Source organism: Ancylobacter sp. G4_0304 (genome assembly GCF_047501495.1).
GTDB lineage: Bacteria > Pseudomonadota > Alphaproteobacteria > Rhizobiales > Xanthobacteraceae > Ancylobacter.
Genome location: NZ_JAZDRM010000016.1, coordinates 55,927 through 98,996, shown reverse-complemented (window position 1 = coordinate 98,996; position 43,070 = coordinate 55,927). Strand labels below are relative to the sequence as shown.

42 protein-coding genes and 1 tRNA gene (1 of these 43 running past the window's edge) are annotated in these 43,070 nt (G+C 66.7%); 22 read left to right on the top strand and 21 right to left on the bottom strand.

Annotated elements, in window-relative coordinates; genetic code table 11:
- Window positions 1-161: 161 nt before the first annotated feature.
- The 7 genes from VRZ77_RS11305 to VRZ77_RS11275 all read left to right on the top strand — a co-directional run bounded on the left by VRZ77_RS11305 (window position 162) and on the right by VRZ77_RS11275 (window position 10,461).
- The gene (locus tag VRZ77_RS11305) at window positions 162-1,340 is read left to right on the top strand and encodes an ABC transporter substrate-binding protein (RefSeq protein ID WP_414592755.1); all 1,179 of its coding nucleotides are present in this window, start codon (window positions 162-164) and stop codon (window positions 1,338-1,340) included.
- 218 nt (window positions 1,341-1,558) lie between these two features.
- A complete protein-coding gene (locus tag VRZ77_RS11300; protein WP_414592759.1) occupies window positions 1,559-2,578 on the top strand; it encodes an ABC transporter ATP-binding protein in 1,020 nt (339 codons plus the stop codon).
- The gene (locus VRZ77_RS11295; protein WP_414592754.1) at window positions 2,575-3,522 is read left to right on the top strand and encodes an ABC transporter permease; all 948 of its coding nucleotides are present in this window, start codon (window positions 2,575-2,577) and stop codon (window positions 3,520-3,522) included. Before VRZ77_RS11300 ends, VRZ77_RS11295 begins: the two co-directional genes overlap by 4 nt.
- A gap of 93 nt (window positions 3,523-3,615) precedes the next feature.
- Window positions 3,616-4,416 carry an ABC transporter permease gene (locus VRZ77_RS11290; protein WP_414592753.1) on the top strand — a complete coding sequence of 267 codons (801 nt, stop codon included), beginning with the start codon at window positions 3,616-3,618 and terminating at the stop codon, window positions 4,414-4,416.
- A gap of 12 nt (window positions 4,417-4,428) precedes the next feature.
- Window positions 4,429-5,868, top strand: a complete 1,440-nt coding sequence (locus VRZ77_RS11285) for a gamma-aminobutyraldehyde dehydrogenase (protein WP_414592752.1) — start codon at window positions 4,429-4,431, stop codon at window positions 5,866-5,868.
- A 375-nt stretch (window positions 5,869-6,243) separates the two neighbouring features.
- Window positions 6,244-7,350, top strand: coding sequence for an efflux RND transporter periplasmic adaptor subunit (locus tag VRZ77_RS11280; protein ID WP_414592751.1), 1,107 nt, complete (start codon window positions 6,244-6,246; stop codon window positions 7,348-7,350).
- A gap of 9 nt (window positions 7,351-7,359) precedes the next feature.
- Complete coding sequence (locus VRZ77_RS11275) at window positions 7,360-10,461, top strand: efflux RND transporter permease subunit (RefSeq protein ID WP_414592750.1); 3,102 nt, start codon at window positions 7,360-7,362, stop codon at window positions 10,459-10,461.
- A 105-nt stretch (window positions 10,462-10,566) separates the two neighbouring features.
- Here the strand turns inward: VRZ77_RS11275 and VRZ77_RS11270 are convergent, their stop codons facing one another.
- The 8 genes from VRZ77_RS11270 to katG form a co-directional block, all read right to left on the bottom strand.
- The gene (locus tag VRZ77_RS11270; RefSeq protein WP_414592749.1) at window positions 10,567-11,067 is read right to left on the bottom strand and encodes a hypothetical protein; all 501 of its coding nucleotides are present in this window, start codon (window positions 11,065-11,067) and stop codon (window positions 10,567-10,569) included.
- Window positions 11,068-11,205: 138 nt separating this feature from the next.
- Window positions 11,206-11,841, bottom strand: coding sequence for a MarC family protein (locus tag VRZ77_RS11265; RefSeq protein WP_414592748.1), 636 nt, complete (start codon window positions 11,839-11,841; stop codon window positions 11,206-11,208).
- A 121-nt stretch (window positions 11,842-11,962) separates the two neighbouring features.
- The gene (locus tag VRZ77_RS11260) at window positions 11,963-12,634 is read right to left on the bottom strand and encodes a GntR family transcriptional regulator (RefSeq protein WP_414592747.1); all 672 of its coding nucleotides are present in this window, start codon (window positions 12,632-12,634) and stop codon (window positions 11,963-11,965) included.
- Between the two features lie 72 nt (window positions 12,635-12,706).
- Window positions 12,707-13,132, bottom strand: coding sequence for a hypothetical protein (locus VRZ77_RS11255; protein ID WP_414592746.1), 426 nt, complete (start codon window positions 13,130-13,132; stop codon window positions 12,707-12,709).
- Between the two features lie 99 nt (window positions 13,133-13,231).
- A complete protein-coding gene (locus tag VRZ77_RS11250) occupies window positions 13,232-14,290 on the bottom strand; it encodes an ABC transporter substrate-binding protein (RefSeq protein ID WP_414592745.1) in 1,059 nt (352 codons plus the stop codon).
- Window positions 14,291-14,359: 69 nt separating this feature from the next.
- Window positions 14,360-15,214, bottom strand: coding sequence for an ABC transporter permease (locus tag VRZ77_RS11245; protein WP_414592744.1), 855 nt, complete (start codon window positions 15,212-15,214; stop codon window positions 14,360-14,362).
- 17 nt (window positions 15,215-15,231) lie between these two features.
- Window positions 15,232-15,996, bottom strand: a complete 765-nt coding sequence (locus VRZ77_RS11240; RefSeq protein WP_414592743.1) for an ABC transporter ATP-binding protein — start codon at window positions 15,994-15,996, stop codon at window positions 15,232-15,234.
- 275 nt (window positions 15,997-16,271) lie between these two features.
- The gene (gene katG, locus VRZ77_RS11235) at window positions 16,272-18,446 is read right to left on the bottom strand and encodes a catalase/peroxidase HPI (RefSeq protein WP_414592742.1); all 2,175 of its coding nucleotides are present in this window, start codon (window positions 18,444-18,446) and stop codon (window positions 16,272-16,274) included.
- Window positions 18,447-18,630: 184 nt separating this feature from the next.
- Between katG and VRZ77_RS11230 the strand changes: the two genes are divergently transcribed.
- Window positions 18,631-19,551, top strand: a complete 921-nt coding sequence (locus VRZ77_RS11230) for a hydrogen peroxide-inducible genes activator (RefSeq protein ID WP_414592741.1) — start codon at window positions 18,631-18,633, stop codon at window positions 19,549-19,551.
- 4 nt (window positions 19,552-19,555) lie between these two features.
- Here VRZ77_RS11230 and VRZ77_RS11225 read toward each other — a convergent pair whose 3' ends face one another.
- The 5 genes from VRZ77_RS11225 to VRZ77_RS11205 form a co-directional block, all read right to left on the bottom strand.
- Window positions 19,556-21,616: an acyltransferase family protein gene (locus VRZ77_RS11225; protein ID WP_414592740.1), complete on the bottom strand. Its 2,061-nt coding sequence runs from the start codon at window positions 21,614-21,616 to the stop codon at window positions 19,556-19,558.
- A gap of 96 nt (window positions 21,617-21,712) precedes the next feature.
- Window positions 21,713-22,615, bottom strand: a complete 903-nt coding sequence (prpB, locus tag VRZ77_RS11220) for a methylisocitrate lyase (RefSeq protein ID WP_414592739.1) — start codon at window positions 22,613-22,615, stop codon at window positions 21,713-21,715.
- 42 nt (window positions 22,616-22,657) lie between these two features.
- A complete protein-coding gene (locus tag VRZ77_RS11215; RefSeq protein WP_414592738.1) occupies window positions 22,658-24,172 on the bottom strand; it encodes a tripartite tricarboxylate transporter permease in 1,515 nt (504 codons plus the stop codon).
- A gap of 1 nt (window position 24,173) precedes the next feature.
- Window positions 24,174-24,617 (bottom strand): tripartite tricarboxylate transporter TctB family protein, encoded by a 444-nt coding sequence (locus VRZ77_RS11210; RefSeq protein ID WP_414592737.1) that lies wholly within the window; start codon window positions 24,615-24,617, stop codon window positions 24,174-24,176.
- 9 nt (window positions 24,618-24,626) lie between these two features.
- Window positions 24,627-25,610, bottom strand: a complete 984-nt coding sequence (locus tag VRZ77_RS11205; protein WP_414592736.1) for a Bug family tripartite tricarboxylate transporter substrate binding protein — start codon at window positions 25,608-25,610, stop codon at window positions 24,627-24,629.
- Between the two features lie 88 nt (window positions 25,611-25,698).
- Between VRZ77_RS11205 and VRZ77_RS11200 the strand changes: the two genes are divergently transcribed.
- Window positions 25,699-26,430, top strand: coding sequence for a GntR family transcriptional regulator (locus tag VRZ77_RS11200; protein ID WP_414592735.1), 732 nt, complete (start codon window positions 25,699-25,701; stop codon window positions 26,428-26,430).
- A gap of 36 nt (window positions 26,431-26,466) precedes the next feature.
- Here the strand turns inward: VRZ77_RS11200 and otnK are convergent, their stop codons facing one another.
- Entirely contained in the window at window positions 26,467-27,756 is a 1,290-nt protein-coding gene (otnK, locus tag VRZ77_RS11195; RefSeq protein ID WP_414592734.1) for a 3-oxo-tetronate kinase, read from the bottom strand.
- Between the two features lie 45 nt (window positions 27,757-27,801).
- Window positions 27,802-27,984: a hypothetical protein gene (locus VRZ77_RS11190; protein ID WP_414592733.1), complete on the bottom strand. Its 183-nt coding sequence runs from the start codon at window positions 27,982-27,984 to the stop codon at window positions 27,802-27,804.
- A gap of 247 nt (window positions 27,985-28,231) precedes the next feature.
- Between VRZ77_RS11190 and VRZ77_RS11185 the strand changes: the two genes are divergently transcribed.
- The 3 genes from VRZ77_RS11185 (at window position 28,232) to VRZ77_RS11175 (ending at window position 30,176) form a co-directional block, all read left to right on the top strand.
- On the top strand, window positions 28,232-29,260 hold the full coding sequence (locus VRZ77_RS11185; protein ID WP_414592732.1) for a LacI family DNA-binding transcriptional regulator: 1,029 nt from the start codon (window positions 28,232-28,234) through the stop codon (window positions 29,258-29,260).
- Window positions 29,261-29,291: 31 nt separating this feature from the next.
- Window positions 29,292-30,014: an aldolase gene (locus VRZ77_RS11180; RefSeq protein ID WP_414592731.1), complete on the top strand. Its 723-nt coding sequence runs from the start codon at window positions 29,292-29,294 to the stop codon at window positions 30,012-30,014.
- An 88-nt stretch (window positions 30,015-30,102) separates the two neighbouring features.
- Window positions 30,103-30,176 (top strand) — tRNA-Gly (locus VRZ77_RS11175).
- Between the two features lie 288 nt (window positions 30,177-30,464).
- Here the strand turns inward: VRZ77_RS11175 and VRZ77_RS11170 are convergent.
- The 3 genes from VRZ77_RS11170 to VRZ77_RS11160 form a co-directional block, all read right to left on the bottom strand.
- The gene (locus tag VRZ77_RS11170; protein ID WP_414592730.1) at window positions 30,465-31,454 is read right to left on the bottom strand and encodes an acetamidase/formamidase family protein; all 990 of its coding nucleotides are present in this window, start codon (window positions 31,452-31,454) and stop codon (window positions 30,465-30,467) included.
- 124 nt (window positions 31,455-31,578) lie between these two features.
- A complete protein-coding gene (locus VRZ77_RS11165) occupies window positions 31,579-32,229 on the bottom strand; it encodes an ANTAR domain-containing response regulator (RefSeq protein ID WP_414592729.1) in 651 nt (216 codons plus the stop codon).
- Window positions 32,229-33,383, bottom strand: a complete 1,155-nt coding sequence (locus tag VRZ77_RS11160) for a transporter substrate-binding domain-containing protein (RefSeq protein ID WP_414592758.1) — start codon at window positions 33,381-33,383, stop codon at window positions 32,229-32,231. Before VRZ77_RS11160 ends, VRZ77_RS11165 begins: the two co-directional genes overlap by 1 nt.
- A gap of 516 nt (window positions 33,384-33,899) precedes the next feature.
- On the opposite strand from VRZ77_RS11160, the gene nthB reads away from it, so the two are divergent.
- The 8 genes from nthB to VRZ77_RS11120 all read left to right on the top strand — a co-directional run bounded on the left by nthB (window position 33,900) and on the right by VRZ77_RS11120 (window position 38,556).
- Window positions 33,900-34,574, top strand: coding sequence for a nitrile hydratase subunit beta (gene nthB, locus VRZ77_RS11155; protein ID WP_414592728.1), 675 nt, complete (start codon window positions 33,900-33,902; stop codon window positions 34,572-34,574).
- Window positions 34,575-34,640: 66 nt separating this feature from the next.
- Window positions 34,641-35,270, top strand: coding sequence for a nitrile hydratase subunit alpha (nthA, locus tag VRZ77_RS11150; protein ID WP_414592727.1), 630 nt, complete (start codon window positions 34,641-34,643; stop codon window positions 35,268-35,270).
- A 10-nt stretch (window positions 35,271-35,280) separates the two neighbouring features.
- Complete coding sequence (locus tag VRZ77_RS11145) at window positions 35,281-35,619, top strand: nitrile hydratase accessory protein (RefSeq protein WP_414592726.1); 339 nt, start codon at window positions 35,281-35,283, stop codon at window positions 35,617-35,619.
- Between the two features lie 17 nt (window positions 35,620-35,636).
- Window positions 35,637-36,245: a DUF1097 domain-containing protein gene (locus VRZ77_RS11140; protein WP_414592725.1), complete on the top strand. Its 609-nt coding sequence runs from the start codon at window positions 35,637-35,639 to the stop codon at window positions 36,243-36,245.
- 77 nt (window positions 36,246-36,322) lie between these two features.
- The gene (locus VRZ77_RS11135; protein WP_414592724.1) at window positions 36,323-36,544 is read left to right on the top strand and encodes a CbtB domain-containing protein; all 222 of its coding nucleotides are present in this window, start codon (window positions 36,323-36,325) and stop codon (window positions 36,542-36,544) included.
- A gap of 11 nt (window positions 36,545-36,555) precedes the next feature.
- Window positions 36,556-37,314: a CbtA family protein gene (locus VRZ77_RS11130; protein WP_414592723.1), complete on the top strand. Its 759-nt coding sequence runs from the start codon at window positions 36,556-36,558 to the stop codon at window positions 37,312-37,314.
- Window positions 37,311-37,964 carry a hypothetical protein gene (locus tag VRZ77_RS11125; RefSeq protein WP_414592722.1) on the top strand — a complete coding sequence of 218 codons (654 nt, stop codon included), beginning with the start codon at window positions 37,311-37,313 and terminating at the stop codon, window positions 37,962-37,964. Before VRZ77_RS11130 ends, VRZ77_RS11125 begins: the two co-directional genes overlap by 4 nt.
- Window positions 37,965-37,986: 22 nt before the next feature.
- Window positions 37,987-38,556, top strand: a complete 570-nt coding sequence (locus VRZ77_RS11120) for a histidine phosphatase family protein (protein WP_414592721.1) — start codon at window positions 37,987-37,989, stop codon at window positions 38,554-38,556.
- Here the strand turns inward: VRZ77_RS11120 and VRZ77_RS11115 are convergent.
- Both VRZ77_RS11115 and VRZ77_RS11110 read right to left on the bottom strand, forming a co-directional pair.
- Entirely contained in the window at window positions 38,553-40,067 is a 1,515-nt protein-coding gene (locus VRZ77_RS11115) for an acetyl-CoA hydrolase/transferase family protein (RefSeq protein WP_414592720.1), read from the bottom strand. The two genes, VRZ77_RS11120 and VRZ77_RS11115, sit on opposite strands and share 4 nt — an antisense overlap.
- Before the next feature lie 110 nt (window positions 40,068-40,177).
- Entirely contained in the window at window positions 40,178-40,528 is a 351-nt protein-coding gene (locus tag VRZ77_RS11110; protein ID WP_414592719.1) for a winged helix-turn-helix transcriptional regulator, read from the bottom strand.
- A gap of 187 nt (window positions 40,529-40,715) precedes the next feature.
- Between VRZ77_RS11110 and VRZ77_RS11105 the strand changes: the two genes are divergently transcribed.
- Together VRZ77_RS11105 and VRZ77_RS11100 are read left to right on the top strand one after the other, a co-directional pair.
- A complete protein-coding gene (locus VRZ77_RS11105) occupies window positions 40,716-41,726 on the top strand; it encodes a zinc-binding alcohol dehydrogenase family protein (RefSeq protein ID WP_414592718.1) in 1,011 nt (336 codons plus the stop codon).
- A 142-nt stretch (window positions 41,727-41,868) separates the two neighbouring features.
- Complete coding sequence (locus VRZ77_RS11100) at window positions 41,869-42,816, top strand: 2-hydroxyacid dehydrogenase (protein ID WP_414592717.1); 948 nt, start codon at window positions 41,869-41,871, stop codon at window positions 42,814-42,816.
- A 10-nt stretch (window positions 42,817-42,826) separates the two neighbouring features.
- Here VRZ77_RS11100 and VRZ77_RS11095 read toward each other — a convergent pair whose 3' ends face one another.
- Window positions 42,827-43,070: the 3' end of a putative bifunctional diguanylate cyclase/phosphodiesterase gene (locus VRZ77_RS11095; protein ID WP_414592716.1), read on the bottom strand. 1,253 nt of this gene lie beyond the right edge of the window; the window shows 244 of its 1,497 coding nt (coding positions 1,254-1,497); its start codon lies beyond the right edge, outside the window; its stop codon occupies window positions 42,827-42,829.

Below are 43,070 nucleotides of genomic sequence, written 5' to 3'. Positions count from 1 at the left end.
GGGCGTAGGGGCGGCGCCTGTCTGCCCGGCTTTTACTCATCGATTTTTCCGATAGCTGCCGCCTTATCTTTGGTGTGGCGGAGCAGGAGGCGCGGCGGCACACTCTTTCCCAAAGGGCGCGCGGCGCCCGCAGAACAGAGGGAACCGACATGCTCACATTGATGACGTCTGCCCGGAAGTCCGCCCGTTATCTGCAAGTGCCGGCGCTGGTCGCCTGCCTGTCGCTCAGCGTCCAGCCCGTATTCGCCGCCGAGCTTACCGCCATCGGCCCCGGCGAGGGCCAGGTCGATATCGTCGCGTGGCCCGGCTATATCGAGCGCGGCGAGACCGACAAGGCCTATGACTGGGTGACCGCCTTCGAGACCAAGACCGGCTGCAAGGTCAATGTGAAGACCGCAGGCACCTCGGACGAGATGGTCGCGCTGATGAACGAGGGCGGCTTCGACCTCGTGACCGCCTCCGGCGACGCCTCGCTGCGCCTGATCGCCGGCAAGAAGGTCGCCCCCATCAACACCAAGCTGATTCCGGCCTGGGACAGCGTCGACAAGCGGCTGCAGGATTCCCCCTGGCACACGGTGAACGGCGTGCATTACGGCACGCCCTATCAGTGGGGCTCCAACGTGCTGATGTACAACACCGAGGCTTTCAAGGGCGCCGCGCCCAAGAGCTGGAACGTGGTGTTCGAGGAGCAGACCCTCCCGGACGGCAAGTCCAACAAGGGCCGCATCCAGGCCTTCGACGGGCCGATCTACATCGCCGACGCCGCGCTCTACCTGATGGCGACCAAGCCCGAGCTGGGCATCAAGGACCCCTATGAACTGACCGAGGCGCAATACAAGGCCGCGCTCGACCTGCTGCGCGGCCAGCGCAAGATCGTGCAGCGCTATTGGCACGACGCCATGATCCAGATCGACGACTTCACCAATGAGGGCGTCGTCGCTTCCTCGTCCTGGCCGTTCCAGGTCAATCTGCTGGTCGGCGAGAAGAAGCCGATCGCCTCCACCATTCCCCAGGAGGGCGCCACCGGCTGGGCCGACACCACCATGATGCATGTCGACGCCGCCCATCCCAATTGCGCCTATATGTGGATGGAGCACTCGCTCAGCCCGAAGGTGCAGGGCGACCTTGCCGCATGGTTCGGCTCGGTGCCGGCCGTTCCGGCCGCCTGCAAGGGCAATGAGCTTCTCGGCGACGAGGGCTGCAAGACCAATGGCATGGAAGACTTCGAGAAGATCCATTTCTGGCGCACCCCGGTCGCCAAGTGCGCGACCCAGGCGGAAGGCTGCGTGCCTTATTACCGCTGGGTGTCGGACTACATCGCGGTGCTGGGCGGGCGCTGATCGTCCTTCGTCGGCACGAGGCAGACCCTCGGCCCGCTGCTCCTCTCCCCATCGGGAGAGGAGGCTTGCGCGGCGGGTTGGTAAGGGCTCTGCGACTGCGGAGCCGTTGAAGACCTCACCCCCCACCCCTCTCCCTGCTGGGGAGAGGGGGGCGTCTCGCTCTTTTGCCACCCTATTTTGGATCACAGATCGCGATGCGCGTTCCCCCCGTCGTCACCATCACCCCAGCCGTCCGCTTTGCCGGGGTCGCGCGCCATTTCGGGCGGGTGAAGGCGGTGGACGGCGTGGACCTCGCCATCGCGCCGGGCGAGTTTTTCGCCATGCTCGGCCCCTCCGGCTCGGGCAAGACCACCTGCCTGCGGCTGATCGCCGGCTTCGAGCAGCCCGATGCCGGGCATATCGAGATTTTCGGCGAGACCGTGGAGGGTCTGCCGCCCTATCGCCGCGCGGTGAACACCGTGTTCCAGGACTATGCGCTGTTTCCGCACCTCTCGGTCGGCGACAACGTGGCCTATGGGCTTAAAGTGCGCGGCGTCGGGCGGGCGGAGCGCGAAAAGCTGGCGCGCGAGGCGCTGGCAATGGTCAAGCTCTCCGGCATGGAGACGCGCCGTCCCGCGCAGCTTTCCGGCGGCCAGCGCCAGCGCGTGGCGCTCGCCCGCGCTCTGGTGGTGCGGCCCAAGGTGCTGCTGCTCGACGAGCCGCTGGGCGCACTTGACCTCAAGCTGCGCGAGGAGATGCAGGCGGAGCTCAAAAGCCTGCAACGCGCGCTCGGCCTGACCTTCGTCTTCGTCACCCACGACCAGAGCGAGGCGCTGTCCATGGCCGACCGGGTGGCGGTGTTTAATGAGGGGCGCATCGCGCAGGTCGGGCCGCCCGAAGAGGTTTATGAGGCCCCGGCGACGGCGTTTGTCGCGCATTTCGTCGGCTCGGCCAATGTGCTCAGCCGCGAGCAGGCGGCCGCGCTTGGCGGGAGTGCCGTGCCGTCGAGCCTGCGGCCGGAGAAGGTCGCCATCGGCCATTTCGGCGCGCCGATCGGCGATGGCATCGCCGCGGTCGAGGCCACGGTGGTCGATGTTTCCTATCAGGGCGCGGTGCGCCGGGTGTCGGCGATGACCGGCTTCGGCCTGTCGCTCACCGCCAGCGTGCCGGCCGGCGGGGCCGACAGGCTCGCGATCGGCGACGCAGTGCAACTGCTGATTCCGCGAGCGGCGCTCCGGCCGATGGAGGGCGAGGGATGAGCCTCGCCGCGCTCGATCTGCCCGCACGACCCGTCGGCCTGCGCGGCAGGCTCTCCGACCTTGTGGTGCGGCGCGGGGGCCTGCTGACGCTGCTCCTGCTGCTGCCGCCGCTGCTGTGGCTCGGTCTGGTCTATCTCGGCAGCCTGTTCATCTTCCTCGGGCAGTCGATTTTCTCGATCGACGAGTTCTCCGGCACCATCGTGCGCGAGCCGACCTTCGCGACGCTGATCGAGCTGTTCCGCCCGGCCAATTACGACATCGTGCTGCGCACTGTCGCCATTGCCGCGGCGGTCACGGTGCTGTGCGCGATCATCGCCTTTCCCATCGCCTATTACGCCGCCCGCTTCGCCGGCCCGCGCGCCAAGGCGGCGTTCTACCTCGCGGTGATGATGCCGCTGTGGTCCAGCTATCTGGTCAAGGTCTATGGCTGGAAGCTGCTGCTGGCCAAGGAGGGCGCCATCGGCTGGTTCGCGGGCCGGCTCGGCCTCTCCGGCGCGCTGGAGGCGTGGCTCGCCTTGCCGGTGGTGGGCGGGCCTTCGCTCTCGGTCAGCTATACCGGCATGGTGCTGACCTTCACCTATCTCTGGCTGCCCTTCATGATCCTGCCGGTTCAGGCGGCGCTGGAGCGGGTGCCGGGTAGTCTTATCGAGGCGGCGGGCGATCTTGGCGCCTCGCCGGCCAAGGTGTTCCGCACGGTGATCCTTCCGCTCGCCATGCCCGGCGTGGTGGCGGGCGCGATCTTCACCTTCTCGCTCACGCTGGGCGACTACATCGTGCCGCAGATCATCGGTACCTCGGCGCTGGTGCTGGGGCAGGCGGTCTACACGCTGCAGGGCACGGCGGGGAATATCCCGCTGGCGGCGGCGTTCTCGCTGGTGCCGATCCTGGTCATGGCGGCGTTCCTGACGCTAGCCCGGCGGACGGGGGCGTTCGATGCGATGTGAGGCACGCTTTGGCGGGAACGCCGCCGCTCTCTCTCCCGGACGCTGCGCGTCCGACGTCTCCCCCACGGGGAGAGGTGAAGACGGAGGCGCGTCATGACCCGCGCCTCGCTTCCCTTGAAGATCGCGGCGCTGGGCGGGCTGGCGTTCCTGCACATCCCGCTGCTGTTCATCCTGCTTTACTGCTTCACCACGGAGGAGCGCAGCTATGCCTTTCCCCCGCCCGGCTTCACGCTGAAATGGTTCGCGGTGGTGTGGAGCCGCGCCGATATCTGGGCGGCGGTCGGGCTGTCGCTCAAGGTGGCGCTGGTGGCGACGTTGCTGGCGCTGGTGTTCGGCACGCTGGCGGCCGGCGCGCTGGCGCGGGCACGGTTCTTCGGGCGCGAGCCCATTTCACTGCTGTTCGTGCTGCCGATCGCGCTGCCCGGCATCGTCACCGGCATCGCGCTGCGCCAGGCCTTCGGGCTGATGGAGATTCCCTTCTCGTTCTGGACCATCGTGATCGGCCACGCCACCTTCTGCATCGTGGTGGTCTACAACAATGCGGTGGCCCGGCTGCGCCGGCTCTCGCCCTCGCTGATCGAGGCCTCGATGGACCTTGGGGCGGACGCGTTCACCACCTTCCGCCTCGTGGTGCTGCCTAATGTCGGCACGGCGCTGCTGGCAGGCGGCATGCTCGCCTTCGCCCTGTCCTTCGACGAGGTGATCGTCACCACCTTCACTGCCGGCCAGCAATCCACGCTCCCGATCTGGATGCTGTCCGAACTCATCCGCCCGCGCCAGCGGCCCGTCACCAATGTGGTCGCCGTGCTCGTCATCATCGTCACCTTCCTGCCGATCCTCGCCGCCTATTACCTGACGCGCGAGGGCGAGGCGGTGGCCGGCTCAGGCAAATAGGAGAAGCCCTAAATGACCACGCTGTCCGACACGCAGATGCTGATCGGTTCGCAGTTCGTCTCCGGCACCGAGGCGGCCGAGACCGTGCTGAACCCGAAGACCGAGGAAACGCTGATCGAGCTGCCCGAGGCCTCCGCCGACCAGATCGACGCGGCGGTGAACGCGGCCGAGGCGGCCTTCGCCCACTGGTCGCGCACCACCCCGGCCGAGCGCTCCTCCCTCCTGCTCAAGCTCGCCGACGCCATCGAGAAGGAAGCGGAAGGCTTCGCCACGCTGGAGGCGCTGAATTGCGGGAAACCCCGCCATGCCGTGCTGAACGACGAGATGCCGGCGGTCGTGGACTGCTTCCGGTTCTTCGCCGGCGCGGTGCGCACCCAGCACGGCATGGTGGCGGGCGAGTACCTGGCCGGCCACACCTCGATGATCCGCCGCGACCCGGTGGGCGTGGTGGCGTCGATCGCGCCGTGGAACTACCCGCTGATGATGGCGGCGTGGAAGCTCGCCCCTGCGCTGGCGGGCGGCAATACGGTGATCATCAAGCCTTCCGAGCAGACGCCGCTGACCATGCTCAAGCTGGCCAAGCTGATCGCGGACATCTTCCCCGAAGGCGTGGTGAACGTGGTGGTCGGGCGCGGCGAGAGCGTCGGCTCGACGCTCATCAACCACCCCAAGGTGTCGATGATCTCGCTGACCGGCGACATCGCCACCGGCAAGAAGGTGCTGGCGGCGGCGACCAAGACGGTGAAGCGCACCCATCTGGAACTCGGCGGCAAGGCGCCGGTGGTGGTGTTCGACGATGCCGACATCGACGCGGTGGTCGAGGGGGTGAAGATCTTCGGCTATTACAATGCCGGGCAGGACTGCACTGCCGCCTGCCGCATCTACGCGCAGGACAAGGTGTATGAGAAGCTGGTGGCGGACCTCGCCTCGGCGGCCTCCAGCCTGCGCTTCAATCAGGCCGACGACGGCGACAACGATATCGGCCCGCTGATCTCGGCGCGGCAGAGGGCGCGCGTGGCCTCCTTCGTCGAGCGGGCGAGCGAGATCAACCACATCGAGATCGCCACCGGCGGCAAGGTCTCGGGCGGCAAGGGCTTCTTCTACGAGCCGACCGTGGTCGCCGGCGCGCTGCAATCCGACGAGATCGTGCGGCGCGAGGTGTTCGGCCCGGTGGTCTCGGTCACGCGGTTCTCCGATGTCGACGAGGCGGTGAGCTGGGCCAATGACAGCGATTACGGCCTCGCCTCCTCGGTGTGGACCAAGGATGTCGGGCGCGGCATGGCGACCGCCGCCCGCCTGCAATATGGCTGCACCTGGGTGAACTGCCACTTCATGCTGGTGAGCGAGATGCCCCATGGCGGGCTCAAGCAGTCCGGCTACGGCAAGGACCTCTCGGCCTATGCGCTGGAAGACTACACCGTGGTGCGTCATGTGATGGTCAAGAACGGCTGAGAACGCCCCGCCGGCGCTGGCCTTGCTGCGCCGGCAAAAGCTAGGATGGCGCGCCGCGGCGAGGTCGTGGCGCGCCATTTTTCTTCCCGAGGGATGATGCCGATGCTGTCCGTCCTGTCGAAGCTGCGGCTGTGCTGCGCCGGCCTGTTGCTGCTGGTCGGGCTGCCGGCCGTCGCCGCGCCGATCGATCCGACGCCCCGCACAAACGCGCTGCCGGAATGAGCCGCCGCTGTGCCATAATGGCCGGACCCGCGCGGTTGTGATGGCCGAAACGCCTGTATGACAAAGTTTTAAGTTGGAACTGGCCGCCGCATCTGCTGACTCACAGGCTAGCCATGCCATGTTTGCAGCGCAGCATTTAGGCGAGGGAGTTGCATGCGACGTTTGACGGGCCTGCTTCTGTGTGCGGCCGTTCTGGGGGGCGCCGGTTTTGTCGCGCACCGCGAAGGGTGGATCGCGGACATTCGGGCCAGCGTCAGGGGTGAGGCCAGCGCCGCGCCCGAACCCCGTGCCGCCGGCCCCCGCAGCGTTCCGGTCGAGGTCGCGCCGGCCCGCAAGGTCGAGGTCACCAGCGACATCCGCTCGATCGGCAGCCTGCAATCCGACGAATCGGTCCAGGTCGCCTCCGAAGTCGCCGGCCGCATCCATGAAATCCGCTTCCAGGAAGGCGAGAGCGTCAAGGCCGGCGACGTGCTGGTCCAGCTCGACGAGGCGCTGGTGAAGGCCTCCGAGGCGGAGATGCGCGCGCGGCTCGACCTCGCCAAGGCCAATTACGAGCGCGCCCAGCAGCTGCAGAAGACCGGCTCGGGCACCGCTCGTTCGCTCGACGAGGCGCTGGCGGAGCTGAACACCTCGACCGCGCTGCTCAATCTCCAGCAGGTCCAGCTCGCCAAGCATTCGATCCGTGCCCCGTTCGACGGGGTGGTCGGCCTGCGCGCGGTCTCGGTCGGCGCCTATATCGACACCGGCACCAAGCTGGTGAACCTCGAAAAAATCGACGCGCTGAAGGTCGACTTCAAGGTGCCGGAAACCCATTTGCGCAACATCGCGCAGGGGCAGGAGGTCAGCATCTCCGTCGACGCGTTTCCCGGCCGCACCTTCACCGGCACCATCTACGCCATTGATCCGATGGTCGACGTGAATGGCCGCTCGCTGAGCGTGCGCGCCCGGCTGCCGAACCAGGAGATGCTGCTGCGCCCCGGCCTGTTCTTGCGCGTGGTGGTGAAGGGCAAGGACGAGCGCACCGCCGTCTTCGTGCCGGAAGCCGCCATCGTTCCGCGCGGGCAGGACCGCACGCTCTGGGTCGTGGCCGACGGCAAGGCGGAGGAGCGCAAGGTCGTGCTCGGCCAGCGCCTCGCCGGCGAGGTCGAGATCGTGAGCGGCATCGAGGCCGGGGCCCAGGTGGTCACGGCCGGGCAGGGCCGGCTGCGCGCGGGCGCGGCGGTCGAGATTGTGAGCACGCCGCCGGCACCGCAGAGCTGAGGGCCGCGCATGGGTATCTCCGAACTCTGCATCCGCCGCCCGGTCTTCGCGACCGTGGTCAGCCTGCTGATGGTGCTGGTCGGCATCGTCTCCTATTCGCGCCTGACCGTGCGCGAATATCCCAATATCGACGAGCCGGTGGTCTCGGTGGTCACCCGCTATCCCGGCGCCTCGGCGAGCATCGTCGAGAGCCAGGTCACCCAGGTGCTGGAAGGCTCGATCGCCGGCATCGAAGGCATCGACGTGCTGGAATCCACCAGCCGCTCGGAATCCAGCCGCATCACCGTGCGCTTCCGCCTGGAGATCAACCCGGACGTGGCGGCCAGCGATGTGCGCGACAGGGTGAGCCGCGTGCGCCAGCGCCTGCCGGACGAGATCGACGAGCCGGTGATTTCCAAGGTCGAGGCCGACGCCCAGCCGGTCGTGTTCATCGTGTTCCGTTCCGACAGGATGAACGGGCTGGAGCTGACCGATTATATCGACCGCTATGTCGTCGACCGTTTCAAGAATCTGACCGGCGTCGCCGACGTGCAGATCTATGGCGAGCGGCGCTACGCGATGCGGATCTGGATCGATCGCGAGCGCCTCGCCGCCTATAACCTCGTGATCCAGGACATCGAGGACGCGCTTCGGGCGCAGAATGTCGAAATCCCCTCGGGCCGCATCGAGAGCGCGGACCGCGAATTCACCGTGCTGTCGCGGACCGCTCTGTCCACGGTCGGGCAGTTCGACGACATCGTGGTGAAGCGCGCCGACGGGGCGCAGGTGAAGCTCAGCGATGTCGCGCGGGTGGAACTGGGGGCGGCCGACGAGCGGCGCTCCAGCTCCTTCAATGGCGGGCAATCGGTCATTCTCGGCATCATCAAGCAGGCGGTCGCCAATCCGCTCGACGTCTCTACCGGCGTGCGCGACGTGCTGCCTGCCGTGAACGAGACCCTGCCCGAGGGCATGACCGCGGCCGTCGGCCAGGACAATGCGGTGTTCATCGACCGCTCCATCCGCGCGGTGTTCCACACCATCATGGAGGCGGTGATCCTGGTGGTGCTGGTGATCGTGGTGTTCCTGCGCTCGCTCCGCGCTTCGATCATCCCGATCGTCACCATCCCGATCTCGCTCATCACCACCTTCGCGATCATGTATGCGCTCGGCTTCAGCGTGAACACGCTGACCCTGCTCGCCATCGTGCTGGCGATCGGCCTGGTGGTGGACGACGCGATCGTGGTGCTGGAGAACATTTTCCGCCACATCGAGCACGGCATGAAACCGATCCCCGCCGCCATCAAGGGCGCGCGGGAAATCGGCTTCGCGGTAATCGCGATGACGCTGACGCTGGCGGCCGTCTATGCCCCGGTGGCGTTCTCCGCCGGGCGGACCGGGCGATTATTCACCGAATTCGCGCTGACGCTGGCCGGCGCGGTGCTGATCTCCGGCTTCGTCGCGCTGACGCTGACGCCGATGATGTGCTCGCGCCTGCTCAAGCACGAGGCCAATCCCGGCCGGATCTCCTCCTTCATCGAGGGCCTGCTGAGCGGGCTGGAATCGGGCTATCGCCGCCTGTTGCAGGCCACGCTGCGGGTGCGCCCGCTGATCCTGCTGATCGCGCTCGGCGTGGCGGCGGCCAGCGGCTGGTTCCTGGTCAACCTGCCGTCCGAACTGTCGCCGGTCGAGGATCGCGGCATCATCCGCGTCTCGGGCTCCGGCCCGGAAGGCGCCACGCTTGGCTACACCACGCGCTATTCCAACCAGGTGCAGGCCGAACTCGGCAAGGTGCCGGAGGTCGATTCCGTCCTCATCATCAACGGCCTGCCGGAAGTGCACCGCTTCCTGGTCATCGGCCGGCTGAAGGACTGGGACGACCGCGAGCGCCGCCAGCAGGAGATCGTTTCCGACGTGGCGCCCAAGCTGCGCCGCATCGCCGGCGTCAACGCCTATGCCAACAACCCGGCCTCGCTCGGCGCTTCCAACAATTCACGTCCGATCGAATATGTGCTCCAGACCTCGGGCACCTATGAGGACCTGAACGAGTACACCGACCGTTTCCTCGAACGGGTGCAGGACTATCCGGGCCTCACCAGCATCGAGAGCGACCTCAAGCTCAACAAGCCGGAGATTTCGATCACCATCGACCGCTCCAAGGCGGCTGATCTGGGCATCGACGTCTCGGTGCTCGGGCGCACGCTGGAAAGCCTGCTCGGCGGGCGGCAGGTGACGCGCTTCGAGGTCGCCGGCGAGCAGTACGATGTGTATGTCCAGCTCGACGCGCAGGACCGAGCGTCCCCGGCGACGCTCGACACCATCTATCTGCGCTCCGCCGGTGGCGAGATGGTGCAGCTCTCCAATCTGGTGAGCGTGCGCGAGACGGTGGCTCCCCAGGAGCTCAAGCGCTTCAACCAGCTGCGCTCCGCCACCATCACCGCCAATCTGGCGCCGGGCTATGCGCAGGGCGAGGCGCTGGCCTTCCTCGACCAGACCGCGCGCGAGGTGCTGCCCGACACCGTGCAGACCGACGTCGCCGGGCAGAGTCGCGAGTTCCGCGCCGCCGGCCAGAGCCTCGTCATGGTGTTCGTGCTGGCGCTCGGCTTCATCTATCTGGTGCTGGCCGCGCAGTTCGAGAGCTTCCGCGATCCGGTGATCATCATGCTCACCGTGCCGCTCTCCATGACCGGCGCGCTCGCTGCGCTGTATTTCACCGGTGGCTCGCTGAACGTCTATTCGCAGATCGGCCTCGTCACGCTGGTGGGGCTCATCACCAAGCACGGCATTCTGATCGTCGAATTCGCCAACCAGCAGCAGGAGGCCGGGATCGACCGGCGCCCGGCCGTGATCGAGGCGGCGGTGCTGCGCCTGCGCCCGATCCTGATGACCACCGGCGCCATGGTGTTCGGTGCCGTGCCGCTGGCGCTGGCGACTGGTGCGGGCGCGGAAAGCCGCTCGCAGATCGGCTGGGTCATCGTCGGCGGCATGACGCTGGGCACGCTGCTGACGCTGTTCGTGGTGCCGACGGTCTATTCCTTCATGGGCCGCATCCACGTTCACCCGCAGGATCACCACGCGCAGGACCACGTACATGGCCATCCCGCACCGGGCGGTGCCCACGCCCCGGCGGAATAGGCGCTTCCAAGAGCCCTGAAACGGCAACGCCTCCGCCCGGTATCCGGTGCGGAGGCGTTGTGTTTTCAGATAGGAGGCGGGGGGACCCGCCCGCGGCGCGAAGGCTCAGGGGGCCAAGGCCTTCTCGACCGTCTCGGCGATCCAGGTGTCGATCGGCTGCTTGGCGGCCTTGGCCTTGGCCTCGGCCGCTTCCAGCACCTGCGGCTTCAGCGGCACGTTGATGATGATCGCCGACGCGGAATCGAGCGAATAGACCACATCCACCACCCGGGCGGCGAAGCGGCGCAGGCGCGCGGTCTTGGCGGCATCGCTCCAGCTCTTGTTGGCCGCGACCTCGGGGCAATAGGCCGCCACCAGCCGGTCGATGACCAGCGAGGAGGGAATGTTCTGCGCCTTCAGCGCGATGACCGCGGAATTGAGCGCGGACACGTGATCGAGCGGATCGGTATCGGACGGCAGCAGCTTCTTGATGTCCGCCACTGACGGGCCGGCGTCCGACGGAAGCGGCGCCGGGCAGGTGAAGGCAGCATGCGCGGCCTGCGGCAGGCCCATCAGGCCGGCGCAGCCGAGGGCGGCGAGAACGAGCATTCTGGTAGAGACGGCCATCGATGATCCTCGAATGGTAGGGAAGTGAGCTGTAGCAGTCGCCCGCCAAGGCGGACAGGATGCGGATGCCGACCGCGATTTGCAACCGCCCTGCGGCGGATATGCGGCCGCGGTCGGCCTCGTTCGCCCCGCGCCGGCTCAGCCGAGCCAGGCGGGAAACAGCTTGCCGAGCGCGCCGGCGATCATCTCCGCAGCAATAGCGGCGAGGATGATGCCCATCAGGCGCTTGGAAATGGACAGCGCGGTCGGCAACAGCCAGGCCGCCAGCAGCGGCGCCGCCGCCAGCAGGATGCCGAAGAACACCAGATAACCGATCAGCCCGGCATAATAGGGGATCAACCCGCCCGCGCCGTGCGCGTCCTGCGCGAACACGATGATGGTGGCCATGGTGCCGGGGCCGAAGGCGATGGGAATGCCGAGCGGATAGATGCCGACATTGGTGGCGCTCTTGAAGGTCGCCTGCTCCTTGTCGGTGCCGTGATGGGCGGTGCTCTCGTCACCGTTCAGCATGTTCAGCGCGATCAGCAGCACGATCAGCCCGCCGGCGAGGCGGAAATGGTTCACGTCGATGCCGAACATGGACAGCAGCGACTGCCCGGCGACGGCGCAGATCAGCGATCCGATGGTGATGGTCGCGATCATGCCCAGCATGGCGGAGCGCCGCTCGGGCGGGGTGGCGTCCGCCGTCAGCGCCAGGAACACCGGAATGGTGCTGAGCGGGTTCATGATCGCGAACAGGGCGGCGAACAGCTTCGCGGTAAGGACCCAATCCAATGCCGTCTCTCCTGCTTTTGCCGATGGCTTGTCCGGATTTCCGCGCCCCCGGCACGGGTCTCCGGTAGGGTTCTGCGGGATCGGGATGGATTTGCCTATATCCAATTTGGGATAGGCGCGCTTATGCCTCGCCCGGCTGGCGCAGCGTGGGGGCCACGTCGCCCACCGTGTTGCGCACCTTCATCATGTGCTCGCGCATGGTCTGCGAGGCGGTATGGGCGTCGCCGGCCAGGATCGATTCCACCACCCGCCCATGCTCGCGCAGCGAGAGGCTGAGCCGGCCGGTGGAGCGGAACTGCGCCTTGCGGAACGGCATCAGCCGGTTGCGCACGCTGATGGTCATCTCCGCGAGGAAGGCGTTGCGGCCGATGTCGTAGATCACCTCGTGGAAGCGGACATTGGCGGCGTAGTAGACGTCGATGTCGCCTTCCAGCGACGCGAGGCGGCAGGCTTCGTGGGCGGCCTGCAGCCGGGCCTTGCCCTCGGGCAGGGCGTGGAGCGCGGCATAGTGCGCGCACAGCGCTTCCATCTCCGCCATCACCGCGAACATCTCGGTCAGCTTCTCGGGCGTGAACAGCGGCACCACCGCGCCACGGTGCGGGCGGGCGGTGGCGAAGCCGATGGCCTCCAACTGGCGGATCGCCTCACGGATCGGGGTGCGCGAGACCTCGAAGCGCTCGGCGAGGGAGGTTTCGTCGAGCACGACGCCCGGCCCGATGACGCCGCGGGCGATCTCGTCGGCGAGGGTGGTACGGACACGATCCGTCGCGGTCTGCTTCTTCGGGGAGGACATCGCGGGACCCACGGCGTTGACGATGGCCCGGCGCCAGAATCAGCGCCGGAACACGGTCATTCTTGCCGAGTTTCAGGCGATTTGCAGCGTCCGGCGGAATTCGCGCCAGCCGCCGAAGGAGGTGATGTCGCGTGCGCCGGCGATGGCGGCGTGCTCGACGAGGAAACCCGATTCCGAACTGCCGTCCGACAACTGCACCTTGCCGATGGAGAGCGGGGCGGGGATGGCGTTGACGAAACGGCCGAACGCGGCCGCGTCGAGCGTCCAGAGTTCCACCGCGATGGCCGCGCCGCCGGCGGCGACGCGCAGCAGGCCGGGCTTGCCTTCCGCCAGCGCGAACAGGCGATAGACCGGCGCGGTGGTGTCCGCGCGCAGCAGGACAGCGCCGAGGCCGGCCAGCTCATGGTTGAGCGGCATGCCGGAAAGATGGGCGCCGACCACGACGAGACGGATCCGGCCGTCGGTCGCGGGAGCGGTTTCTGACATATCTTTCTGCACGCGGGCTCCTAAATCTGCGGTTCGATGCCTTGGAGGGTCGGCGGGGCCGGAGGGGTCCCGCCGCCGTTCTCGGGAGGGCGCGCCTGCCGGGCGCGCGCCTCAGGGGGTCTTCTTGACCGCCTCGATGTCGAGCCCGTCCCACGCCTTGAGCACGACCTCGTCGGTCAGCAGGGTGGACAGGTCGACCGGGCCGGCGAGCGCCTTCTGCTCGCCCGAGCCGAGCTGGAGATACTCCATGTAGATCTTCCAGTTGGCGGGCAGCAGGGTGCCGTGCTTGGTCACGCTGGCCGGGGCGGTGTAGTAGGTCTTGACCAGCTCCCAGAACGGCGCGGCGACCGGGTTGTCACCCAGCGAGGCGGCGGCGTATTTGGTCTTCAGCAGGGCGAAGGTGGCGTCCGAATTGGCCATGCCCCAGGCCCAGCCCTTCAACGTCGCGCGCACGAACTTGGTGAGCAGCTCCGGGTCTTTCTCATAGGTCTCCTTGCGCACCAGCAGCGCGTCGCCGGGGAACTGCGCGATCGCGGCCGGGGTGATGGAGCGGGTGGGAATCCCCTGGGCGGGCAGCAGCAGCAGGTCGCGCTTGGCGCCGGCATAGGCCTGCACGCGGCCTTCATTGAGCGAGCGCACCGTGGTGGGGTCGCCCTCGCCCGCGATCACGAGGCGGACATCCGGCCCTTCCTTCAGCCCGGCCTCGATGATCGAGGCCCGCACCATCGGCACCTCGCCGCCGGCGAGATCGGAGACGCCGACGATCTTGCCCTTCATGTCGGCCATGGTCTTCACCGGGCTGCTCTCGGGCACCACGATGTCGAACGTGTCGGGGTAGTAGATCTGCATGATCGCCTTGAGCGGGAAGCCGCGCTGGACGGTCTGCATGGTGGCGGCGGAGGAGAAGATGCCCCAGTCGGCATTGCCGGCCGCGAGCTGGCGCGCCGCATCCGACGAGCCCTTGGAATAGTTGAGGGTCACGTCGAGACCCTCTTCCTTGTAGAAGCCCTTCTCCATGGCGATGAAGACCGGGAACATCTGCGCGGTCGGTCCGCCCTGGGCGGTGACGCCGTTGAACTTGACCAACTCCGCCGCCTGCGCGCCGAGCGCCATGGCGAGGGAGAATGCGAGCGCCGTCGCGCCCGTTCTGAAAAGGCTCTGTGAAGTCATCTGAATACCTCTGGTTGAAGAAACGGTACGCCCGGCAGGAAGCCCGCCTGCACGTGGCAGGCGGAAAAATCAGAGTTGCTTCCAGAAGATGATCCGGCTCTCCAGCGCTTCGATCAGCTGGTAGACCACCAGCGTGAACAGCGAGAGCAGGATGATGAGCGAGAACACCCCGGCGATATCGAGCTGGAAGTTCATCGCGTAGATCAGGTAGCCGATACCGGCCGAGGCGCCGACGAACTCGCCGACGATCACGCCGAGCACGGCCAGCGTCCAGCACAGCTTCACGCCCGCCATCATGATCGGCAGCGCGTTGGGCAGCAGCAGATAGCGGAAGGTCTTCCACCGGCCGGCGGTGAGCGAGCGCATCAGCTTGATGGCATTCGGATCGACCGAGGACAGGCCGGTCAGCGTGTTCAGGAACATCGGGAAGAAGCACATCACCACGGCGATGGCGATCTTCGAGGCCTGGTCGAAGCCGAACCAGGTGATGAAGATCGGCGCCAGCACGATCTTGGGCGGCGCCTGCAGCGCGACCAGATAGGGGTAGATGGTGGCGCGCACCGTGTCGAACATCGCCACGCCCACGCCGAGGATCACCCCGCTGGCGAGTCCGATGGCGAAGCCCCACAGGATTTCCTGCAAGGTCACCCAGACGTTGGGCCAGAAATATTCCGCGCTCATCACCCGCGCCGTCGCCTCGAAGGTGGCGAGCGGGGTGGGTATGATCAGCGCGTGGACGAAGCCATAGGTGGTGGCGACGTGCCACACCAGCAGCACGAACAGGCCGAAGCCGGTGGCGAGCAGCCGGTGCAGGATCTGCTTGCGGCGCTGCTTGCGCCGTTCGCTGGCGATGAAGCGGTCGATCAGGCTCTCATGGCCGGTGGCGGTGGGCATGTCGTCGGCGTTCGCGTGAACGAGGCTCATGGTTCTCTCTCCCTCGTTCAGTGGTCGACGCCGAGCATGCGGCGGATGGTGAAGACGTGTTCGCCGAAGCGCGGGTCGCGCATCGCTTCCGTGGTGCGCGGGCGCGGCAGGTCGACCTCGACGATGCCTTCCAGCCGGCCGGGGCGCGGGGTCATCACGAAGATGCGGTCGGAGAGGAACACCGCCTCGCCAATATTGTGGGTGACGAAGACCACGGTCTTGCCAGTCTTCTCCCAGATGCGCAGCAACTCGACATTCATGGTCTCGCGCGTGAATTCGTCCAGCGCGCCGAACGGCTCGTCCATCAGCAGCACGCGCGGGTCGTGGGCGAGCAGGCGGGCGAGCGCCACGCGCTGGCGCATGCCGCCGGAGAGTTCGCCCGGGTAGCGGTCGCCGAAGCCTTTGAGGCCGACCATATCGATCAGTTCCTCGCAGCGCTCGGCCTGCTGCTTTTTGTCGAGGCCGAGAATGATGCCGGGCAGGCGGACATTTTCGCGGATGGTGCGCCAGGGAAACAGCACCGAGGTCTGGAACATCATGCCGAGATCGGGACGCGGCGCGTCATGGTGCTTGCCGGCGAGAACCAGCGTGCCGTCGGATTTCTCCTCCAGCCCGCCGAGAATGGAGAGCAGGGTGGATTTCCCGCAGCCGGACGGGCCGACCAGAGAGATGAATTCACCTTCACGGATCGTGAAGGACACATCGTCCAGCGCCACCAGCGGCCCGGTCGCGGTGGCATAGACCTTGGTGATGTGGCGGCCGTCGATCAAACCCGTGCTCATGCAGGCTCCTCGTATTGCATGCAATTTTGAATGCAATGCATGTGCCAATACGGAAGATGCGTTCATCGTGTATGCATCAGGGGATTTATTGCGACGAAATGAACAAAATTTATGCGATATGACCTAAGGTGAGTGCGGTTTGATCACTTTTCTTCCGCAACGGCACATCGCGCCGGTCATGGCCGAAAACGAAAGGCCCCGCGCTCCCAAAGCGGGAGGCGGGGCCAATCTTGCGGCGCTGGAGCGAGAGCCGGGCGGACCCGGCACTCAGAACCTCACGCGATGTCGAAGCGGTCGGCGTTCATGACCTTGGTCCACGCGGCCACGAAGTCCTTCACGAACTTCTCGCCGGCGTCGTCCTGGGCGTAGAGCTCGGCATAGGCGCGCAGGATCGAGTTCGAGCCGAACACCAGGTCGACGCGGCTCGCGGTCCACTTCAGCGCGCCGGTCTTGCGGTCGCGGATCTCGTAGAAGCCGTCGGCGCCCTTCTTCCACGTATAGGCCATGTCGGTCAGGTTCACGAAGAAGTCGTTGGTGAGCGCGCCTTCGCGGTGCGTGAACACGCCATGCTTCAGGCCGCCGTAATTGGCGCCGATGACGCGAAGGCCGCCGAGCAGCACGGTCATCTCCGGGGCGGTGAGGCCCATGAGCTGGGTGCGGTCCAGCAGCAGCTCCTCGGGGCTGACCACGTAGTCCTTCTTCAGCCAGTTGCGGAAGCCGTCATGGATCGGCTCCAGCACGTGGAACGACTCGGCGTCGGTCTGGGCCTCGGTGGCATCGCCGCGGCCCGGCGCGAACGGCACGCTGACGTCGACGCCCGCCGCCTTGGCCGCCAGCTCCACGCCGACATTGCCGGCCAGCACGATGACGTCGGCGACGCTGGCCCCGGTCTCGGCCGCGATCGGCTCCAGCACGGCGAGCACCTTGGCGAGACGCGCCGGCTCATTGCCTTCCCAGTCCTTCTGCGGGCTGAGGCGGATGCGCGCGCCATTGGCGCCGCCGCGCATGTCGGAGCCGCGATAGGTGCGGGCACTGTCCCAGGCGGTCGCGACCAGCTCGGGGATCGACAGGCCGGCATTAATGATCTTCGCCTTGACGGCGGCGACATCATAGGAGGTGGAGCCGGCGGGCACGGGGTCCTGCCAGATCAGGTCCTCGGCGGGCACGTCCGGGCCGACATAGCGCACCTTCGGGCCCATGTCGCGATGGGTCAGCTTGAACCAGGCGCGGGCGAAGGTGTCCTTGAAATATTCCGGATCGGCCATGAACTTCTGGCAGATCGCGTTGTAGATCGGATCGACCTTCATCGCCATGTCGGCGTCGGTCATCATCGGGTTGTGGCGGATGGAAGGATCGCTGGCGTCGACCGGCTTGTCCTCTTCGGCAATCGTGATCGGCACCCACTGCGACGCACCGGCCGGGCTGTGCGAGAGCGTCCACTCATGCTTGAACAGCATGTCGAAGAAGCCCATGTCGAACACGGTCGGGTGCGTGGTCCAGGCGCCTTCGAGGCCCGAGGTCACGGCGCGGCTGGCGAGGCCGTTCTGGTTGGGATTGGCCCAGCCCATGCCCTGGTCGGTGACGTCGGCGGCTTCCGGGTTCGGGCCGAGCGCCTTGGCGTCGCCATTGCCGTGGGTCTTGCCGACGGTGTGGCCGCCCGCGGTGAGCGCGACGGTTTCCTCGTCGTTCATCGCCATGCGCTTGAAGGTCTCGCGGACCTGCGCGGCGGTCTTCATCGGGTCCGGCTTGCCGTTCACGCCTTCCGGATTGACGTAGATCAGGCCCATCTGCACCGCGGCGAGCGGGTTCTCCATGGTGGAGGGCTCGTCGACATTGCCGTAGCGCGCGTCGCTCGGGGCGAGCCATTCCTTCTCGGCGCCCCAGTAGGTGTCCTTCTCGGGGTGCCAGATGTCCTCGCGGCCGAAGCCGAAGCCGAAGGTCTTCAGGCCCATCGACTCATAGGCGATGGTGCCGGCATAGGCGATGAGGTCGGCCCAGCTCACCTTGTTGCCGTACTTTTTCTTGATCGGCCACAGCAGGCGGCGGGCCTTGTCGAGGCTCACATTATCCGGCCAGGAGTTCAGCGGGGCGAAACGCTGGTTGCCGGTGCCGGCGCCGCCGCGCCCGTCCGCCAGACGGTAGGAGCCGGCCGCGTGCCACGACATGCGGATCATCAGGCCGCCATAATGGCCCCAGTCCGCCGGCCACCATTCCTGGCTGTCGGTCATCAGCGCCAGCAGGTCCGCCTTCAGCGCGGCGAAGTCGAGCGACTTCAGCTCCTCGCGATAGTCGAACCCCTTGCCGAGCGGATCGGTCTTGGTGTCGTGCTGGGAAAGGATGTCGAGGTTCAGCGTATTGGGCCACCAGTCCGTGTTGGACTTGCCGGCCTCGGTGATCGCCCCGTGCATCACCGGGCATTTGCCAGCCGGCTTCTTCGTGATGTCGTCCATATTCGTCTCCACCCGTGACGTGAGGGCCCGCCCGGCGCGTGCCCTGTCGAAGACCGATGCCAACCCGTGTCGCGTCGTACGCGATTGCTCGGCCGGCCCGGCCCTAAACTTACCGCCGAAGCTGTACTTCAGAACCGTCATAATGAAAATTTGCATTTTCTAATGACAGCGATATGTAGGGCTTATGGCTGACATCTCGATGAGGCATCTGCGCTATTTCGAGGCGCTCGCCCGACACCGCCATTTCGGGCGGGCGGCCGAGGCCTGCGCCATTTCCCAGCCCGCACTCTCGCTCCAGATAAAGGAGCTGGAGGAAATCCTCGGCGCGCCTCTGGTGGAGCGCGGATCGCGGCAGATAAGGCTGACCGGCCTCGGTGAGAACGTCGATCTTCGCGTGCGCTACATATTGCGCGCCGTGGACGAGCTGGAAGACCTCGCCCGCGCCTCGCACGGCCCCCTGGCCGGCCGGCTGCGGATCGGGGTGATCCCCACGGTCGCGCCCTATCTGCTGCCGAGCGTGCTCCAGCGCCTCACCGCGCGCTTTCCCGGCCTCGACCTGCGCCCGCGCGAGGCGGTGACGCAGAAGCTGGTCGAGGATCTGATGGACGGCCGGCTCGACACCGCCATCGTGGCGCTGCCGGTGTCCGAGCCCTCGCTGGCAGAGATTGCGCTGTTCGAGGAGGAGTTCGTGCTGGTCCGCCCGCGCGAGGATGCCGACAAACCGGTGCCCAATTCCGAGATGCTGCGCGAGATGCGCCTGCTGCTGCTGGAGGAGGGGCACTGCTTCCGCGAACAGGCGCTGTCCTTCTGCAACCTGTCGACCAGCCTTCCGCGCGACCTGATGGAGGGCTCGTCGCTGACTACTCTGGTGCAGATGGTGGGGGCTGGGATCGGGGTGACGTTGATCCCGCAGATGGCGGTGGCGATCGAGACCGGCTCGGCGCAGGTTTCGGTGGCGCGCCTCGGCCCGCCGCGCCCGGCGCGCACCATCGGCATGGTCTGGCGCCGCTCCAACCCGCTCTCCGAGCAGTTTGGGCAGATCGCGCGGATCGTCCAGGAGGTCGGCGGGGCGGGTATGGGCCGGACGGTTCCGGCGGAGGCGTGAGCGCTCAACCGCCGGTCGCGTCGCCGTCCAGCCGGCGGATCGCCTCGGCCATCTCCGCCTCGATCATGCGGTTGCCGTGCGGCGAGATGTGATTGAAGTCGACATAGAAGCTGCCGTCCTTGTCGCCCCAGAGCAGGCGGTCGCCGTCGCGGAACGTTTCAGTGAAGGAGAAGACCCCCACCTTGTCGCCGGCGAGCGCGTTCAGCACCGGCCCGAAGGTCGCGCGCTGCGCGTCGTCCGCGTCGATCGTGGCCGAGGTGTCGCGGATGATGTCGGCGAGATGCCCGCCGGAAATGTCGCCGCCGAAGCCGAGCAGGATGGCCTGCTGCAGCACCTTGTCGGGATGGGCCGGCTGCTCGGGTATCTGGTCGACGAGCAGCACCTTGATGCCCTTGGCGACATAGGCCTCCACCGTGCGCGCCAGCGAGCGCGCGAACACGGCGGGCGAGGCCGCCGGATCGGGCCCCGCGCTGCCGGCCGGATACAGCACCACGCGGCTCGGCGGCGGCTTGGCATAGATTGACCAGCGCGCGGCCATGACCACGATGTCGAACCTGTCCTTGACCGCGGTGTCGAATTCGCGCTGCGCCACCTGCTCGCAGATGCCGATCGGGAAGGCGCTGCCCTTCACCGAGACGCCCAGCAGCGGCGGGCAGCTTCCCGCGCCCATCCAGTACACCGCATCGCGTTCGCCCACGGCGCGGAAGGCGTGCAGCAGCGCGATGGAATGGCTGTCGCCGATGACAAGGATGCGTCGCTTCGGCTCCGGCGGGGTGAAGATCGGGCAAAGGAGATTGCGGTTCGAGATGTCGGCGGTGCGCCCCTCGATCCAGCAGTCGAGCCCGAGCGTGTGGTGCTCCAGCGAGGCCAGCAGCGCGGCGTCGCGCGTGCCGGGGGCGGGCTGCGGCAGGCGCCACGGCGCGCCATGGCTCATGCTGGCATAAAGGCCGAGCGCGGCGAACACGCAGCCGGCGAGCCCGCTCGCCGCGAAGACCTGCCGGCGGGTGAGCGCAAGCGCCGATGTGCCGTGGCGGAACGGCTGCTCGACGAAGCGCCAGGTGAGATAGGCCAGCACCAGCGAGGCGCCCGCGAGCGCCAGCATCAGCCCATCCGCCGGCGCCGCCATGCTGCGCAGCCGCGCGAAGGCGAACAGCGGCTGGTGCCAGAGATAGGCGCTGTAGCTGATGAGCCCGATGCCGACCAGCGGCGGCAGCGACAGCAGCCGCGCGACATAGGTTCCCCGATGGGCAAAGGCGATGATCAACGCTGCCCCGGCCACCGGCACCAGCGTGTAGAGGCTCGGGAACGGGGTCGAGGCGTTGAAGGTCGCGATGGCGAAGACGATCAGCGCGAGGCCCAGCGCGCTCAGGATATTGTTCGGCGTCGCGGGGCGGCCGAACATCAGGAAGGCGCAGATCGAGCCAGCGAGCAGTTCCCAGATGCGGAACGGCGTCAGGTAGAAATTCGCGCTCGGGTCGTGGCGCCAGCCCCATTCGGTGAGGCCGAGGCTGACCAGCGCGGTGACGAGCGTGGTGACCAGCAGGAAGCGGCGGCCGAAGCGCCACAGCGCCATCAAAGTGAGCGGTGCGAACAGGTAGTACTGCTCTTCCACCGCCAGGCTCCAGGTGTGGAGCAGGGGTTTCAGCTCGGAGGCGGCGGCGAAATAGCTGCCTTCCTCGCGCCAGAACAGGAAGTTCGAGACGAAGAACACCACCGAGACCACGCTGCGGCCGAAGTCGCGCAACTGGTCGGGGATCATCCACATCCACGCGAAGGGAATGCAGCACGCCATAACGACGAACAGCGCCGGCAGGATGCGCCGGGCGCGCCGCTCGTAGAAGCGGGCGATGGAGAACGTGCCGCGCTCCATCTCGCCGAGCATGATCGAGGTGATCAGGAATCCGGAGATGACAAAGAAGATGTCGACGCCGACAAAGCCGCCGCCGAAGCTCCCGAAGCCGGCATGGAACAGGATGACGGGGGTGACCGCGATCGCCCGAAGGCCGTCGATCTCGCTTCTGTACTTGATCGCCGCGAGAGAGTCGGGAGGGGGGCTTGAGGACATTATCGCCGCTGCGCCGGGCGCCTGAGATGGGTCGTCCGGCGTGCGTAGTCGATTTTCACCTGCCCGTCCACGCTGGAGCGGTGCGGGGCGCGGGCGTCAGGGCAGGATCGTGGTGACGATCGAGCGGTCCAGTGCCTCATAGTCGAAATAGCGGATGGTGTCGTAGAGCTCGGCGCGGGTCTGCATGCGCGGGATCAACGCCTGCGGCGTGCCGGCGCGGCGGATTTCGGCGTACAGCTCCTCCTGAGCGCGGGCGGCGACGCGCAGCGAGGAGACCGGCCAGATCACCATGCGATAGCCCAGCGTCTCGAATTCGGCGGCGGTGAGCGCCGGGGTGCGGCCGAACTCGGTCATGTTGGCGAGCAGCTTCACGCCGGGCAGGCGTTGCGCCACCTCGCGGAACATCTCGACCGAGGTCAGCGCTTCGGGGAAGATCGCGTCGGCGCCGGCTTCCAGATAGAGCTTCGCCCGCGCCACGGCGCCGTCGAGGCCCTCGCTCGCCGCCGCGTCGGTGCGGGCAATGATCACGAGGTCGCGGCGGGCCCTGCGCGCGGCGTTGACCTTGGCGGCCATTTCCTGCGGGGCGGCGAGATGCTTGTCGTTCAGGTGACCGCATTTCTTCGGCAGGATCTGGTCCTCGATCTGCACGGCGCCCGCGCCGGCATCCTCGAAGCAGCGCACCATGTGCATGACGTTCAGCGCTTCGCCATAGCCGGTATCGCCATCGACGAGGATCGGCAGGGAGGAGGCGCGGGCGATCTGGCGGATGTAGAACGCCACATCGTCGACGGTGAGGATGCCGAGATCGGGCAGGCCCATCGAGGCGCTGATCGCGGCGCCGGACAGATACAGCGCCTCGAAGCCGGCGTCGCGCGCCTGGATCGCGGCGAGCCCGTTATGCGCGCCGGGCATCTGCACGATGCCGGGGCGCTCGATGAGCGCCCGGAAGCGCGCGCCGGCGGAGGCGGCCGGCAGGTCGGCGCTGAGGAGATAGGTCACGACGTCAGTCCTTTGTCTGTCATGGGTTGAACCTGAGCGGCCTCAACTGCCTTCGCTGTCCGACACGGCGCGGATCCGCTGACTGAAATGCGGCGCGAGCAACGGCACCAGCAGGGTCAGCGCGGCGAGGACCCAGAAGATGATCGCGATCGGCGAGGACACCAGGATTATGGCGTCGCCGTCGGAGAGCGAGAGCGCGCGGCGGAAATTGTCCTCCAGCAGCCGCGCCAGCACGAAGGCGATCAGCAGCGGGATCAGCGGAATGCCCATCTTGCGCATGGCATAAGCGATGAGGCCGATGCCGGTGGTGAGCAGCAGCTCGAAGCTCGAATTGGTCGCGGCGTAAACACCGGCGAAGGAGAGGCCGAGCACGCCGGGAAACAGGATGTAGTTCGGCACCAGCAGCAGGCGGGCGAACAGGCCGACCAGCGGCAGGTTGAGCACCAGCAGCATGATGTTGCCGATATACATGGAGGCGATGAGGCCCCAGGCGATTTCCGGCCGCTGAGTGAACAGCAGTGGGCCGGGGGTAATCGAGTACATCAGCAGCGCGCCGAGCATGACGGCGGTCGTACCCGAGCCAGGGATGCCGAGAGCGAGCATCGGCACCATGGAGGCGGTCTGCGCCGCATTGTCGGCGGTCTCCGGGGCAGCGAGGCCGCGCATGTCGCCCTTGCCGAAAGTGTCGTCGCGGTTCGAGACGCGCTTCTCCGCTGTGTAGGCCACGGCCGAGGCGACGGCCGCGCCGGTGCCCGGCAGGACGCCGAGGAAGAAGCCGATGCCGGTGGCCCGCACCATGGCCGGCAGGCAGGCGAACACCTCGCGCGGCTTAAGCTTCTCGCCGCCGCCGAGATGGGAGACCGAGCCCGAGCGCATGCCTTCCGCCACTACCAGGATCTCGCTGACCGCGAACAGGCCGATGGTCAGGGTGGTGAAATCGATGCCGCCCAGAAGTTCCAGCGAGCCGAAGGTGAAGCGCTCCACCCCAGAGCCGCCATCGATGCCGATCATGGCGCCGAGCAGGCCGAGGCTGATCGCCGCCCAGGTCTTGGCGGGCCGGCCCTGTCCCATGGTGGTGAGCAAGGCGAAGGACAGCACCATCAGCCCGACATATTCCGCCGGCCCGAACGATACGGCGAGCCGGGCGATCGGCACGGCGAGGAAGGTGAGCAGCACCACGGTCAGCGTGCCGCCCACGAAGCTGCCGATGCCGCTGAGCGCGAGCGCGGCGGCGCCACGTCCCTGCTTGGCCAGCGGGAAGCCGTCCAGCGTGGTCATGACCAAGCCGGGGTCGCCGGGAATATTGAGCAGGATCGACGAGATGCGGCCGCCATAGCCGCTGCCGTAATAGATGCCGGCCAGCAGGATGAGCGCGCTCTCCGGCGGCAGCTTCAGCGAGAAGCACAGCGGCAGCAGCAGCACGATCGCGTTGATGGGCCCGATGCCCGGCAGGGCGCCGATGGCAGTGCCGAGCGCGGCGCCGACCAAGGCGAGGGAAAGGTTGAACGGCGTGAAGGCGACGCTGAAGCCGAAGGCCAGCGAGGAGAGCGCATCCATGTCAGATTCCCAGCGGGCCGCGCGGCAAAGGCAGGCCGAGCAGGATGTCGATCAGGACCAGGAAGCCGCCGGCGAGCAGCACCGAACTGACCAGCGAGCCGACGGTCGGCCCGTGAAACGCCTTGGCGCAGGCGAAGCACAGCAGGGCGGTCGCGATCGTGAAGCCGAGCGGCTCCAGCAGCAGCGGATAGAGGAGGCTGGCGCCGGCCACGAGCACCACCCGCCCGTAATCGCCGACCTCCCACCGCACCTGTTCGGGACGCAGCAGAATGCAGGCGCCGGACAGCACGAGCACGGCGCCCACGATTATCGGGAACACCTTCGGGCCGACCGGGTCGGCCGCGAAGGGAACGTCGAGCGAGGCGGCATGCCAGATCGCGCCGATGCCGATGAGGAGGAAGAGGAGACCGCTGATCCGGTCTCCGAGCAGCCCTGCCGCCTTCATGGCCCGTCCTCAGTTGCCGGTGGTCTTCAGGCCGACTTCGGCGGCGAGCTTGCGGAACGCATCGGTCCGCTGCTTCGCGAAGGCGTCGAAATCCGCACCGACGAGGTCGTATTCGAACAGGCCCTGATCCGAGCGCACCTTCTGCCAGCGCGGATCGGCGTTCAGCTTCTTGAGCGCGTCGATCCAGTAGGCATATTGCTCGTCGGTGATCTTCGGCGGGGCATAGAAGCCGCGCACGATCGGCCATTCGACGTCATAGCCGGCTTCCTTCGCGGTCGGCACGTCGGCGAACACGCCGGGCAGGCGCTTGTCCGAGAAGGTGGCGAGCACCCGGATTTCGCCGGCTTCGAGCTGGCCCTGAACTTCGGAGGCATCGCCGGGCACGGCGTCGATGGTGCCGCCGAGCAGCGCCGCAAGCGCCTCGCCGCCGCCCTCATAGGAGAGGTAGCGCATCTTGCGCGGGTCGACGCCCGCCGCCTTGGCGACCAGGGCGGGCTTCATCCAGTCCTGGCTGCCGACGGTGCCGCCGGCGCCGATGGTAACCGAGCCGGGGTCCTTCTTCAGCGCGTCGACGAAATCCTGCAGCGTCTTGAAACGGCTGTCCTTGCGCACGGCAAGAACGCCGTAATCCGCGCCGATCGCGCCGAGCCAGCGCACGTCGTTCTCGGTGAAGCGGCCGAACTTGCCCTGGGCGAGGTTGACCCAGGAACCTGTCGACACGGCGATGATCACGTTGGGATCATCGGCGCGGCGTGCCTGGATCGTGTTGTAAGCTACGGCGCCGATTCCGCCCGGCAGATTGGTGGTCCGCATGGTCGGGCCGACGATGCCGAGCTCGTTCAACTGCTGGGACGTGATGCGGCAGGTGAGGTCGAAACCGCCGCCGGGCGCGGCGGGAGCGATGCATTCCGGGTTTGTCGGCTGGAATCCCTCAGCCGATGCGCCTCCGGCGAAGCTAAGGCTGACAGCGGCGACAAGCATGAAGCGTTTCATTTGGCGTCCTCCCGATTTTTGATTATTGTCGACACATTGCAGAGAATGCCCCTTGCCGCAAGCCAAAATATCCACCGAAAACGAGGAAATGACCGCTGTGTCCTTGGATGTGTCGACACAATTGGCTGAGCTGGAGGGCGGAAAGCGCGCGAACCAGTCTGACGCGCTGTTTGAAACGCTGACCGCCGCGATCATGTCCGGGCGCATCGGGCCGGGGGAAAAGCTGAATGAGCCGGGGCTGGCCGATGCGTTCGGCGTCAGCCGGGCGCCGGTGCGCGAGGCGTTGCGGCGTCTTCAGGAAAAGGGGCTGGTGACCCATGTCGCCCATCAGGGCGTGCGGGTGATCTCGCCCTCGCTGGAGGATTTCCTGTCTTTGCTCGACGTGCGCGAAGCGCTGGAGGGCATGGCGAGCCGGCTGGCGGCGACCGCGATGACCGAGCCGGAGCTTGAGGAACTCGCGATCATTGTCGACCAGCACGGCGCGGAACTGCAGCGCGACCCGGACGGGCCCTACATCCAGAACGATTTCGACAATGATTTCCATGTCCGTATCGCGCGCGGCTGCCGCAACCCGGTGCTGACCGGGCTGCTCTGCGAGCAGTTCTATCCCCGGCTGAAGCTGTGCCGCTCGCGCCATGGCCGGATGAAAGGGCGCGGCCTTGCCGCCTGGAAGGAGCACCGCCGGATTCTGGCGGCGTTGACCGAGCGCGACGGGGATGTCGCCGAACTGCTGATGCGCCGCCATGTGCGCTCGGCACGGCAGGCGCTGCTGACGTCCACCGTCAGCGGGGTGCGCAACGACGAACCCCGCGCGCGCTGAAGGCAGCGATGGGCGGGCCTGGCCCGCCTGCCCGCACTACGCGCCCGGCGTCCGGTTCATCAGCGCCAGCGCTTCGGCGAAGAAGTCCACGCTGCCGAAATTTCCGGATTTCAGCGCCATCAGCAGCCCGTCATGCGTGCCGCTGACCGCGCGCAGCAGCGGGACGCCGGGGGCGATCTGCGGGCCGAGCGCGAAGGCGGGGATGCCGAGCCGGTCCACCACCGCGCCGGAAGTCTCGCCGCCGGCCACCACCAGCCGGCGCACGCCGAGCTTCAGCAATTCCTCGGCGATCTGCGCCAGCCGGCCCTCGATGGCCTGGCCCACCGCCTCGCGGCCCAAGGAGGACTGCGCGCGCAGCACATCGGCGGGCGCGGCACTGCTGGCGATCAGCAGCGGGCCGCCGGCGATGCGGTCCCGCGCCCAGTCGACGGCATGCGCCACCACTTCGGGGCCGGCAAGCAGGCGGTCCGCGTCGAGGCGCAGCACCGGCATGATCGTCTCGGCCCGCGCGATCTGCGCCAGCGTCGCCTGCGAGCAACTGCCCGCGAGGCAGGCGGACAGGCCGGGGCCATCGGAAAAGGCGGCGGCGCCGTCCGGGACGCTTGCGCGGCCGGCGCGGACCAGCTCGCGGGCAAGGCCGAGACCGAGCCCGGAGGCGCCGATGGAGACCGGCGCATCGAGCGCCACAGCGCCCAGCGTTTCCAGATCGCTCTCGAACACCGCGTCCGCGATCACCCCGCCCACGCCGTCCGAGGCGAGTGCATCGAGCCGCGCGCGCAGGGCGTCCGGCCCGCCGGCGATGCCGCCCAGCGCGGCGAGGCCGATGCGCCGCGTGCTCTGGCGCTGCAGCACGCGCACCAGATTGGCATCGTGCATCGGGTTGAGCGGATGATCTTTCAGCGGGCTCTCATTCAGCGGCACGGCGCCGACGAACAGATGGCCCTGATAGACGGTGCGCCCGGTTTCCGGGAAGGCCGGCGTGACCAGCACGGCGCCCGCGCCGGTGTCTTCGCCGAGCGCGTCCAGCACCGGCCCGATATTGCCAGCATCGGTGGAATCGAAGGTCGAGCAGATCTTGTACATGACATGGCCGGCGCCGCGTCCGGTCAGCCAGCGATGGGCAGCGCGCGCCTTCTCCACCGCTTCCTCCGCCGGCACCGAGCGGATCTTCAGCGCAACCACCACCGCCTCGGCGTCCATCAGAGGCAGGTCGGCAGAAGGAATGCCGATGGTCTGCACGGTGCGCAGACCGTTGCGAGCCAGCGTGTTGGCGAGGTCGGACGCGCCGGTATAGTCGTCCGCGATGCAGCCGAGGGCGAGCGTCATGGGGCATCTCCTGTCTTTGTCTTTGGGCCGCTTGGCCAAGAGGAATCAGAGGGGGGAGGGCTCGCCGGGAGGAGCGTGCGCGATGCGGGTGTGGAGCGGCGCCACCGGGGCATCGTCCTGCCCGGGCATGCCGCAAGCTGGGGCGGTGACGGCCTCGCGGGCCTTCGGAAGGCCCGGTCCGTGGCGGGCGGCGAGGGGCATCGCCGCGCAGGCGGTGTGTTGCGTCATGGCGTGCGGTCCGATCCGCTTCATCGGTCACCGTTTCCTTACGTGTTCGGAAAGCGGGCCGCGCGTCGGATCTCCCCCCCTGAGAAAAAATCATTTTGGCAGCGCTGCCACTGTGATGTAGCAAGGAATGGCAGCGCTGCCAATCCTGAGCGGGCAGGCGAGGGGGCGGTTGCTGTGGGTCGGCCTGCCTTGAACGACAGCGGACGGGCACGGACGGACGGCCTCAAGGAAACCGGGAGGTTGAGCGGTGAAGAACGGACCTCGACAGCCGCCCTCCGGGCCCTCTGAGCGGCGCGGCGGCATCACCCTGTCGGATGTCGCGCGCGAGGCTGGCGTCGGCGAAAGCACGGCGTCGCGCGTGCTGCGGCGCCAAGGCTCCTCGGCGCTGGAGACGCGGGAGAGGGTGCTCGGCGCCGCCGAGCGGCTCGGTTATGTGCCCAACCGCATCGCCGGCACTCTGGCCTCGACCGGCTCGAAACTCGTGGGCATCATCGTGCCCTCGCTGGCCAATATCGTGTTCCCGGACCTGCTGCGCGGGGCGGATGCGGTGTTGGGCGAGGCGGGATTCCAGTCGGTGGTCGGCGTGACCGATTACGACCTCGACACCGAGGAACGCCTCGTCGAATCGCTGCTGAGCTGGCGCCCGGCGGGGCTGATGATCGCCGGCCTCGACCACACGGGACGCACCCGCGCCATGTTGGCCGGGGCGGGTATCCGCGTCGTCGAGATGCTCGACACCGACGGCATCGGCATCGACACCGTGGTCGGCTTCTCCAATCGTGAGGCGGGTCGGGTGAGCGCCCGCCATCTCCTCGCCCGTGGCTACCGGCGCATCGCCTATATCGGCCACGATCTCGCGCGCGACCGGCGCGCCGCCAAGCGCCGCGACGGCTTTCTCGCGGCGCTGGCGGAAGGCGGGCAGCGCCTCGCGGCCGAGGACGTCGTCATGGCGCATTCCTCGATCGGCGCCGGGCGCGAGGCGCTCGGCCGGCTGCTGGCCCGGCACGCCGATATCGATGCGGTGTATTTTTCCAATGACGACATGGCGATCGGCGGTTATTTCCATTGCCTGTCGCAGGGCATCGCGGTTCCGGAGCGGCTGGCGCTGTTCGGCTTCAACGGCCTCGACGTCGCGCTCCACGCGCCGCAGCCGCTTTCGACTTTGCTGACGCCGCGCGTCGCCATTGGCGCGACAAGCGCCCGGCTGCTGCTGGCGGACGAAGCCCCCGGCGTCACCACGCTCGACTTCGAGCTGATCGCCGGCGCGACGACCTGAGCCCGAAACCACCGTAACCAGGAACTTTGAGATGTCGGAAGCAAAATGGCGCGAGAGCATCTGCCGGTTCGGCCGCTCGCTGTTCGAGCGCGGGCTGACGCCGGGCTCCTCAGGCAATATAAGCCTGCGGCTCGACGATGGCGGATGGCTGGTGACCCCGACCAATGCCTCGCTGGGCTTTCTCGATCCGGAGCGGATCACCCGCCTCGATGCCACCGGCCGCCTGCTTTCCGGCGACGCGCCGACCAAGGAAATCCCGCTGCACGCCGCGCTGTACGAGACGCGGGCCACGGCGCGTGCCATCGTGCACCTGCATTCCACCCATTCGGTGGCGCTGACCATGCTGCCGGAGATCGACCCCAAGGCGGCGCTGCCGCCGATGACGCCTTATTATCTCATGCGCTGCGGCCACACCGCGCTGCTGCCCTATTACCGTCCTGGCGACCCGGCGGTGGCGGACGCCATTCGCGGGTTGGCGGGGCGCTATTCCTCGGTGCTGCTGTCCAATCACGGGCCGGTGGTGGCGGGCGAGACGCTGGAGGCCGCCGTGTTCGCCACCGAGGAGCTGGAGGAGACGGCGCGGCTCTATCTGCTGCTGCGCGGGCTCAACCCCCGCTATCTTTCGCCCGGGCAGGTCGCCGATCTGGTGAAGGTGTTTGGCGTCGAACTGCCGCCCGATGACGAGGCGGGGTGCGATCATCCCGGCTGCGACGGCAGGCACGTGGCGGGCGGGCATCAGGACGAGCGCGAGTGACCACCCTTGGCGCTGTGGGATAGTGCGTTCGGACGCGTTTTGGGGACTTGAAGCGGTGAAGCGCCGCTCTTATGGTGCGGCGGCCTGAGCGGGCGTAGTTCAATGGTAGAACGGCAGCTTCCCAAGCTGCATACGAGGGTTCGATTCCCTTCGCCCGCTCCAGCTTTTCCAGAGAGAATCACACACCTGACAAGCGCCATCGCTTGGGTTGCGCCCGCGCGTTTCAGCGCGGCCATGATCGGCGTAATACGCCTGCCGATCATGGCACTTTTAGCTGCGACGACACCGCCTTGCGATCAGCGTCGTTCTTGGCCGGCGCGATCGATTCAGTTGGAACGAACTCGCTGTCGGAGCCGATGCTTTTCTGTCGGGTAAAAGGATTCGGGTCGACGTCGTCCGGCGCTGAAGGCCGACATCGACCCGAACATCAACCGCCCATCCGGCGTCCTGCTACCTGAGCAAGGCCTTTGCTACCGACGCCCCCAGCGTGTATTTCGGATCAACCATATTGCCGACTCTCAGCTTTCCGACCTGGGTGAGCAGCATATAGGCCTCCAGTTCGTCGAACCCGTAGTCGGCCGCCATCCAGCGCACCAGTTCGCGATAGGCGATGCGGGCGGCGTCTTCCATCGGGCGGCCGGACCCGATCGTCATAATCGCGCCTTCCGTCTCAAGTCGCGGCCAGCGAAAGGACCAATTCTTGATCAGGTCGATCTGGACCGTCGTCACCGTCGGGTGCTCGATCGCGAAGCCGCAGAGTTCGCCATCGCCTTGTACGGCATGGCAGTCGCCGAGGTAGAGCAGCCCGCCGGCCGTGTGGACAGGAAGGTAGATCACCGCGCCAGGCGCGACGTCCGGCAAGTCCATGTTGCCGCCATAGTAGTCGGGCACCAGCGAGGAGATCGCCTCGATCTCGGGCGAGGTGCCGATCGTGCCGATGAACGGCTGGTAGGGCAGAGTGATCTTGTCGCTCCAGACCACGCCATTCTCCGGCGTGACCTCAAGCTTCTTGACGATTTCCGGCAGCGCAGGATTGAGCAGCGCGGTGTCTCCGGTTCCTACGAGACCGCCAAACTCCGGCATGATGCAGGTCGTGCCGACGGGTTGATCGCCGCGCGGCACGATCTTCTGGATGTAGACGGCGAGGCAGTCGCCCTTCTCGGCGCCGTTGACGAAGATCGGGCCGTTCTGCGGATTGAGGAACGGAAAGTTCAGGATCGCGCTGGGGCTGTCGCTCTCATGCTTTATCTGACCTTCCATCGCGTCATGCGTCTCGGCCGAAACCACCGCGCCGGGGTCGACCCGCAGTATAGGTTCGGCGTAGGGGCCGTAGACGTAGTGATATTTCCCCTGTGACTCCTCGGTGATGGAGAAGGCCTGTCCGGGCCGTCCCTTTGCTTCACCGCGCGCCGCCATGATCGAGTGTTCGAGCCAGCTCATCTTGCCGTTCTCCTGACAGAGGCGGGCTGGCGTCGCTGGCAGCCGTTTTCCTCAGAATGCGCGACGGCGCCACGTCGCCGGCTGGGCGAACGTCGGTCAACGCCGTCATCGACTTGTTGATGGTTCAGCGCCGGACGAATGTCAGCTCGTGCGGCAGGTCTTGTGACGTTCCGGTCAGCTCTGACCGGCAGGCGAGTTGCTGTTCGCAGTAGTCCTCGAGACTCATTCGGCTGCGCATGCTGCATCGGCGCAGGATGGCGTAAGCCTCGTCATCGTCGACCGCGTGCTGCGCCATGATGCGCACGATCGACTTGATCACCAACCTTCTGCGCCGCCTACGGTCCTGATGCTCGCTCAGCTGGTCGACGATCGCCCTGCGCTGCAAATACTGGTTCACGCCGAGGAACAGGTTGGTGTAGACCGCGCCGGCATAGACAGGCTTGCGCAGGAATGCGGTCGCGCCTTGCGCCATCAGCCCCTTCAATCGGCCCGGGGCTTCGACGCCCACCAGGCCGATAACAGGTGCCGGCGGCAAGCCGTTCACGATCGCGTCGGGGCCCAGTACGCCATCGAGGTCGCCATCGACGAACAAAACATCGCGCTCGAAGCCGAAGCTGGAGACGTCGATGGCGCTTGCGGGCGCCGGAATGCCGGGCCGTTCAACCGCGAGCCCCAGCTTGGCGAGAACCGATGCCAAAGTGTCCACGCCACCGTCGCTGGAGGCGAAGATCACAGCTCGCATGCCACGGAAGTTCTGGACCGGCATCTGGACCATCAGCTCACCACTCGAAGCCGGGAGGGAGAACAATCCCGGTAATCCGTTGCACAAAAGCGGACCAGGTAGGGGTCTGGACGAACCGGGGCCGGCTCCTCTCGGATCACGTCAAACGAGGCGTCAGAGCGAGAGCGACCAATCCGGGGCGTGAGATAGAGGTGCATGGTCTCGGAATCGACAAGCACCTCACCTTGTGGTGCGGCGAGGCGAAGATCGGCGAGCGCCCGGCGCACAGCGCCGATGTCATCGCTCCGCGCCTTCGCCATGGCGGCCGCAAGAAGCTTCACCGCAATGTAGGACGCCTCGGCGTCTGCCGACGCCCACGGCTTTTCAGGATAGGCGGCGGCATAGCGCGCGACGAAGCGCCGGCTCTCGTCCGTCTGCAGGGATGAGAAGTAGACGCTCGAACTGATGTGGCCATCCATCGCCCCGTCGCCGATGTCGATCAGGTCCGGCTCGTTCAGGTTGCAGCTCGCCACCGGCATGACAGTCGGCTGGTCGATGCCACGGGCGAGGCATGCCTCGCGCAGATGGCGGATGAACGAATACCCGCTCACGCCGATCAACGAGGAGAACACAAAGCTTGGCTGCGCCGCGAGGATCGCCTCGATGGTCCTGGTGAAATCGGTCTCCCCGACGGGCAGGTAACGTTCGGCGAGCACCGTTCCGCCCCGGGCCACCACAACTTCACGAAGTATCCGGTTGTTCTCCCAGGCCCAGATATAGTTGGATCCGACGCAAAACGCCCGGTTGCCATGGGAACACATCAGGTAGTCGATCAGCGGCAGGATGTGCTGATTGGGTGCGGCCCCGGTATAGACCACGTTATCCGAGCTTTCGAACCCTTCGTAGTGCGAGGGATACCAGAGCATTCCGTCGTATTTTTCGAAAGCGGGGATTACTTCCTTGCGACTCGATGAGGTGTAACAGCCGACGACCTGCGTGATGCCGGACGAAAGCAATTGCGTGCTCAGGGCCGCGTAGCGCGAAAGGTTTCCGCCAGGGTTCACGACGACCGGGTCCAACCGCACCGGCCCCATCTCGTTGACCTCGGAGACGGCGAGCAGCGCCCCACTCAGCATAGGTCCGGCGACCGAGCCATAGGGCCCGGTCGATGAGAACATTAGGCCGATGCGGAAGGTGTCAGTGGTCATCAGGTCGCCGCATAAAAAAGCCCTCGAGCCGTGAGGCTTGAGGGCGTCGCTGCCAGGCGCGGAAATGGTCCCGCGCATCATGTAAATCGTCATCGATGGCGCCTGATTGGGCATCGTTGCCCAGCGCCTATCTCTTAGGCTTAATCGTCAGCGAGCGGTTGTCAAGCGGAGATGGTGCCTGATCGCCGGCAGAGAGTGAGTAAATGGCGTGCTGCATCGGTCAAAAAATGTGCTTGACTGACAATTGGGCGTAGTTCAGTCTAAATCATGCGTCGGGCAGAGCTGCCCATGTAGACGCAAAGTCATGCAATTCATAGGAACTCGGCACAGTCGCCCGCAGCAGGATGCTGACGGGCCTTTTTGCGTTTGGCTGCTTGGAGCTGCTTCACGGGAAGGCCTGGCATCTTTGACTTTGCAAGTCTGCGATGAGCGTCGCGTAAGCGGCCTCACCAGCAGCCGGTTATTTTCGAGGCGTCGGCTCCAGCAGCGGCGCCCAGCGATCGCGGAGGCTAAAGCATGAAGGTCCAGCATTATCTCGGTGGCATTGAGAATCTCGGCCCCGTCGATGTCGAAAAGCGCGTCTTCGTCGAGCCGTGGGAGGCGCAACTCTTCGCCGTCCACACGACGATGATGGGTACGGGGATTTGGGCGTGGCCGGACCTGCGGGTCCTCGCCGAGTCCATGAACCCGCTCGATTACTTCAAGTACCGCTACTACATCAAATGGCTCGGCGGAATGTCCAAGTTCCTGATCTCCAGGAACTACATCTCCGAGAAGGAACTCGATACCAAGACCAGCTACTACCTCGAAAACCCGGATGCGCCGCAACCGGACACCGGGAACGGGGACATCACCGAGCGCGTCATCGAATATTTCTATACCGGCGCGAATCCTTATCGTGACGTCGCGGTCAACCCGATCTTCAAGGTCGGCGACACGGTGCGCGTGAAGGATATGCCGCCCGCGGTCCACACCCGCCTGCCGGGCTACCTTCGCAACAAGATTGGCGTCGTCGAGACCGTCTACAAGGGCGCGTATCTCTACGCCGACAATGTGCCGACCGATGGCATCTGCACGGCGCAGCCGGTCTATCTCGTGAAGTTCAAGACGCGCGATATCTGGGAGGACATCCCCGACAAGGGCGACGTTCTCTACAATGACTGCTTCGAGGTCTATCTCGAAGCCGTCTGATCCTCACTCCATTTAACCATTACGCATAACAGCGGCGGTAATTCCGCCAACAAGAAGGCGATTTCCATGAGCGGCGATCACGACCACGATCACGACCACCACCACCACCACCTGCGCGAGAGCGAGAGCTACTACGCCGCGCGCACCAAAGCACTGGAGTCCCTGTTTCGCGAGAAGGGTCTCATCGGCACCGACACGGTGGACCGGGTCATCAATTTCTTCGAGCACGAAATGGGCCCCTTCAATGGCGCCAAGGTCGTGGCCAAGGCCTGGACCGACCCGGCCTTCAAGGCCCGCCTTCTCGCTGACGCCAACATGGCCATCGCCGAACTCGGCATGCGCGATGGTATCGAGGGCGAAAACCTCAAGGTCGTCGAGAACAAGCCCGGCACCCACAATGTTGTGTGCTGCACGCTTTGCTCGTGCTGGCCGTGGCCGCTGCTCGGCCTGCCCCCCTACTGGTTCAAGGACCCTGTGTTCCGCGCCCGTATCGTGCGCGAGCCTCGCGGCGTGCTGTCGGATTTCGGCGTGACATTGCCGGAAGACCACAAGATCGAGATCTGGGACTCGAGCGCTCAGGTCCGTTACTTCGTGATCCCCGAGCGCCCCGCCGGCACCGAAGGTTGGTCGGAAGAGAAGCTCGCTGCGCTCGTCTCGACCGAGGCCATGCAGGGCCTTGGTCTGGCAACGGCCTGAGGGGGGTGAGATGGACGGCTATATCGAGGATCTCACCGGCCGCGAGGCTATTCCGCGCAACTGCGAGAGCCTGAAGTTCGACGAGCCCTGGCAGGGCCGCGCCTTCGGCATGGTGCTCGCGCTCGCCGAGGCCAAGTCCTACCCCTACGAGGACTTCCGCAAAAGCCTGATCAGCACCATCGGCGAGTGGGACAAGACCCACGTGCCGGGCGACGAGACCTGGAGCTATTACGAGCACTGGCTCGCGGCCTTCGAGAAGCTCGTTCTCGCGAAAGGGTTGATCGACCACGCGGAGCTCGACCAGCGCACGGAAGAGTTTCTCCACCGCACCCGCGACGAGGTCATCTGACCTCCACGCGAGCCGGTTTGACCCGACTCTTCGCCGACCGGCGCGTCACGCGCGTGCCGGAACGGCGGAGCCTTGTCCTCACGCGTCTCGAAAGGGCGCAAACCATGATCATCCCTCTCTCAATCAGCGTGGGCCTGCTCGGGGGCATCTGCACGTGGCTGTTCCTCGCAACCAACGCCTTTCTGATCTGGGCGGCGTTCGTGGCCTGGGCCTGCTTCTACCACTCCGGCGGTGATGCCGCGGCTTTCCGGACCACTGTCGTCTCGAATCTGTTCGGGGTGCTGGTGGCCTGGGGCGCGGGGCTCGCACTCGCCACCATCGGTCCCGGTCCGGTGCTCGGTGCGACGATCGTCGCCGCCTCGATCACGCTCTACATTCTGGCGGCCCACATCCAGCACTTCTCGTCGATCCCGGCCGTCACCTACGGATACGCCTGCACGTTCTCTTTCCTGACCCAGAACCCGGACGCCTTTACGCCGACCGCCATGCTGTCGGCATCCGGGCAGAACGCCCTGCTGATCGTCTCGTTCTCGATGATCATCGGAGCGTGCTTCGCCTTCGCCTCGGCAAAGCTCGCGGGCCTGATCCACGGGCTCACGCCGAAACCGTCCGTCAGCGTCCGCTGATCGGTCCGCCGCGGCCAATTCCCCGCACGGATCCCCGTGCGGCATTCCTTCCAACGATCCAACTCAGGAGAGTTCACATGACCAGCATCGTACACGCCAACACCGCGCCGAGCTCGGCGCGCGCCGAGCCGATCCCGGTGTCGGCGATCCTGCCCTGGGCCGTCTTCGGCGGCCTCATGCTCCTTCTCACCGTCTACTTCGTCGGTGCGGAAGAAGGAGCCACGTCGCTGATGGGTGGTTCCTACGTGCACGAATTCGTGCATGACGGCCGCCACCTGCTCGGCTTCCCCTGCCACTGACGGAGAGCGAGATGGTCGGCAACCTACTCTTGAGGGGCATGATCGTCGGCGTGGCCGCCGGCCTTCTCGCCTTCTGCTTCGCCAAGGTCTTCGGAGAGCCTTGGGTGGATTATGCCATCGCGTTCGAGGCACATGCCAGCCACGCCGCGGACGCGATGACCGGCGCGGAAGAGCCGGATATCGTGAGCCGCGCCACGCAGGCGGGGGCCGGTCTCTTCACCGGCCTCGTGGTCTACGGCGCCGCGATCGGCGGGTTGTTCGCGCTGGCTTTCGCCTTCACGAATGGCCGGCTCGGACGCCTCAGCCCGCGCTCGGTCTCGGCCTTGATCGCGATCCTGGGTTTCGTCGCGATCGTCATCGTCCCGCAGCTGAAATATCCGGCCAACCCTCCTGCCGTCGGCAGCGCCGACACGATCGTGGCGCGTACCGAACTGTTCTTCACCATGATGGTGTTCTCGCTCGTGCTGATGATCGCCTCCGTCATGTTCGCTCGGCGCCTTGCCGAGCGGATGGGCGGCTGGAACGGCGCGACGGTGGCCGGCTTCGTCTACGTGGCCGTCGTCGCGGTGATGTTCGCGGCGCTGCCGACGATCGAGGAGATCCCGGCCGCCTTCTCGCCGGCCATGCTCTGGAACTTCCGTATCTCCTCGATCGGCGTGCAGGCGGTGCTCTGGGCCGCGATCGGCCTGCTGTTCGGCGCGATTACCGAGGGTGTCTCGCTCAAGCATGTCGCGCCGCGCCGCGCGGCGAGCGCGAGTGCCTTCCGGTGACGAAGGGCACATGCCAGCTGTCGCGGCTCGGGCGTCTCGCCCGGGTCGCGGCTGTCGTCGCGTTCATGTCCGGCCCGGGCGTGGCGTTCGCACATTCCGGCGGGGCAGGCGGCGGCCCACCTGCCGGCCTGCCGATCCCCGCGATCTCGCATGGCGAGATGGCGCTGGTCGACGAACGGCTCGACGAGATCGTCGCTCTGGCGAAACGTCAGGCCGCCACCGACGGCTCGATGCGGCGGCTTTACAATCACTATGGCGTCCAGTTGGCCTATTGCTTCTGGGGCCTCGCGCCCGGAGGTGTCACGCGCGAGGACAGCCCGTTCAATGCCTGTGCCCATGCCTATCTGGCGACCGCGAAGCAACTCCTCGTGGTCATGAGCCGCGAACCCGCGAGTTCAGGCGCGGCGACCGAGATCCTTGAGCGGCTGGAAGCGCGGAAGCTCGTGACGCCGGAGGCCGGTGAAATATGCTCGTCGAGTGGGGACAGCTTCGACACCGCATCCCTCGTCCGCCCCCAATTGGCCGAGGTCGTCCGCGATCCCGCATGTGCCTTCATCGCCCTGGGATCGGTGCTGGTCGTGGCCAGCGGCGGCCTCGCTGCCAGTTCGATGCGGCGGCCTGCGCGCAAGCCCGGTTCATCGTCCGCCTGACCGCCGCGCCGGAAACCGTTCGATGACGCATCGACTGCTCATGATCTGCGCCTACCGGCCCAAGCGTCCCGTCTTTCCGGGCGGTGACATCCCGGACAACATCGAGGACGGCGCGTTGTTGCCGATCTCGGGGTCGGCGCTCAGGGGCGAGCGATTCTGGTGCGGACCGGATCCGATCACGCTCCAGAGCGCCACGGCGCTCGGCCTCGACATCGACGTTCAGCCCGAACTGGCGGAGATGGATTTCGGGTCGTGGCGTGGGCGTACGCTCCAGGATATCGCGCAATCGGATCCGGATGGCTTGCGAGCCTGGACCGTCGAGCCGTCCGCGACGCCCCATGGAGGGGAGTCCGTTGAAGCTCTCCTTGAGCGCGTCGGCACCTGGCTTGCGGGATGCACCACACTTTCCGGCAGGACCATCGCCGTCGCGCCGGGTTCGGTCATCAAGGCCTGCATGCTCCACGCGCTCGGGGCCCCAGCCAGCTCCTTCCGGCGTATAGATATCGAGCCGATGAGCTCGGTGACCTTGGTCAGCGATGGACGCCGCTGGATCATGCGGCTTCCGGCACAGGCCGTCGGCCGGAGCGCTTAGCGGCGCATCGAGCCGGTTTCGCGCAGGGCGGCGTGCCAGCTCAAGGCTTCCTCGATGATATGCGGCGTCTGCCCGCCGCGGGCCAGCGCGCGCTCGACATAATCGGTGAGCGCGTCGCGGTAGTCCGGGTGCGCGCAATTGGCGATGACGAGGCGCGCCCGCTCGCGCGGGGCGAGGCCGCGCAGGTCGGCGAGGCCCTGCTCGGTCACCACGATATCGACGTCGTGCTCGGTGTGGTCGACATGGGACACCATCGGCACCACGCTGGAAATCGCCCCGCCCTTGGCGATCGACTTGGTGACGAACACCGAGAGATAGGCATTGCGCGCGAAGTCGCCGGAGCCGCCGATGCCGTTCATCATGTGGGTGCCGCCGACATGGGTGGAGTTGATATTGCCGTAGAGGTCGAACTCCAGCGCTGTATTGACCGCAATGATGCCGAGGCGGCGGATGATCTCCGGGTGATTGGAAATCTCCTGCGGGCGCAGAACCAGCTTCGGCTTGTAGCGGGCGAAGTCCGGCAGCACGGCCTGATACTTGGCCTGCGACAGGGTGATCGAGGAGCCGGAGGCAAAGTCGAGCTTGCCGGCGTCGAACAGGTCGAAGGTCGAATCCTGCAACACCTCGGAATACATGGTGAGGTTGTGGAACGGGCTCGCGATCAGCCCATGCATCACCGCGTTGGCGATGGTGCCGATGCCGGCCTGCAGCGGCTGTAGCCTGTTGGTGAGCCGGCCGACCGTCACCTCGTGCTTCAGCAGTTCGGTGAGGTGGCCGGCGATGGCGGCGGTCTCCGGGTCCGGCGGCAGCACGGTGGAGGAGGAATCCAGCTTGGTCGTGATCACGATCGCCGCGATCTTCGCCGGGTCGATCGGGATGAAGGGCAGGCCGATCCGGTTCTCCGGCGCGACGATGGGAATCGGATGGCGCACCGGACGCTGGGTCGGGATGTAGATGTCGTGCAGCCCTTCCAGCAGGGTCGGCTGCGACAGGTTGATCTCGACGATCACCTTGGGTGCGAGGATGGCGAAGCTCGCGGAATTGCCGACCGAGGTGGTGGGGATGATGCCGCCCTGCTCGGTGATGGCCACCGCCTCGATCACCGCGATGTCGACCGGGCCGATCTGCCGGGTGCGCAGCTGCTCGACGGTCTCGGAGAGGTGCTGGTCGATGAACATCACCTCACCGGCATTGATCGCCTTGCGGAGCGCCGGATCGGACTGGAACGGAATGCGGCGCGACAAGAGGTGCGCCTCGGCCATCTGTTTGTCGAGGTCGTTGCCGAGCGAGGCGCCGGTGATCAGCGTGATCTTGAGCGGCTCGGTCCGTGCGCGCTGGGCCAGCGCCATCGGCACCGCCTTGGCCTCGCCCGCGCGGGTGAAGCCGCTCATGCCGACCGTCATGCCGTCCTGGATCAAGCTCGCGGCTTGTTCGGCGCTAACGATCTTCTCCCAGAGCGAAGACTGGCGAATACGCTCGCGATACGTGTCGGGGTACATGGCGGAAGACATGGGGCGCTCCTCAACGTCATCAGGCTTTTGAGGAGGCACTAGACCGTGTCGCGAGGCGTCGCGATGCGACTTTCGGGGATAGGTAACCTACCTATGACGGCGATGCATACCTATTCCGCGGCGAGCATCACCGGCCCGGCGCCCCGCGCGCGGCCCCAGCTCGCCATGGCGAGGAGGGCGGGGCGCAGCTTTTCCCCTTCCGCCGTCAGGCGGTAGCCGACCTGCGGCGGCACGGTCGGGTAGACGGTGCGGTCGATCACGCCGTCGGCTTCCAGCTCGCGCAGCGCCTTGGCGAGGATGCGCTGGCTGACGCGAGCCATGCGCCGCTTCAATTCGCTGAAGCGCTGTTCGCCGTCGAGCAGATGATAGAGGATGGCGCCCTTCCACTTGGCGCCGATGATCTCCAGCGTCCGCTCGACCGGGCATCCGGTGCCCTGGAGATATTGGTGACGTTTGGCCATCGCCGTTCTCGTGCCGTTTCATGATCGAGACAGGAACGAGGCGTTATATCATGCCCGCGCGTGCCGTGGACGGGGCGTATAGGCGGTTTCATTCCGGATACCTGGCGACGTTCTCGTGCGTTCTTGCGGGTTTCGCCGGAATGACGACAGTGCGGCTCACATGTCTTAAACTCGGAGAATCTCCGCCATGAAAGCCGTCGGCTATATCGACAGCCTCGCCATCGACGAGGCGCGCTCGCTTTTCGATTTCGAGACCGCCACGCCCGTGCCCGGCCCGCGTGATCTGCTGGTGCGGGTCGAGGCGATCTCGGTCAACCCGGTCGACACCAAGGTCCGCATGCGCCGGCAGGGCACCGCAGACGCGCCCGTCATCCTCGGCTGGGACGCGGCTGGCGTGGTCGAGGCGGTGGGGGCCGAGGTGAGCCTGTTCCGGCCGGGCGACGCCGTGTTCTATGCCGGCGACCTCAACCGCCCCGGCTCCAACGCGCAGTTCCAGATCGTCGACGAGCGCATTGTCGGCAAGAAGCCCGCGTCGCTCTCCTATCCCGAAGCCGCCGCGCTGCCGCTGACCGCCATCACCGCGTGGGAGGGCCTGTTCGACCGGCTGCAACTGCCGAAGCACGGCGCGGGCAAGCTGCTGATCGTGGGCGCGGCGGGCGGTGTCGGCTCGCTCGCCGTGCAGTTCGCGCGCCAGCTCACCGACGCCACCGTGATCGGCACCGCCTCGCGGCCGGAAAGCCGGGAATGGCTGGAAGCGCTCGGCGCCCATGCCGTGATCGACCATTCCCGCCCGCTGAGCGAGGAACTGGCAAGCGCGGGGCTCGGCGAGGTTGACTATGTGTTCAGCCTCAACGCCACCGACCGACACTGGGCCGCGATCGTTAAGGCGGTCCGGCCGCAGGGGCGGATCGCGCTGATTGACGATCCGAAGAGTCTCGACATCATCCCGCTCAAGCCCAAGAGCCTGTCGCTTCACTGGGAATTCATGTTCACCCGCTCGATGTTTGCGACCCCGGACATGAGCGCGCAGCACGACCTGCTGACGGAGGTGGCGCAGCTGGTGGATGCCGGCACGGTGCGCACCACGCTGGGCGCCAATTTCGGCACCATCGACTCCGCCAATCTCAAGCGTGCCCATGCGGCGCTGGAGAGCGGGCGCTCGATCGGCAAGGTCGTGCTGGAAGGCTGGGCGGACTGAGGCCGCCCGGTTCCCAGCGGCACATCTGCCCTTATGCTCGACGAGATGAGTCGCCGCCCCTGATACGGGGCGGCGCGGGCAGGGGAGTATCCGGTGTGAGCAGCGCAGCCTGTGAGTGGAGCCCGCGCGGGCGCGTGTCGGCATGAGCGAGGCTGCAAGCCCGGACGCGCTGGTGTTCTACAGCCCGGTCGACGACCCGGTGGCGTGGCGCCAGGCGCTGACCGCCGAGCTGCCGGACCTCGATTTCCGCGTCGACCCCGAGGTGGGCGATCCGCGCGATATCCGCTACGCGCTCACCTGGGTGCCGCCGGACGGCTTTTTCGCCCGGTTTCCCAATCTGGAGCTGGTGGTCAATCTCGGCGCCGGGGTCGATGCGCTGATGGGGCGCGACGACCTGGTGCCGGTGAAGTTCTCCCGGCTCTCCGATCCCGGCATGGTGGCGATGATGACGAGCTATGTCGTCTTCGCCGTCACCCGCTATGCCCGGGACATCCCGGTGTTCGAGCGCGCCAAGCGGCGCGGAGAGTGGGACTATGTCCACCCGCGGCCGCTGTTCGAGATCAAGGTCGGCGTGCTCGGGCTCGGCGAACTCGGCGCGGCGGCGGCGCGTATGCTTGCCACCATGGGCTTTTCTGTCTCCGGCTGGTCGCGCTCGCCCAAGGCCATCGAGGGCGTCGAGACGCTGACCGGGCGCGAGGGGCTGGAGACGCTGCTGTCGACCAGCGAGATCGTGGTCTGCCTGCTGCCGCTCACTCCGCAGTCGCGCCACATGCTCGGCGCGAAGGAATTGGCGTTGATGCCGAGGGGCGCCAAGTTCGTTAACTGCTCGCGCGGCGCACTGGTCGACGAGGATGCGCTGATCGCCGCGCTGCGCTCGGGCGCGATCGGCGAGGCGACGCTCGACGTGTTCGAACAGGAGCCGCTGCCGGCCGGGCATGCGCTGTGGTCGCTCGACAATGTGCTGATCACGCCGCACCTCGCCAGCATCACCGTGCCGGCGCTAGCGGCGAAGAACGTCGCAGAGAGCATCCGGCGCGTGCGCCGTGGCCTGCCGCCGCTGCATGAGGTCGAGCCCGCCCGCGGCTATTGAGAGGCCCGCTTTACTCGGTGGCCGCCAGCGCGTTTCGGGCAGCTTCCGGCCGGTGGAACAGGAAGCCCTGATAAATCACCGCACCAAGGCTGCGCAGCTTGTCGAGCTGCGCCTCGCGCTCCACGCCCTCCGCCACCAGTTCGAGAGCGAGCGACTGGGAGATGGAGATTGCCGCCTTGATCAGCGCCTCGTTGATCGGGTCGTCCATCATGTCGCGGGTCACGGTCCAGTCGATCTTGATGCCGTCGACAGGA

Bases quoted from the DNA above. Each gene is read 5' to 3' on its own strand.
- VRZ77_RS11295 (WP_414592754.1), top strand. From the start codon at position 2,575: ATGAGCCTCGCCGCGCTCGATCTGCCCGCACGACCCGTCGGCCTGCGC.
- VRZ77_RS11130 (WP_414592723.1), top strand. From the start codon at position 36,556: ATGGTCGGCAACCTACTCTTGAGGGGCATGATCGTCGGCGTGGCCGCC.
- VRZ77_RS11120 (WP_414592721.1), top strand. From the start codon at position 37,987: ATGACGCATCGACTGCTCATGATCTGCGCCTACCGGCCCAAGCGTCCC.
- VRZ77_RS11240 (WP_414592743.1), bottom strand. From the start codon at position 15,996: ATGAGCACGGGTTTGATCGACGGCCGCCACATCACCAAGGTCTATGCC.
- VRZ77_RS11105 (WP_414592718.1), top strand. From the start codon at position 40,716: ATGAAAGCCGTCGGCTATATCGACAGCCTCGCCATCGACGAGGCGCGC.
- VRZ77_RS11190 (WP_414592733.1), bottom strand. From the start codon at position 27,984: ATGACGCAACACACCGCCTGCGCGGCGATGCCCCTCGCCGCCCGCCAC.
- otnK (WP_414592734.1), bottom strand. From the start codon at position 27,756: ATGACGCTCGCCCTCGGCTGCATCGCGGACGACTATACCGGCGCGTCC.
- VRZ77_RS11280 (WP_414592751.1), top strand. From the start codon at position 6,244: ATGCGACGTTTGACGGGCCTGCTTCTGTGTGCGGCCGTTCTGGGGGGC.
- VRZ77_RS11215 (WP_414592738.1), bottom strand. From the start codon at position 24,172: ATGGATGCGCTCTCCTCGCTGGCCTTCGGCTTCAGCGTCGCCTTCACG.
- VRZ77_RS11210 (WP_414592737.1), bottom strand. From the start codon at position 24,617: ATGAAGGCGGCAGGGCTGCTCGGAGACCGGATCAGCGGTCTCCTCTTC.
- VRZ77_RS11205 (WP_414592736.1), bottom strand. From the start codon at position 25,610: ATGAAACGCTTCATGCTTGTCGCCGCTGTCAGCCTTAGCTTCGCCGGA.
- VRZ77_RS11225 (WP_414592740.1), bottom strand. From the start codon at position 21,616: ATGTCCTCAAGCCCCCCTCCCGACTCTCTCGCGGCGATCAAGTACAGA.
- VRZ77_RS11270 (WP_414592749.1), bottom strand. From the start codon at position 11,067: ATGGCCGTCTCTACCAGAATGCTCGTTCTCGCCGCCCTCGGCTGCGCC.
- VRZ77_RS11250 (WP_414592745.1), bottom strand. From the start codon at position 14,290: ATGACTTCACAGAGCCTTTTCAGAACGGGCGCGACGGCGCTCGCATTC.
- VRZ77_RS11145 (WP_414592726.1), top strand. From the start codon at position 35,281: ATGGACGGCTATATCGAGGATCTCACCGGCCGCGAGGCTATTCCGCGC.
- VRZ77_RS11290 (WP_414592753.1), top strand. From the start codon at position 3,616: ATGACCCGCGCCTCGCTTCCCTTGAAGATCGCGGCGCTGGGCGGGCTG.
- VRZ77_RS11110 (WP_414592719.1), bottom strand. From the start codon at position 40,528: ATGGCCAAACGTCACCAATATCTCCAGGGCACCGGATGCCCGGTCGAG.
- VRZ77_RS11135 (WP_414592724.1), top strand. From the start codon at position 36,323: ATGACCAGCATCGTACACGCCAACACCGCGCCGAGCTCGGCGCGCGCC.
- VRZ77_RS11160 (WP_414592758.1), bottom strand. From the start codon at position 33,383: ATGACCACTGACACCTTCCGCATCGGCCTAATGTTCTCATCGACCGGG.
- VRZ77_RS11275 (WP_414592750.1), top strand. From the start codon at position 7,360: ATGGGTATCTCCGAACTCTGCATCCGCCGCCCGGTCTTCGCGACCGTG.
- VRZ77_RS11260 (WP_414592747.1), bottom strand. From the start codon at position 12,634: ATGTCCTCCCCGAAGAAGCAGACCGCGACGGATCGTGTCCGTACCACC.
- VRZ77_RS11305 (WP_414592755.1), top strand. From the start codon at position 162: ATGACGTCTGCCCGGAAGTCCGCCCGTTATCTGCAAGTGCCGGCGCTG.
- VRZ77_RS11180 (WP_414592731.1), top strand. From the start codon at position 29,292: ATGTCGGAAGCAAAATGGCGCGAGAGCATCTGCCGGTTCGGCCGCTCG.
- VRZ77_RS11170 (WP_414592730.1), bottom strand. From the start codon at position 31,454: ATGAGCTGGCTCGAACACTCGATCATGGCGGCGCGCGGTGAAGCAAAG.
- VRZ77_RS11115 (WP_414592720.1), bottom strand. From the start codon at position 40,067: ATGTCTTCCGCCATGTACCCCGACACGTATCGCGAGCGTATTCGCCAG.
- VRZ77_RS11245 (WP_414592744.1), bottom strand. From the start codon at position 15,214: ATGAGCCTCGTTCACGCGAACGCCGACGACATGCCCACCGCCACCGGC.
- nthB (WP_414592728.1), top strand. From the start codon at position 33,900: ATGAAGGTCCAGCATTATCTCGGTGGCATTGAGAATCTCGGCCCCGTC.
- VRZ77_RS11200 (WP_414592735.1), top strand. From the start codon at position 25,699: ATGACCGCTGTGTCCTTGGATGTGTCGACACAATTGGCTGAGCTGGAG.
- VRZ77_RS11100 (WP_414592717.1), top strand. From the start codon at position 41,869: ATGAGCGAGGCTGCAAGCCCGGACGCGCTGGTGTTCTACAGCCCGGTC.
- VRZ77_RS11285 (WP_414592752.1), top strand. From the start codon at position 4,429: ATGACCACGCTGTCCGACACGCAGATGCTGATCGGTTCGCAGTTCGTC.
- VRZ77_RS11165 (WP_414592729.1), bottom strand. From the start codon at position 32,229: ATGGTCCAGATGCCGGTCCAGAACTTCCGTGGCATGCGAGCTGTGATC.
- nthA (WP_414592727.1), top strand. From the start codon at position 34,641: ATGAGCGGCGATCACGACCACGATCACGACCACCACCACCACCACCTG.
- katG (WP_414592742.1), bottom strand. From the start codon at position 18,446: ATGGACGACATCACGAAGAAGCCGGCTGGCAAATGCCCGGTGATGCAC.
- VRZ77_RS11230 (WP_414592741.1), top strand. From the start codon at position 18,631: ATGGCTGACATCTCGATGAGGCATCTGCGCTATTTCGAGGCGCTCGCC.